This window comes from Pseudomonas sp. NFR09 (assembly GCF_900111535.1).
GTDB classification, from domain to species: domain Bacteria; phylum Pseudomonadota; class Gammaproteobacteria; order Pseudomonadales; family Pseudomonadaceae; genus Aquipseudomonas; species Aquipseudomonas extremorientalis.
The window spans coordinates 1-56,721 of record NZ_FOIH01000015.1; the positions used below are offsets into that span (position 1 = coordinate 1).

The 56,721-nt window shown below is 58.2% G+C and carries 52 protein-coding genes; 21 read left to right on the plus strand and 31 right to left on the minus strand.

The annotated features are described in order from the left end of the window. Positions 1–1,185: alpha/beta fold hydrolase (locus BMX59_RS26790; RefSeq protein ID WP_218189811.1), on the plus strand; the 1,185-nt coding region annotated here is incomplete at its 5' end. Positions 1,186–1,305: 120 nt separating this feature from the next. On the opposite strand, the gene BMX59_RS26795 is transcribed toward BMX59_RS26790, so the two are convergent. From BMX59_RS26795 to BMX59_RS26815, 5 genes are all read right to left on the minus strand, one after another. Continuing rightward, positions 1,306–2,130: a cupin-like domain-containing protein gene (locus BMX59_RS26795; RefSeq protein ID WP_093127762.1), complete on the minus strand. Its 825-nt coding sequence runs from the start codon at positions 2,128–2,130 to the stop codon at positions 1,306–1,308. A gap of 40 nt (positions 2,131–2,170) precedes the next feature. Next, entirely contained in the window at positions 2,171–3,028 is an 858-nt protein-coding gene (locus BMX59_RS26800; RefSeq protein ID WP_175486715.1) for a CmcI family methyltransferase, read from the minus strand. A 213-nt stretch (positions 3,029–3,241) separates the two neighbouring features. Then, the gene (locus BMX59_RS26805; protein ID WP_093127768.1) at positions 3,242–4,096 is read right to left on the minus strand and encodes a TauD/TfdA family dioxygenase; all 855 of its coding nucleotides are present in this window, start codon (positions 4,094–4,096) and stop codon (positions 3,242–3,244) included. Between the two features lie 235 nt (positions 4,097–4,331). Next, the gene (locus BMX59_RS26810; RefSeq protein WP_093127771.1) at positions 4,332–6,323 is read right to left on the minus strand and encodes an ABC transporter permease; all 1,992 of its coding nucleotides are present in this window, start codon (positions 6,321–6,323) and stop codon (positions 4,332–4,334) included. Then, positions 6,320–7,510, minus strand: coding sequence for an efflux RND transporter periplasmic adaptor subunit (locus BMX59_RS26815; protein ID WP_093127774.1), 1,191 nt, complete (start codon positions 7,508–7,510; stop codon positions 6,320–6,322). The genes BMX59_RS26810 and BMX59_RS26815 overlap by 4 nt, the downstream gene beginning before the upstream one ends. 967 nt (positions 7,511–8,477) lie before the next feature. On the opposite strand from BMX59_RS26815, the gene BMX59_RS26820 reads away from it, so the two are divergent. Further along, complete coding sequence (locus BMX59_RS26820) at positions 8,478–9,863, plus strand: tyrosine-type recombinase/integrase (protein WP_093127777.1); 1,386 nt, start codon at positions 8,478–8,480, stop codon at positions 9,861–9,863. A 768-nt stretch (positions 9,864–10,631) separates the two neighbouring features. Here the strand turns inward: BMX59_RS26820 and BMX59_RS26825 are convergent. Both BMX59_RS26825 and BMX59_RS26830 read right to left on the minus strand, forming a co-directional pair. Next, on the minus strand, positions 10,632–11,048 hold the full coding sequence (locus BMX59_RS26825) for a hypothetical protein (protein ID WP_093127780.1): 417 nt from the start codon (positions 11,046–11,048) through the stop codon (positions 10,632–10,634). Between the two features lie 483 nt (positions 11,049–11,531). Further along, a complete protein-coding gene (locus BMX59_RS26830) occupies positions 11,532–12,455 on the minus strand; it encodes a LysR family transcriptional regulator (RefSeq protein ID WP_093127783.1) in 924 nt (307 codons plus the stop codon). 631 nt (positions 12,456–13,086) lie between these two features. Here BMX59_RS26830 and BMX59_RS26835 point away from each other — a divergent pair. The 6 genes from BMX59_RS26835 (at position 13,087) to BMX59_RS26860 (ending at position 18,690) form a co-directional block, all read left to right on the plus strand. Continuing rightward, positions 13,087–13,728 carry a nucleoside/nucleotide kinase family protein gene (locus BMX59_RS26835; RefSeq protein WP_093127786.1) on the plus strand — a complete coding sequence of 214 codons (642 nt, stop codon included), beginning with the start codon at positions 13,087–13,089 and terminating at the stop codon, positions 13,726–13,728. 105 nt (positions 13,729–13,833) lie between these two features. Next, the gene (locus BMX59_RS26840; protein ID WP_175486716.1) at positions 13,834–14,850 is read left to right on the plus strand and encodes a Gfo/Idh/MocA family protein; all 1,017 of its coding nucleotides are present in this window, start codon (positions 13,834–13,836) and stop codon (positions 14,848–14,850) included. A 1-nt stretch (position 14,851) separates the two neighbouring features. Next, positions 14,852–16,045: a DegT/DnrJ/EryC1/StrS family aminotransferase gene (locus BMX59_RS26845; RefSeq protein WP_093127793.1), complete on the plus strand. Its 1,194-nt coding sequence runs from the start codon at positions 14,852–14,854 to the stop codon at positions 16,043–16,045. After that, positions 16,042–16,467, plus strand: a complete 426-nt coding sequence (locus BMX59_RS26850; RefSeq protein ID WP_093127797.1) for an NUDIX domain-containing protein — start codon at positions 16,042–16,044, stop codon at positions 16,465–16,467. The genes BMX59_RS26845 and BMX59_RS26850 overlap by 4 nt, the downstream gene beginning before the upstream one ends. Beyond that, positions 16,448–17,884 carry an AMP-binding protein gene (locus BMX59_RS26855; RefSeq protein ID WP_093127800.1) on the plus strand — a complete coding sequence of 479 codons (1,437 nt, stop codon included), beginning with the start codon at positions 16,448–16,450 and terminating at the stop codon, positions 17,882–17,884. The genes BMX59_RS26850 and BMX59_RS26855 overlap by 20 nt, the downstream gene beginning before the upstream one ends. 26 nt (positions 17,885–17,910) lie before the next feature. Further along, positions 17,911–18,690: a glycosyltransferase family 2 protein gene (locus tag BMX59_RS26860; protein ID WP_093127803.1), complete on the plus strand. Its 780-nt coding sequence runs from the start codon at positions 17,911–17,913 to the stop codon at positions 18,688–18,690. 849 nt (positions 18,691–19,539) lie between these two features. Here BMX59_RS26860 and BMX59_RS30595 read toward each other — a convergent pair. After that, complete coding sequence (locus BMX59_RS30595; RefSeq protein ID WP_175486717.1) at positions 19,540–19,707, minus strand: hypothetical protein; 168 nt, start codon at positions 19,705–19,707, stop codon at positions 19,540–19,542. A gap of 101 nt (positions 19,708–19,808) precedes the next feature. Here BMX59_RS30595 and BMX59_RS30335 point away from each other — a divergent pair, with 101 nt between their 5' ends. The 3 genes from BMX59_RS30335 (at position 19,809) to BMX59_RS30340 (ending at position 23,523) form a co-directional block, all read left to right on the plus strand. Continuing rightward, positions 19,809–20,981 carry a hypothetical protein gene (locus BMX59_RS30335; protein WP_139212937.1) on the plus strand — a complete coding sequence of 391 codons (1,173 nt, stop codon included), beginning with the start codon at positions 19,809–19,811 and terminating at the stop codon, positions 20,979–20,981. A gap of 239 nt (positions 20,982–21,220) precedes the next feature. Continuing rightward, entirely contained in the window at positions 21,221–22,303 is a 1,083-nt protein-coding gene (locus BMX59_RS26875) for a nucleotidyltransferase family protein (RefSeq protein WP_093127812.1), read from the plus strand. Between the two features lie 323 nt (positions 22,304–22,626). Next, positions 22,627–23,523, plus strand: a complete 897-nt coding sequence (locus tag BMX59_RS30340; protein ID WP_139212938.1) for a hypothetical protein — start codon at positions 22,627–22,629, stop codon at positions 23,521–23,523. 184 nt (positions 23,524–23,707) lie between these two features. Here BMX59_RS30340 and BMX59_RS26880 read toward each other — a convergent pair whose 3' ends face one another. From BMX59_RS26880 to BMX59_RS26890, 3 genes are read right to left on the minus strand one after another with little or no spacing between them, the layout of a single operon-like run. Further along, on the minus strand, positions 23,708–24,619 hold the full coding sequence (locus tag BMX59_RS26880) for a DMT family transporter (protein WP_093127816.1): 912 nt from the start codon (positions 24,617–24,619) through the stop codon (positions 23,708–23,710). Continuing rightward, the gene (locus tag BMX59_RS26885; protein WP_093127819.1) at positions 24,613–25,581 is read right to left on the minus strand and encodes a 2OG-Fe(II) oxygenase family protein; all 969 of its coding nucleotides are present in this window, start codon (positions 25,579–25,581) and stop codon (positions 24,613–24,615) included. The genes BMX59_RS26880 and BMX59_RS26885 overlap by 7 nt, the downstream gene beginning before the upstream one ends. Next, on the minus strand, positions 25,550–26,581 hold the full coding sequence (locus tag BMX59_RS26890; protein WP_093127821.1) for an L-histidine N(alpha)-methyltransferase: 1,032 nt from the start codon (positions 26,579–26,581) through the stop codon (positions 25,550–25,552). The genes BMX59_RS26885 and BMX59_RS26890 overlap by 32 nt, the downstream gene beginning before the upstream one ends. 160 nt (positions 26,582–26,741) lie before the next feature. Between BMX59_RS26890 and BMX59_RS26895 the strand changes: the two genes are divergently transcribed. Next, a complete protein-coding gene (locus BMX59_RS26895; RefSeq protein WP_093127824.1) occupies positions 26,742–27,587 on the plus strand; it encodes a LysR family transcriptional regulator in 846 nt (281 codons plus the stop codon). Here the strand turns inward: BMX59_RS26895 and BMX59_RS26900 are convergent. The 3 genes from BMX59_RS26900 to BMX59_RS26910 form a co-directional block, all read right to left on the minus strand. Further along, entirely contained in the window at positions 27,577–27,918 is a 342-nt protein-coding gene (locus tag BMX59_RS26900) for a helix-turn-helix domain-containing protein (RefSeq protein ID WP_093127828.1), read from the minus strand. The two genes, BMX59_RS26895 and BMX59_RS26900, sit on opposite strands and share 11 nt — an antisense overlap. An 88-nt stretch (positions 27,919–28,006) precedes the next feature. Further along, positions 28,007–28,222: a hypothetical protein gene (locus BMX59_RS26905; RefSeq protein WP_093127831.1), complete on the minus strand. Its 216-nt coding sequence runs from the start codon at positions 28,220–28,222 to the stop codon at positions 28,007–28,009. Positions 28,223–28,752: 530 nt separating this feature from the next. Continuing rightward, positions 28,753–29,967, minus strand: a complete 1,215-nt coding sequence (locus BMX59_RS26910) for an MFS transporter (RefSeq protein WP_092249791.1) — start codon at positions 29,965–29,967, stop codon at positions 28,753–28,755. A gap of 98 nt (positions 29,968–30,065) precedes the next feature. Here BMX59_RS26910 and BMX59_RS26915 point away from each other — a divergent pair, with 98 nt between their 5' ends. After that, entirely contained in the window at positions 30,066–31,016 is a 951-nt protein-coding gene (locus tag BMX59_RS26915) for a LysR family transcriptional regulator (RefSeq protein WP_093127834.1), read from the plus strand. A 404-nt stretch (positions 31,017–31,420) separates the two neighbouring features. Beyond that, positions 31,421–32,785 (plus strand): ArnT family glycosyltransferase, encoded by a 1,365-nt coding sequence (locus BMX59_RS26920; RefSeq protein ID WP_093127839.1) that lies wholly within the window; start codon positions 31,421–31,423, stop codon positions 32,783–32,785. Here the strand turns inward: BMX59_RS26920 and BMX59_RS26925 are convergent. Beyond that, entirely contained in the window at positions 32,770–33,702 is a 933-nt protein-coding gene (locus BMX59_RS26925; RefSeq protein WP_093127843.1) for a LysR family transcriptional regulator, read from the minus strand. The genes BMX59_RS26920 and BMX59_RS26925 overlap by 16 nt on opposite strands. A gap of 137 nt (positions 33,703–33,839) precedes the next feature. Between BMX59_RS26925 and BMX59_RS26930 the strand changes: the two genes are divergently transcribed. Both BMX59_RS26930 and BMX59_RS26935 read left to right on the plus strand, forming a co-directional pair. Further along, a complete protein-coding gene (locus tag BMX59_RS26930) occupies positions 33,840–35,171 on the plus strand; it encodes an MFS transporter (RefSeq protein ID WP_093127846.1) in 1,332 nt (443 codons plus the stop codon). A 19-nt stretch (positions 35,172–35,190) separates the two neighbouring features. After that, on the plus strand, positions 35,191–35,940 hold the full coding sequence (locus BMX59_RS26935) for a creatininase family protein (RefSeq protein ID WP_071489628.1): 750 nt from the start codon (positions 35,191–35,193) through the stop codon (positions 35,938–35,940). On the opposite strand, the gene BMX59_RS26940 is transcribed toward BMX59_RS26935, so the two are convergent. From BMX59_RS26940 to BMX59_RS26995, 12 genes are all read right to left on the minus strand, one after another. Further along, positions 35,934–36,785 carry a DUF4198 domain-containing protein gene (locus BMX59_RS26940; protein ID WP_093127849.1) on the minus strand — a complete coding sequence of 284 codons (852 nt, stop codon included), beginning with the start codon at positions 36,783–36,785 and terminating at the stop codon, positions 35,934–35,936. The genes BMX59_RS26935 and BMX59_RS26940 overlap by 7 nt on opposite strands. 8 nt (positions 36,786–36,793) lie before the next feature. Next, on the minus strand, positions 36,794–37,117 hold the full coding sequence (locus BMX59_RS26945) for a hypothetical protein (RefSeq protein WP_071489626.1): 324 nt from the start codon (positions 37,115–37,117) through the stop codon (positions 36,794–36,796). Positions 37,118–37,130: 13 nt separating this feature from the next. Beyond that, positions 37,131–38,069, minus strand: coding sequence for a metal ABC transporter solute-binding protein, Zn/Mn family (locus tag BMX59_RS26950; protein ID WP_256573004.1), 939 nt, complete (start codon positions 38,067–38,069; stop codon positions 37,131–37,133). Then, positions 38,066–38,971 carry a metal ABC transporter permease gene (locus tag BMX59_RS26955; protein WP_093127852.1) on the minus strand — a complete coding sequence of 302 codons (906 nt, stop codon included), beginning with the start codon at positions 38,969–38,971 and terminating at the stop codon, positions 38,066–38,068. Before BMX59_RS26955 ends, BMX59_RS26950 begins: the two co-directional genes overlap by 4 nt. Beyond that, a complete protein-coding gene (locus BMX59_RS26960; RefSeq protein WP_093127855.1) occupies positions 38,968–39,636 on the minus strand; it encodes a metal ABC transporter ATP-binding protein in 669 nt (222 codons plus the stop codon). The genes BMX59_RS26955 and BMX59_RS26960 overlap by 4 nt, the downstream gene beginning before the upstream one ends. Further along, positions 39,636–40,583: a metal ABC transporter solute-binding protein, Zn/Mn family gene (locus BMX59_RS26965; RefSeq protein ID WP_071489623.1), complete on the minus strand. Its 948-nt coding sequence runs from the start codon at positions 40,581–40,583 to the stop codon at positions 39,636–39,638. The genes BMX59_RS26960 and BMX59_RS26965 overlap by 1 nt, the downstream gene beginning before the upstream one ends. Next, positions 40,580–41,281, minus strand: a complete 702-nt coding sequence (locus BMX59_RS26970) for a DUF6162 family protein (RefSeq protein ID WP_092249819.1) — start codon at positions 41,279–41,281, stop codon at positions 40,580–40,582. Before BMX59_RS26970 ends, BMX59_RS26965 begins: the two co-directional genes overlap by 4 nt. Next, positions 41,281–41,769, minus strand: coding sequence for a DUF6644 family protein (locus BMX59_RS26975; RefSeq protein ID WP_093127859.1), 489 nt, complete (start codon positions 41,767–41,769; stop codon positions 41,281–41,283). The genes BMX59_RS26970 and BMX59_RS26975 overlap by 1 nt, the downstream gene beginning before the upstream one ends. Positions 41,770–41,801: 32 nt before the next feature. Beyond that, positions 41,802–42,278 (minus strand): DUF6644 family protein, encoded by a 477-nt coding sequence (locus tag BMX59_RS26980; protein WP_092249822.1) that lies wholly within the window; start codon positions 42,276–42,278, stop codon positions 41,802–41,804. Positions 42,279–42,299: 21 nt separating this feature from the next. After that, complete coding sequence (locus BMX59_RS26985) at positions 42,300–43,787, minus strand: alpha/beta hydrolase domain-containing protein (RefSeq protein ID WP_093127864.1); 1,488 nt, start codon at positions 43,785–43,787, stop codon at positions 42,300–42,302. 10 nt (positions 43,788–43,797) lie between these two features. Further along, positions 43,798–44,544 carry a hypothetical protein gene (locus tag BMX59_RS26990; RefSeq protein WP_071489619.1) on the minus strand — a complete coding sequence of 249 codons (747 nt, stop codon included), beginning with the start codon at positions 44,542–44,544 and terminating at the stop codon, positions 43,798–43,800. A 61-nt stretch (positions 44,545–44,605) separates the two neighbouring features. Further along, complete coding sequence (locus tag BMX59_RS26995) at positions 44,606–44,998, minus strand: DUF6152 family protein (RefSeq protein ID WP_071489618.1); 393 nt, start codon at positions 44,996–44,998, stop codon at positions 44,606–44,608. 206 nt (positions 44,999–45,204) lie between these two features. Between BMX59_RS26995 and BMX59_RS27000 the strand changes: the two genes are divergently transcribed. Next, entirely contained in the window at positions 45,205–46,542 is a 1,338-nt protein-coding gene (locus BMX59_RS27000) for an alginate export family protein (RefSeq protein WP_092249828.1), read from the plus strand. Between the two features lie 41 nt (positions 46,543–46,583). On the opposite strand, the gene BMX59_RS27005 is transcribed toward BMX59_RS27000, so the two are convergent. The 3 genes from BMX59_RS27005 to BMX59_RS27015 all read right to left on the minus strand — a co-directional run bounded on the left by BMX59_RS27005 (position 46,584) and on the right by BMX59_RS27015 (position 50,078). Beyond that, positions 46,584–47,147, minus strand: a complete 564-nt coding sequence (locus tag BMX59_RS27005; RefSeq protein WP_093127871.1) for a cytochrome b — start codon at positions 47,145–47,147, stop codon at positions 46,584–46,586. Between the two features lie 84 nt (positions 47,148–47,231). Beyond that, on the minus strand, positions 47,232–48,686 hold the full coding sequence (locus BMX59_RS27010; RefSeq protein ID WP_092249855.1) for an aldehyde dehydrogenase family protein: 1,455 nt from the start codon (positions 48,684–48,686) through the stop codon (positions 47,232–47,234). Between the two features lie 15 nt (positions 48,687–48,701). Then, positions 48,702–50,078 (minus strand): aspartate aminotransferase family protein, encoded by a 1,377-nt coding sequence (locus BMX59_RS27015; RefSeq protein ID WP_092249834.1) that lies wholly within the window; start codon positions 50,076–50,078, stop codon positions 48,702–48,704. Between the two features lie 205 nt (positions 50,079–50,283). Between BMX59_RS27015 and BMX59_RS27020 the strand changes: the two genes are divergently transcribed. From BMX59_RS27020 to BMX59_RS27035, 4 genes are all read left to right on the plus strand, one after another. After that, positions 50,284–51,258 (plus strand): helix-turn-helix domain-containing protein, encoded by a 975-nt coding sequence (locus BMX59_RS27020; RefSeq protein WP_071489614.1) that lies wholly within the window; start codon positions 50,284–50,286, stop codon positions 51,256–51,258. A gap of 207 nt (positions 51,259–51,465) precedes the next feature. Beyond that, positions 51,466–52,914: an APC family permease gene (locus tag BMX59_RS27025; protein ID WP_093127876.1), complete on the plus strand. Its 1,449-nt coding sequence runs from the start codon at positions 51,466–51,468 to the stop codon at positions 52,912–52,914. Between the two features lie 78 nt (positions 52,915–52,992). After that, the gene (locus tag BMX59_RS27030) at positions 52,993–54,417 is read left to right on the plus strand and encodes an aldehyde dehydrogenase family protein (RefSeq protein WP_093127880.1); all 1,425 of its coding nucleotides are present in this window, start codon (positions 52,993–52,995) and stop codon (positions 54,415–54,417) included. 3 nt (positions 54,418–54,420) lie between these two features. Beyond that, complete coding sequence (locus tag BMX59_RS27035) at positions 54,421–55,734, plus strand: alginate export family protein (protein WP_175486718.1); 1,314 nt, start codon at positions 54,421–54,423, stop codon at positions 55,732–55,734. 27 nt (positions 55,735–55,761) lie between these two features. Here BMX59_RS27035 and BMX59_RS27040 read toward each other — a convergent pair whose 3' ends face one another. Then, a complete protein-coding gene (locus BMX59_RS27040) occupies positions 55,762–56,520 on the minus strand; it encodes an IclR family transcriptional regulator (protein WP_071491536.1) in 759 nt (252 codons plus the stop codon). Positions 56,521–56,721 lie beyond the last annotated feature (201 nt).

Genomic DNA, 56,721 nt, shown 5'->3' on the forward strand with positions numbered 1-56,721 from the left:
TCTGTAGAGGTCGACGTCTTGCGCCACTACCTGCTGCAACGCCTGCCGGCGTACATGGTGCCGAGCGCCTTGATCGTGCTCGAGTCACTGCCGCGTACCGCCAATGACAAGCTGGACCTGCGCGCGCTGCCGGAACCGTCGGAGCGCAAGCAAGAGAGCCGTGCTCCGCGCAACGAGCAGGAAGCAAGGCTGTGCCGTTTGTTTGCCGAGGTGCTGGGGGTCGACAGCGTGGGCATCGACGACAGTTTCTTCGAGCTGGGCGGGCACTCGTTGTTGGCCATGCGCCTGGTCAACGCTGTGCGCGAAGAGCTGGGTGTGGACCTGGCGATCCGCAGCCTGTTTGAAGCGCCCACGGTGGCGCAATTGGTGGAGCAATTGAAAGGGCCGCAAGCATCCTCGCTTTCAATGTTGCTGCCTCTACGCACCCAAACGGGTTCACCCACGATGTTCTGCATGCACCCTGGGCGTGGACTCTGCTGGCCCTATTCTCAGCTTATCAGGCATCTACCGGGTGTATCTTTGTACGGGCTCCAAGCGCGCGGTATAGAGCATGACGAAGCGCCTGCGGCAACGCTTAATGAAATGATTCAAGAGTATGTAGACTGCATACTGAACGTTCAGCCAGCAGGTCCTTATCATCTGATCGGCTGGTCTTTCGGCGGTAGGATTGCCTTTGAGGTCGCGTGTACGTTATCTGAGTTAGGGCATGAAGTCGGCGAGGTGATTTTGCTCGACGCTCGGGTGCCTGTAAAAGGGCTGAATAATAAAACGATCACCGAAAAGTTGGTGTTCGAGGCAATACTCTCTGAACTTGATTCACCTTTGTGTAGTGAGGGGCCTGTCACTGAGAGTCTGAGAGCCTTTCATGCCTACTTGCATTCGCAGAACAGTCCTTTAGGCATGCTGGATGTCGAAGTATTCAAAAGAGTGGTCAAGACAAGTATTAATAATACGTTGTTGGGGCAGGAGCCGATCGAGCGTAAGTACTCTGGAAAGATTACCTACTTCAGTGCGCGACGCAGTACGCGATACGGAGAAACGCAAAGTGAACAGTGGCGCCACTATGTAACGGATCCGATCCAGAATGTCATTCTGGACTGTTTGCACGACAGCATAGTGCAGGAGCCTGCCGTTCGGGACGTAGGGGAGTACGTTGTGACGAAAATCGCTTTGGACGTCGTATAAACATAGGGATAGCCGGGGCATCCATAGGGCAGTTCATGGATGCTCTGTTTGTTGGCAGGATGAACCTATCCTGCTGTGAGTGTCTGTCAGGTGTGTAAGTGTAGATCCTGGCGGGCGAGATCAATTACTGGCCGTTATTATTATCGGTTCGTCCGGGGTCCAGCGGTTGACTGATAAAGAAAAGTCCAATGCCTTGACATGATGAAACCAGCCTGCAGGTAGATACAGCAAGTCGCCAGGCTCTAAAATGCACTCTACGGCCTCCACTGACCGAGCCAAGGGGTAGAGGTCGTAATCCGGGTACTCGGGATCGAACGAGGAGATAAACAAAGTTGGATGAACCTCCTCAATATAGAGGTTAGGTCTTGCAGAGTGTGGATAGAGTAAAAAACGCTTACGCCCCCAGATCTGGGCAAATAAATTATCTTCGAAATCACAGTGCAGACGGGTAACGGTTCCAGAGGGGCCTAGCCATACCCGGGGCGTATGCCAGTTTTCAAAATACGGCGGCCAATCACACATGGAACTGATTGGCAGCGAGTGATCGCCGATGTAAGGGGGGGGCGTTGGACCCGCCTGCTCGATCAAGTCCAAGTAATCGAGCAAAGTCATTTCATTACTCGTCACGCCTTCCGTGGGCAGTGGCATAACGTAGTCGCCCATTCTAGGGGAAACTTTCAACGCACCGAAACTATGGCGCAGGTCATCACGTTTATATGAATTGATAGACCAGTCACCGACGATACCTTCAATGATCAAAGGAAGGCCCTGCAGTGCGGTTTCATGAAAATTGACCGAGTCTGAGCTTATCCGTTGTACCGCTTTCAACGCTGCCAACGACCTTGAAGCCTGCGCTACCCGATCTCTGCGAATAGCAAGAGCGTGCGTGTCGCCAGATATGGCTGACTGAAATAGACTTGACGGGTGAGTATCGTTTTTTTCCATGGGCTACCTACGACGCAGGGTTTAAAAAGAAGCGCGACTACTAAGGGGTCTTCTCATCAATACCGTCGATAGGGGGCTTGAAGGCAAGAATCTGATCAGAGCTGCAAGTTGCGTTGTATCCGAAATAATCAGTGAAAAATGTATCCACCCAGTACTGCCCAGGATGCATTAAGAGATGCTTGCCAATATCCGACTCTGCGTTTTCATCTTCTATAATAAAATAATCGCCTGGCTGCATGAACTTGGAAAAGTACTCCAGAATACCCTGGATGTTGACGTGGGAATCCTCAACGATCAACCAGGGATGGGGGGCTTGAAGTAACAGTTTGGCAGGGAATGCTATCTCGGGTGACCGCGAATCCCCCTGTATGAATGTAATGTGCTCATGTTTAAGGCTGGGCGGAGTCAGGTCCACAGAGTAAACGTGGCAATCGATGTCGAAAGAAGCGGTTAGATCAGCGAGCCAGCATGCACTACCACCGGCCTCACTCCCGAATTCAAATATTGTTGCCGGTTTTATCTTGTTCAGCATCAAAGGGTACAGCGCGAAATCGTAGACACCCTTAAGCAATGGGATGCCTTTCCATCGATTCGCGTCGCTGACACCCTGCGAAAAAACCTGCATGCCGCCGCCCAGTACCGTGCCTGCCAAGGTTCTTCGTGCAAAGAAGTCCACAAAACGGCCCATACTTCTAAGTTCAATGATCCGATTCATCGCCAGTTCAGCGTAAGTCGCAGTTTCGCCCATGAGGCCAAGACGTTCAGTCTTTGCGTCGAGAATAGCGAGTGCGTAATCAGAGAAAAAAGTGGCGGCTGCGCCAAAGCGCTGATTGCGTTCCAGGTCTTCCCGCCACGCTGAGATGATATCTTTGCGTTGGCTATCATCGGGCGTTTTCAAACCAGGGTATACAACGCAAAGGTGGAAAGCGGGGTGACCCTGAACGTGGGCGTGCTGCGAGGCTTTACATGCATTGCAAAAGTCTTGATGGCAGTCCAGGCAATGGTATCGATCAGCCGTGACAGGAATGTCCGAATCACACAGATTGCATGTCGTTTTTGCGAATGCCACGGGGCTACTGGTAAGTGCATCGTATGTGCGCATCTGAATGCCTTAGAAGTTCGCCAATGACATAAAAGTGTAATGTGTTCTTTTAACGTCTTGAAATGCACGCCGACCGTGCACATACCGGGTGTTATCAATCAGCAGGATGTCGCCTGACTGCCAAGTGACCGCGCGTATTAGGGCTGTATGCACTGCATGTATTTCCTCAATGACATCACTGGGGATTGGGGAGCCGTCTTCTAAGGTCACGACGTGATCATAGGGGCCGCATAAACTATTGACGAATGCCGTTTGTTCACTCCATTTTGGCTGCGTGGCAGCGGGCGCTATATATTCCCTGATCAACGTGTCTTGATCGTCAAAACGAACAATCGAGCCTTTTAGCCTCAACTGGCCTACATGCATGCGGGCGTCGAGAAACCCATCCGGCGTCAGCCATGCTTCACGGGGCAAGCTGTCTGAATACTTAACTCGCTTGGACAGGAACAGCTTGCGGGTATTCTCTGAGAGCGCTTGCCACACCGCGATGCCATCCGCGTAGGTTGTTTCTCCTTCGCCGTCTGCTGGAGTGGCGCAATAAAACCAGAGTAGCTCTGGGCGCGAAGCAAGCGCTCCGTTTTCCTGATGAAGATCTTGTTCAGCGCCGTCCCGAGCGATCAACTGGACACCACTGCCCACGGCAGTTCCTGATTTTGCTTCTCCAGGGCTGATAATGATCTGACTGGAAAACTGAGAGGCGAAGCGCTCAAAGGACTGCGGGGTAACTTCAAACCCACGAAAAAGAATAAGTCCGGCACGCTTGAACTCTTCCTCGATATCAGCTCGATTCAACTCAAAGAGGTCGCGGCTGGTGCTGCTGTTCCATACCTTGGCGATGTGGCAAGGGAGATAAGACAAGTCCATTTCTCTACTCAAAAATAATTGGCGCGCCTGTTGGGAACCTAGCGAATTCCACGTCAATAAGCTGCAGCCAGCATAGCGCACGAATCAGGCAAGCCTCAACCGTGAACAGCCCGAGCCAGTTTTGCGCTTGCAGCAACGCCGCGTTGCCACGCTTGCGCGAAAATGCGCCTTGGATTTATAAGGCGTGAAACTCAAGGCGCAACCAGGGGGTGCAGCATTGCATATCATGCTGTTCCTAGTTCATGACCAACGCTTGGGCGGGATTGAGCAGGGCTGCCTTGCGTGCAGGCATGAAGCCAAATATCAGACCGGTTAATACAGAGCAGGCCAGTGCACCTGCGCAAGCGATCATGGATATGTCAACAGGTATCGCAATCATATCCAGCGTATTGACCGCCAGTACGCCTATTACCACACCCGTGATGCCTCCGATGGTCGTTACCATGATTGCTTCGATCAAAAATTGAAATTGGATATCACGTTGGCGCGCTCCCGTGGCCATTCGCATACCGATCTCTCGAATGCGTTCCCGGATGTTCATCAGCATCACGTTCATAACCCCAATTCCGCCAACGATCAGCGACACGGCGGCAACGAGGCCCAGCATTCGAGTCATCGATTGTGATGAGGTCTCTTGTGCCTGAACCGTTTCGATCGGGTTCCACACTTGGATATCATCCGTTCGCCGCTCTCTCGTCAGCACGGCCTTGATAGCTTCGATGGTTTCGCTGGTCTTATTGATGTCGATAACCTGCACTGCGATATAGGAAGGGTATGGATGACCAAATAGACGCGCGGCCGCAGCTCTGTAAGGAACCGTTACCCGGTTGTCCTGATCAACACCCCCGCTTGGTCCCTTGGCGGAAAACACCCCCACGACCAGAAATGGCACCTTATCAACCAAGATCGTTTGGCCTATGGGGGAGGAGCCGTCGGCGAATAGCGCATTTTTTACAGTCTGGCCGATGATCGCTATCTTTTCCGTGCCTGCGTAGTCCTGAGCGCTGAACATCGAGCCCTCGGATGCGCTCCAGTTGAGCACCGCAGGGCAGTCAATGGTAGCGCCGCCGCCATAGGTTTCCTGGTCGACACTTCCGCGACGAGCTACCACGCTATGCTGGCTGTAGGGGGCTACAGCTTGTACGTTCGGCAGGGTGCGAATCGTTTTTGCATCTTCAAGGGTGAGTGGGGCGCTCTGTGATCGCGTGCTGTCGTTTTTTGGAAACACAAACATGGTTTTGACACCCAGAGTGTCAAATTGGGCCATGACTTGCCGTTGTGATCCGCTTCCGATAGCAAGCATGATTATCACTGATGCAACGCCGATGATGATGCCCAGCAACGTCAGTCCGGTTCTTATGCGGTTCAGGTGCATTGATCGCCAGGCAGTCCTGGCCAGTTCGATCAGTGGCACGCGAGTGCGTCGAGTCTGGTATGCCGTACGCCTTTTTGGCGATGGTTGTTCGGCAGAGGATTTTTCAGGGCACGCCAGCGTGGCGTTGTCGCCAACGATTTCTCCGTCGCTGATCTCAATGATGCGATGAGCCTGAGCGGCAATGTGCCGATCGTGAGTGACCAGAATTATGCTGTGCCCAGCAGCCGACAATTCGTGAAGCATGGCGATGACTTCGGCGCCACTTGTGCTATCGAGTGCCCCCGTGGGCTCGTCGGCAAGAATGATTTGCCCCCCGTTCATCAAGGCCCGGGCAATTGCGACGCGTTGCTGTTGGCCACCAGACAACTGATGAGGCTTGTGTTCAAGGCGGTCCCCCATACCCAACCTTCCCAGCAACTCTTCAGCGCGTGCGCGGCGTTCGTCGGGTGGCTGCCCGGTGTATAGCCCCGGAACCTCTACATTCTCCCTGGCTGTTTCGGTTGAAAGGAGATGATAGCCTTGGAAAACAAAGCCAAAAGCACTGCTGCGCAGTGATGCCATAGCGTCGGCATCCAGGTCAGCCATGTCTTTGCCGTTAAAGAGATAGGTGCCTGAACTTGGGTTGTCGAGCAGGCCGATGATATTCATCAGGGTCGACTTGCCCGACCCTGAAGCGCCTACGATGGCAACGAATTCCCCAGCGTGTAGCTTGAGATTGATGCCTCGCAAGACGTCTGAGCTTGCAGAGAAGTCCCCTTGGGCATGGGGCGGAGCCTTATAGGTCTTGTGGATATTACGCAGCTCTATAAGAGCGGTATCGCCATTGAAGGTTGCTGTGCAGTGCGCCTTCATCCTTTTGGATTCGCAACGTTGTCATCGTTTTGCAGTAACACGTCATCCAGCTTCAGGCCCTCGAGAATCTGCGCTGTATAACGATTGCGAGCACCAATGCGCACTTGACGAACTTCTGTAGTGCCGTCGTCATGTTTGACTCGAGCAGTGAACACATCTTGACTGGCGCCGACCGGAGTCAGTGCGGAGAAGGGGGCTGCAAGGGTGTCTTGAGCCTGTTCTTGAATGAAGGCGACTTGGGCAGTCATCTGTGGCATGAGTGCCGAATCCGCGTTGTCGACATCGAACAAAGCCGTGTAGACGACAACTTTACTGTTGCCGGATGCCGGGCTCTTTCCGGCGCCGATGCTCGTCTGGGTGGGCGGGGCGGGCAGAACTTGACGCACCTTGCCATCCCATCGCCTTTGGTCGTCGCCGAGGGTCGTGAAATAGGCGCGCATTCCAGGCTTTACCTTGCCGACATCCGCTTCCGAGACTTCGGTCCACACCGTCATCGTTGTCAGGTCGGCTATGCGTAAAATGTCGGGAGTTTGATAGGTCGCATTCAGCGTCTGTCCTTCACGCGCATCGACGGATACAACGGTTCCCGTGATCGGCGCATAGATTCGTGTATAGCCCAACCTCGCCTCGTCTGCGTTCAAGGTCGCCAGGGTCTGGGCGATTTGAGCCTCGAGTTGCTCTATACGCGCACCCGTGGAGGTCAGTGTGGCTTGGGCGCTTTGCAGGTCATCGAGGCTGGTAGCGCCGTCAATGACCAGAGAGTGCAGGCGGGCGTATCGCTGGGTGGCAAGTTTGTGTTGGGCGGACTGGTCAACTAATTGGGCCTTTAGCGCTCTGAGGGATGCTCGGCCGGCATCCACCGCAGCCTTTTGTACGCTTGGATCAATTTCAACCAGAAGCTTACCCTTGGCAATCAGGTCACCTGGTTGCGCATGCAGATGCAGAATCTGCCCGGAAACTTGAGCCCCGACATCAACGTAACGCTTGGGCTGGAGGTTTCCAAGCGCCGTGACAGTGGTCTCGATATTTGCGCGCGTCACCACGACTGAGGACGGTGCGGGAGGAGCGGCTTGCGTCTGTCTCCACAGTGCGCTGCCGACGATGGCCAAGACCACCAAAACAACACATAGACCGGAGAATTTGTGTCGCCAAAGCAGAGAGAGAAAAGGAGGCTTCAATAAAGGCATTATGACTGACTACCGTGTCGACTTCGCTGAAAAATCCAATTGCCTTCCTAGCTTCAAATCTGTCCAAGAAAAGCGAATGATAACTTTTCGAAGTATACGCACAAATCGATGGTCGACACCAGAAGCTAACCCTGGCCTCGAGATTTGTAATGGGCTTGCTGCGCCCTCGAACCGGTTCCATTAACGATGGACAAGGTAGCGGCCGCCCCATCACGCAAATCCCGTCCTTGCGCGTTCGCCCAACAAAATCGATATGCATATTTAGCAATTGTTGGTTCCTCGGTGGGAGAGCGAGCAACACTTTTGAGGCTTCCTAGGATTAGGATCAGTGGCACTGAGGTGGGTCTCATAGAGCGGCACACATTCAAGAGTCCTGCTTTACCGCAGGAGCTCCCGAATACCGGTACCAAGTCTGACTGGTAAGGCTGGATGAACTCTAGCGCTGCAACGACCTCGGACGTCGAGTGGTAAGAGTTGGGAGGCGGCTGTTGGTCCGTCTTTTCCGGATGGAATTACTAGTCTGTTGATCCTGTGAAAATGACACTGCCAGCTTGATGATCGTTCGTCCATTGGCTTTGGGTAGAATCCAATAGCCTTGCTTAGAATTACCCCTTTTTTCGCTCTTGAAACACCCCAAAAACAAGTCCAGAATTGAGTCTTTTCCTGCTTCGGCAAGAAAAGAAACCCCTTAGATTTCAATGGGTCGGACACCAGATGCGAGTCTCGTTTCCCGCTCCAAATATCGATCTACAGAGTTCCATAGAAGTCTGTAAGTCATTGAAAATAGACGCTTAGGCGTCTTTTTTCGTTCCAGTGCAATCCGGCAAAATCCACCCTCAGCCACGCATTTTAAGTACATAATTAAGTACATCGAAATCGGGTAGCGGGCACAGCGGATTTTGGGCGGAACGCCCCGGTCCGGCATCGATATACATCTCCTCGATCCTACGAGACGAGAGATGTACTCATGGCCTTGACCGATACCGCCGTTCGCCAGGCGAAACCTTCCGGCATAAATTACACCATCAAAGACACGGACGGGCTTGCGCTGTTCGTGGGGCCCAAGGGCGCCAAGCAATGGCATTTCCGCTTCTATTGGCTGGGTAGACAGGCACGTATTTCCTTGGGTGTTTACCCAGCAGTCAGCCTTAAAGATGCGCGCCGGGGTCGGGACGAGGCCAAGGCCTTGATTGCCCAGGGCGTTGATCCGCGCACTCACCGTCGCGAAGCACGACTGGCCGCCAGCGCCTCTACAGATGGTGCTTTTCGAAGTGTTTTCGCCGACTGGCGTGCGTTCAAAGCCTTGAGCGTGAAGACTGGACGCCAGGGGACTTTGGAGCAGATTGACCGCCACTTCGCCAAGGATATCTTGCCCTGGCTGGGTGATTTGCCGATCACCGAGATTTCGCGTCAGCATGTGCTGGAAGTGCTGCGCCGGATCGAGCGGCGTAAAGCCATGACCACGGCGCAGAAGTGTCGCACCTGGCTCAACCAGTTGTTCCGTTATGCGATGGTCGAAAAGGGGCTCGCGACAAACCCGTCTGCCGACCTCGATATCGTGGCGCTGCCCAAGCCCAAGGTCCGTCACAATCCTTACCTGCAGATGGACGAACTCCCGGAGCTACTGCGCAAGTTGGGCAGCTACGGCGGTCACCCCAATACCGTGCGAGGTATTCGTCTGCTGTTGCTGACCGGGGTACGTACGGGCGAGCTGCGTGCCGCTAAGCCCGAGCAGTTCGATCTGCAGCGTAAGGTGTGGATCATTTCGCCAGAACTGGTCAAGCAGCTTCGGGTGCGCGAGCTTCGGGGGGATGAGGAGATTCCGCCCTACATCGTGCCGCTATCTCAGCCCGCCATTGAAATCATCAAAGACTTGTTGCAGGCCAAGGTGCCAGCGCAGTCCTTCTTGCTGCCCCATCGCTTCAAGATTCGGGAAAGTATCAGCGAGAACACCCTCAACATGGCGCTCAAGCGCATGGGCTATAACCGCAGACTCACGGGGCATGGTATCCGTGGCACCTTGTCCACCGCCCTGAATGAGTTGGGCTACAAAGACAAATGGATCGACGCTCAGCTGTCGCATGCGGATCCCAACAAGGTGCGACGTTCGTACAACCACGCCAAGTATGTGGTCCAGCGCCAAGCCATGATGCAGGACTGGGCGGATCGTCTTGAGTGCTGGGAGCGTGGGCTGCCGCAGCCGGCATTGCCGAAGTCAGCGGTGCCGCAAGGCTTGGATGTGATCGCGGCGGTCTTGAGGACCTTGGCTGAGCAAAGTCCGTTGCCTCAGGAACTGATCGCTTCGATGATAGCGGCTGTAGCGGCGGAGCAATATTCCTCTCTTCACAAATAGGTTATCTGACACGCTGGCCAATGCTGACCTGATGATCGCAAAGTCAACAAGTGCTACGGTTAGGCGATACGTTCAGGCAGATGCTAATCACGCTTCAAGTGAAGTGGGGCTGCTCGTTGGGGGCATCCAGGCACATGCGCCAAATACGCCCCCGGAATACCTGTACGTAGAGGTGATAACCGCGACGGCAATACATGTGATGCACGTCACGGCGTGGGCCAGAGACCGATTCCAGTCTGCGCCGCGATGTCTGCCGCGCCTGCGCGGACTCCAACGGTAAATTGATGTGCAGTCCTTCCACTTGGCAGCGCATGGAGAAGTTGCCGTAGAAGCATACCGACGCCAGTCGTGTATCCGCCCCAATGCGCACCATGAACCCGTCCAATCGTCGGGCGGGCCGCCACCAACCGTCGTCTTCCAACCGTGGCGCATACCAGGCGTCCCCCAATGCTGCCTGCAGTTGCTCCAAAGAATCGCCGGGACGCAGAAGAGCGAGGCGTCCGCAGTCGAGGCGGTGAGCGGGCTGTGGCATGGTGCAGTGGGCGTGTGAACGAGATGTCAAAGGGTGTTTTGACCGAGACAGCCGCACAATAGGAATTTTATGAAAGTTGCCCAGTACCTGGTTGAAGGCGACACGTAGCCTGTCGCCGGGTGGGGTGATGACTGTCTTCCCCGCCCGCAACGACGCCTTGATCCGATGTCACTTCATGATCAAAGAGTGGCTTTCGTAAGCTGATTTTTACGTATCCAGGCAACTAACCCGCTCCGCTAAGGCGGCCCGAATTTGACCGACTGGCAGCCATGAGAGAGCAACAGCCCACCGTCATCCGCCTCGAACCCGACGATCGACCGGTCCTGGTCTACGGTGACCGAAATGATGCAGCGATTCGGGTTGTTGACCGTTGCCCAATGGTTGGTATGCACTATCACGTCGCCCTGCCTTTCCGCAGTCCGTGCGACCACTTCGTTGGTGTCATAGGAGGTGTCGCGGTACCACTGCATCACCACGTTTTTGTCGTCAGCGGTACGGTCCATTTTCTGCGGTGGCCCAAAGAAATTGATGGCGTCCTGCGCCGGCCGGCCCTTCCATTGGCTCCGCGCGTACATCTCCGGAACGGTGTCGAAACTCACGCAGCCGGTTTGTAGCAGCACAATTGCCAGGGCCAATGCGTCTTTGTATTTCATGTTGATCACTAGTCGCGTTAACGTGCCGATGGCGCTGAAGGTCATTTTTTTGCGGGGGCCCCCAAGAGGAAGTTGAGGTCGCGCATCACGTCCTCAGTGCTGCTCTTGGTGGACTCAATCCGAATCGGCTGGTTGCCCGGCAACTGCTTGAACAAACCCTGTTGCGTGATCGCCACCAGTTGCACATTGTCGATGGAGCCGACCCCCAGAACAAGCGCACGGCAGAGTCGGGCGAAGTCCTATTCGGCTCAGAGTTCAGTGTGCACCGGCCAGATCTGTCGGGGGGCGAAGTCTTGTGATTAGGGCGCTCCTACAGCACGCGATGCGCCGTTGGTGCACCGTGGTCTTGAAGGCCTTAACCGCCTGGGGGGTGCCGACGCCGTCAGTGAAGTTAGGGGCAGGGTGGTCAGACTGCGGGCTGCTTCAGGGGCGATGTAGAGGACTAAATCGCCAATGTTGATGCAAGACCACCTCAGCAGGCAGCTACTGTTGCAGTCCTGAGCGTGAGGGCTGCGTGGGGCTGTCGGGCTGGGGCATTTCGCGCGCCTCGTTGACCAGCCACTCACAAAGCCGCTCAATGCGGTTAGAACGGATTTTTCGTCGCGCTACAATGTAGTCGTGACCACTGGCGATAAAGCCAAACGTGGCCATTAAGCGCCCTTCATCCAAGTCGTCCACTACCATCGGCCAAGGCGCTACGCAGACACCTAGTCCAGCCTTTGCGGCCTCAATGACGTAGTAGAGGTTTTCGAATTCGCTGAGGGCTCTGTCGGATGGAACCCCTTGGTGTTCTGCCCAACGCTCCCAGAGCCCTGGTCGCGTTTGACTACAAAGTACCGGTGGCTGTGAGTGCGCAGTTTGACTTTGTGGCGCGCTCTGCCCGAGCAAGTGAGGGGGGCCTACAAGACCGATGAACTCGGGGAATAGGCGGGAGACGCGCGCATCATCAGGTATCGCATGTTCAGTCAATCGGATCGCTACGTCGTAAGCTCCACGCAGGAAATCGATAGGCCGGTTCGAGGTGGTTAGATGCACCTGGATATCCGAAGCCTCTTGCTGCAACCGGGAGAGTCGCGGGATCAACCAGCGAACGGCTAGGCTGCTTGGGCAGGATAGCTGCAAGGCACCCGGAACATCATCTTGATAGGGGCCGATGCTTGATACGATCTGGCCGAATGCGTCAGTCAGCACCGCAGCGAGCTCCTCTCCGCGTACCGTCAGGCGCAGGGCGCCCTTGGGGCCGCTGAAAAGTGTGACTCCCATCTCCTGCTCCAGGCGGCGAATGCTTCGGCTCACCGCGCCCGGAGTGACGCAGAGCTCATGGGCGGCCAGTGACATGCGGCCCAGTCGAGCGGCCGATTCAAATGCCCTGAGTCCACCGAGTGAAGGTAGTCGATGACCACTCATGTTCTTTCGCTCTTTATTCTTATTGTGTAGTGCTGAGGCACATAAGGCGGGGATGTGCCGAGCGATCTAGTACTCAAGTGCCGATCATAAGCACAGATCGAGGGCCTGGAAAACCATCAGAGGCGGTACAGATTTTGCGTCGACTCCAATGCACTTGCCATGTGAGTTTTAATCGGTTGCAGGTGTTTGGTGGGGCGTTAGCATTGGCCCCTAAGTGATAGAAAGGACTTTGAGATGCGGTACGAACGTGCGCTTGACGACATCTCTCTGCGCGATGACAACAATAGGTAGGTGCTGGGTATCGCTCTTTTTAAGGAGCAGAAGCTCGCAGTTGGCCCCGAGTTCGATGTTGCGAAGACTAGGCCCGTCGTTCTTTTACGGTGCACTACCGTATCCCCAGCGAGTGTCTTGGGGGGCATTCTAGGCAATTCCGTCTTCTTGGGGTTGGTGGGCAAAAAACGTCTATCGCAGTGCACGTTTTCTTACTGCGTATTCGGTAAGCAGCTGTCGTCGGAGTTCGTCGAGCTGTTAAAGGCTCACCGTAATTTCTTGGACTGTGGATTCAATCAGCCTGCAGAGCTTTACCGACTACTCACTACAACTGAAGTGCCTACGTTGCAGGATTTAGAGTATGTGGATCGGAATCGAGGGAATTGATGGATCGGGGAAAAGCACGCTTTGTGACGCGTTAGCGCACGATGCCGTTTTGGCGGATGGAGCAACCCTTGTAGTGATCGACGAATTACCAGAGAACCGCCCGCTTCGGCATATCTACAGGCGGCTGATATCGGCGCGTGAAACATTTCCAAATGCGCGGAAATCACTTTGGTTGTCTTTGGCTGATTATGAGGATCTGTCCAGTCAAGTTGACAGGGCCTCAGAGAATATCGTTGTTAGCCATAGGACGGCAATATCTGCACTTGCCGACGGCATTGCACTCGGGGTTTCGAAAGAAACAATCCTCGCTGTATGTGAGGAAATCAGGGTGCCGGACATAATTATTTTCCTAGAGACGGATGTGACGTTGGCGACAAGCCGTAAAAGGAAGGTGTCTTTTGCGGAGAGTGGAGGTCCGCAGTTTATGACCAGGGCGGGAACTGCTTTTGAGCGTTTTTTTAATTATCAGACTTGCGTTCGCAAAGCTTACGAATGGCTGTTAACTGAGCCGCTTGCGTCGAGGTCTAAGATAGTTCGTATAAGTGGTGAGGTCATTGTTAGTGCGCAATCTGAGATTGCGCGTGCACACATTATTGGACAAATGAAATTGGCGTAGAGTTGCGCGAAAATTGCACTGTTGTAGAAAGATTTTATAATTTATAGCGAACTGCTTTCGGGTTTCAAAAAGTCCTGATTTCCAATGCCGGGAAAAGGAGGGGGTATGAAGCCAGTCCGTGTGGGACTCGTGGGTCTTGGTAAGCAGGCAATTGAGGACCATTTGCCTGGATTGAAGTCATGTCGAGGTGTGCAGCTAGTTGGTCTGTGCGATACAAACATTGAGCGTTTCGCGTTAGCAGGCGCCGACGAGACGCCATGCTTTATTGAGTTAACAAGACTATTCAGAGAAGCGAAACCGGATCTATTGGTCGTGTGTACGCCGCATGACACTCACCAAGAAATTTGTCTTCAAGCGGCAGAGGCGCGCGTTTCTGTGTTTAAGGAAAAGCCGCTGGCGACGACGTATCAGAGGGGCGTGGAATTGCTGGAAGCTTTCACTAAGGCGGATAGATATTTAGTAGTCAACACTCAGCGACGATTTCATCCAATATACCGAGCGGTACCTCAACTTCTGGAACAAATAGGAGACCTTTTTCTAGTCGATGTGCGTTACACGATAACGCTCGCTAGTCCATATGATGGCTGGCGCGGGAAAAAATCAACCGCAGGAGGCGGGTGTCTGCTAGATATGGGGTATCACATGGTTGATTTGCTTATTTGGTATTTTGGCCTTCCTGATAATATTCAGGGGCATACATCTTGTTATGGAAGAAATAGCGAAACGAGCACAGATGTAGAGGATACCGCCATTGTGAATTTTGGCTATCGTAATGGGCTTAACGGTGTACTCGTTGTTTCTCGTTGCGTTGCACCTAAAGAAGAGCAACTCACGGTTTCTGGTACTTTAGGTAGCATTAGGATTGAGAGAGGTGCAGTCACGCGTTTCGATGTAAATGGCGAGATCGTTGAGAGTCTGACCCGGTCTCCAGCATGGCCAACTGCATCTACTGCCCAGTTCGAGTATCTGGTAAAGATACTTAATGGGGTTGAGAGGAATACGTTAGGCGCTGATTATCATCTTAAACATTGTGCCTTTATTCAAGCGGCCTATGAGTCTGCTGGAAAAGATATGCAGGTCACAGATTTGCGGGGTTCGATGAATGTATCAATGAGAGGGTAGCATGGATATTTCAGTGCCTTTTAGGTGGCCCGTACTAAGCCAGTCAACGGTGGATCGAGTGATAGAACAACTCTCCGTCAGTATTTCAATCTATGACCGAAGTGGTGTTTTCGAGCGGTTTGAGGATCGGATGGCCTCTTATCATGGCCGGCGCTATGCCGTTTTGTTTAATTCAGGAACATCTGCGTTGTTCGCGAGTTATGTTGCGTTAGGCCTCAAGCCGGGTGATAGGGTTTTGTGTCCGGCCTACACATTCTTGGCGACAGCGACACCACTGCTGTCGCTTGGCATTGCTCCTGTATTAATTGATTGTGATGATAGCGGGAATCTCTGTCCTGTTGCCTTAGCGGCAGAGATGTCGAGTGAGGTTAAGGCGATTGTAGTCACTCATATGTGGGGACTGCCAGCTAGCATCGAAAAAATACAGGCTGTGGCTGATCAATATAACGTTCCGGTCGTTGAGGATATTTCCCATTCTTTTGGTGCGAGAACATCAGGTCGGCTGATGGGGACCTTTGGGAAAGTGGCAGCAGTAAGTCTTCAGGCGCAAAAGACTCTTACTGGAGGAGAAGGAGGCGTTCTTCTCACTGATGATGAAGAGGTGTACTACAGAAGTCTTGCTGTCGGTCACTATAACAAGCGTTGTAAAAACGAAATACCTTCTTCGCATGATCTTCATCAAATAGCCGTGACCGGATTTGGGATGAAGTTTCGGGCTCACCCGTTAGCCGTAGCAATAGCGGATGAGCAAATGGACTCTATCGAGAACGTTCTACAGCAAAGGCGCAGCGTTGCGGCCGCCATGATGAGTGAGTTGAGTCGTGATGAGAAGCTGAAAGTTCCATATATTAACGATGATATCGAGCCAAGTTGGTACGCGTTTGTAATGGTAAGTGAGCCCCGTGTGGTTGATTATATAGTCAAGCGCGCAAAGGAGATCGGAATGGTCAATTTGGACCGACCGTTATCCACGTGTCCATTGAACCACCATTCCATTTTTAGGGATCCTGGGCAGTTCAAAGGCTACTATCCTTTGTTGCCCTCTAGTGCGCCGGTTCAACCACCGTCTCCAAATGCTGAGCGGGTATGGAGGGGGTCGCTAAAGCTCCCAGTCTGGCATGAAAAAAGGGACTTGGAGCTAGCAAGATATCATGTCAATACGTTAGTAGAGCTAAGTAGGGAATTCGAATCATGAAAACAGATATTCAATCTGTGGAAGGCAAGGTGGAGCGATTCGTGGTGGCTGGCGTCGCGCAACGTGCAGGTTGCGTGCTCCTTCTGCGACGAAAGAAGGAAGACTTCATGGGCGGTATCTATGAACTGCCTAGCGGTAAAGTTGAAGAGGGGGAGTCACTGTTCGAGGCGCTACGCAGGGAGGTCAACGAAGAAACGGGCTTGCACGTCGCTGAGATTGGGAGAGAAGTTGGGCGTTTTAAATATCGCTCGCAAACTGGACGTCTAACCGAGCAACGTACCTATCGTGTAACGCTATGTGACGGTCCCGTACTGTTGACCGAACATGACAAAGCAAAATGGGTATGTCCTGTTGAACTGAACGATATCAGGATGTCAGAAGAGACCAGGGAAGTTATAAAAAATGCGCTATGTGACGATTAGGAGCTGGGATGAAGAGGTCAGGGCAAGTGGTTGTCTCGACCGACCTGCAGTCGTCCGTGCCGGAGAACTCTATAGCTATGGTGATCTACTCGATCGCGTGGAAAGTAGAAGTAGAGAGCTACGGAATCTGGGACTGCGAGAAGGCTCAGTAGTTGCGTTGACGTTAGAGCGTCCGATCGACGTGTACGCGACCTACCTTGCAGTTCTAAGTAGCAAGGCCATTGTCTGCCCAATACCAAAAAGTATGCCCGCAGAGAGGCGTAGGATCATACTTGAGGAGTTGGGAGCAGATTTTATTGCGTGTCCCGGGAGAATTAGCCGTGTTGGTAATGATCGCGCAAACTCTCAGCCGCACTGGACTCGGCAGTATCCTGAGTCTTCTGTAGGGGGGTACGTTATTTTTACTTCAGGGTCTACTGGTCGCCCCAAAGGAGTTTTTATCCCTACAAGCGCCCTTGAGGTTTTCCTTAAGGAGGTGAGAGGGACAATTTCAGCGCATCCGGGAGATCGTTGGCTGCAGCATATCGATATAGGATTTGATCTTTCGATAGTGGAAATATTTACTGCTCTAACGACCTTTGGTGCATTGGTGCCAGTTCGAGGGTATGCGGAGAAGACGAGGTGGACGAATATCGTAGAAAGTTTTGCCGTTAACCACATCGCCATCGTTCCGAGTCAATTGTCCTGTCTTGCTCAGTCTAGATGTTCTGGGGAATTGTCGGAAGTTAAATCGCTTATGTTCTGCGGCGAACCTCTGTATGGGCATCATGTGCAGAGTGCCGCACGACTAATGCCGAATGCCAGCCTATTCAATTGTTATGGGCCTACCGAGGCTACAGTATGGGTTGCTGCTTCTCAGTTAGATCGGCACCAATGGGTCAATGAGCCTGGGCATAAGCCGGTCCCGGTGAGTGGATTTTACCGTAGCACTGTTGTAATTCTTGAGCCGGCCGAGGATGATCTTGTTCATTTGAAACTTAGCGGTCCCCAGCTGGCTGCGGGATACCTTCATCCTTCGAAAGATAGCAATTTTTCTATCACTGAGCACGCTGAAAAAATCTATGCGACCGGAGATATGTTCCATCGGTACGGTAGTTCTCTTGAGTTTGCTTGTCGGCATGACAGGCAAGTAAAGATCAATGGTGTAAGGATCGAACTCGGCGAAGTGGATGCAGTTATTTCAACTTATTATGGTGTGCCTGCGTCTTGTTGTGTTCATGATGGCAGGGTCATTGCGTGGGTGGAATTGGCATTAAGTGATGCTAGAGCCGTATATGACTCTCATGTGAAAGTGTATGTAGGGCGGTTTTTGCGAAATGCAGAAGTTCCCTCGGACGTATACTTCTTGTCTTTGTTGCCCAGGTTGCCGAGTGGCAAGATAGACATTAATGCGTTGTTTTCCAGCATGGAAAATTAAAGGGAATTTGGCGTGGGGGTGGTTCGATGGATAATCCTCTGTTCTCGATTGTTGTGCCTACTCATAACCGAGCCAATGCGGTAAAGGACGCTGTGGAGAGTGCGCTTGCACAAACCATGAGTATGTTTGAGGTTATAGTCGTTGACGATGGCTCCAGTGTATTGCCAACGTTTAATGATGATCCCAGGGTTCGACTAGTACGCCTTCCGCGAAACTTTGGAGCAGGCCATGCGCGAAATGTGGGGGTGTCTCTTTCGCGTGGGAGCTACATAACATTCCTTGATGACGATGACTTTCTTGACCCGAATTTTTTAAGGTCCGTACAAGAATTGATCGAGTCTCAAGGGGCTGTTTCTCCTCTCGTGTGGTCAAGTATAAAGTTTGTGAGCGACGTCGAACTCGAGAAGGTCGTTGATGTGCGTGACTATTTTGATCGAGGTGATGACTATGTATCTGCGGTTACCGATGCACTTTCCATTGGCGTTGGTTTTGGGCTTACCGTCTCTAGAAGAGTGTTGAATCAAATCGGTGGCTTTGATACGAGCTTTCGCTATGTGGATGACACGGAACTCATCATTCGGTTGTTGTGTGCAGGTCTTCAGCCCACACCTTTGTCGAAGCGATACGTTGTGGTGCGCCGCTTGAGCGGCCCACATTTAACAAGCTCGGAAAATGACTGTGCCAGGTCTAGAGAAATTGGCCGCCTCTTGGCGAAGCACCGAGTATTCCTAGCACGGCATCCGTTCGCAGCCGCGCAGCTTGAATCCTATATGCGCCATCTAGGTGGAACAGTCGATGCTCGGTAGCAGATTGCTGTCGCTGAGCTGCATAGAAGGCCTTGCAGTTGGGGTCTATATCTATGCGCTTCCCCTGCATCTTCTCGGGAGATTTGAACCCGCTGAGGCCATATCATTACTGGGATTGGCTGCGGCGATATGGGGGGTAAGCCGCCTTCTCATCGCTCCCGTACTGTTTAGCAAGTTGGCCGGCTCTCGATCTGACTACGTTTACAAGCTAGGGATCTTGCTACTCGCTGCGGAGATATGTGTAGTGTCTGTCAGCACCGATTTGTGGGGGCTGTATATCGGGAGAGCTGTTGGTGGTGCAGGTGGTTTCACTCAGGCGATCTTGTCCGCCGACGCTAATCATGGCGGCAAGCATCGTCTCTCTAAAGGAATGGTGGATATCAGCTTGGGGACCACGTTGGGCTTTTTGGTTGCGGGGGCATTCACGGCGCTCTGGCAGGGGCTGTATTACACCCCGACTCCATTAGTCATACCACTTGCCATAGCTCTATTTTGTTTTCTCTATGCGGGCACGCATTGCTGGTCGCCGATTGGGGTTAGGCGCCCCCTCAGTATGGCGGAGTTGTTGCGTGTTTTGGCGTCATTGAAAATTCGTCCGTTGTGGGTTCTGCTTTGCGTCCAAGCTATCTGGTCATCGCAGGCAACTGTACTGCTGATTGGGGTTTGGTCTATATCTACAGCACGAGCAACACTCATTATGGCTCTGTCCGGGGTAGTCAGTACTATCGTACTGCTTCTCTCAAAAGTATCAATAAGCGTTCGGCGACCATTTGTGATATCTGCTGTTATGGGCGCTGTAGCAGTTTTGGGTTTTTTCATTTCCCCGGCACTTCCTAGTTGGCTCGGACCCTACATGATGGTGCTGTCGGTTTGCATGTTGTCCGCTGTGCCACCAGTTCTTACCGCGCGGTTGCTGGGATCCACGTTTGGCAATATCGGGGCGGTGAGTTTGGCGGTGATCTCGCCCAGTGCCAGTTTTTTAGGTGGAATATTAATTTGGATACTGACTTCATTCACCGCAGCTGTCTTTGTGCCTTGGGTAGTCAGCGTTGCCTGTGGTGTCCTGCTGATTATTTGTAGCTTAATATTGTACCTTGATGTGAGGTCGGGAGGGAGCAGTGAATAGTCTGCCGAACCGAAGTAATTTTCTGGGCCGTCGCGGTCCTTATGTTGCTGACTGGAACATCTATTCATCGATGTTTTGTATTCATAGCAAAGCCAGTATTCAAATGTTGGAGGGTAGAGTAAGAAGCCTGCTTTCGTGGGCGCCTACGCTACTACAGACATATACCGTTGACGAGGTCGGAGTGCCAAGGGTTTCCCGGCGGTATTCAGTAACTGAGGTGTTATTCGTTGGTCGGCCGAGCGGCATGCCAACTATCGCGGATCTTGGATTGGTTAGTCCGAAATCTTCCGACCAATGTACCTCCACTCCAACCTGTTTCTATCTGGCCAAGTTGCAGCCGGACTTAGCTTTCTTCTGTTATCGGATAAGCCATTTACTTGCCGATGCAGTAAGTATGCGCATAGTGTCTGACTATTTGTCCGCGGACTGGTGTCCAACTGTGTCGAGTAATGATGATCTGCTTGCGAGCTATGTCAATGCGAAGATTGCCAGTATCAATAACTCGCTGACAGATTTTAGAATTTCCGAATGGGATGGTTTTGAGAATATGTACTTGAATGGCGCCGGTGATTTTCTGGGGTACGAGAGTCAATCCAGGTCGATTCGTCGTGCAGCCTGCCTACCGGCTGTCGAATCTGCGGCAGCCACTGTTGTACGTATTGGAATGGCTATAGGTCAGATTACTCGTAGCGGTACGGCGTATCTTGCGTTGAACTGTCACGGACGTGAATGGATTAAAAAGGGGTTGGATACGACGACGATCATTGGGTGGTTGAATGAGCATCGGCCGCTATTTTTTGATCGTAGGACTCTGTGTGAGAGTGACGAATCTGCGGTTCATACGGTCAATAGAACTGTCAATAACGGAGCGGCGCTAAGTTCAATTTGGGTTGACTCGTCTCCTTTAGAATTTCCCCTGTTTGGTCTTAACTTAATAAAAGTCGGGACTTCACCGTACAATTCAAGGTGGCCTGTTGTTGAAATAGCGCCGCGTACAAGCCTCGATTCCCCTGGTGCGAAAAGGGTAGTGGCGTTCGGTATTGGTTGCTTGGTTGACGGTAAGAGGGTGTCGCTGTCCGTGGACTATTGCTCTATTAATGCTAGTTCAAGGAAGATTGCGTCGGATCTTATTGTTGCATTGTGTAAGCAGTTCGTTCCTTGCTGACTAATGGTGGTGACAGTGATGAGTATGAGTATGGATCAGGCTTTAGTTGGCGCATTGAGGGAGTTGTTCGGTGAGAGATCCTCAGTCGATAGCTATTTTCCAATCGAGTCGCTTGATGCTGTCAGGCTGCTGATTTATCTAGAGGACTCGATCAATCTTGATGTTGAGAAGCTAAGCCCGTCAACGGCAGATTTTGTATCAATAGAGTCGCTTTGTGACCTGGTAAGGAGGGGGCAGTGATGAATCCTATATTGAGTATTAATGAAACTAAGTGCTTGCAGGTTCTGCTGGCTCTGACGGCGCCAGAACGCTCACCTCTGCACTGTGGGGGGGGATCAATTGTTGATGTTATTAAGGAGTTTGATGGCTGGGATTATTTGTTAGGTCTTCTGATAAGGCACAAAGTTGCCGGTGTGGCTTTCTCGCGTCTTGTGGAATTACAGATGTGTGATTGCGTTCCGTATCGGTTTTTTGTCACGCTGAAATCAATCCACTCATTTTGGACTCATAGAACTGAGTATATGCTCGGCGAGGCAGTAAGAGTAATTGATGCACTGAACTCCCATGGGGTGTTGGCGGTTCCGTTAAAGGGCACGGTACTGGCGGAGGTTGTTTATAGGGACTACGGGTGTCGATTTCTTAATGATATAGATGTATTGGTTCGATCCGTTGATAGAAAAGCAGTACTGAACATCCTTCATTCCGAGGGGTTTCTGGAGGGTAATTATTCTCGTGATAAGCATCTGGTAGAGCCGCTGTCGAGAAGTGATCAGGTTTTATGGGGGCTGAAGATGTTTAATATGCCTCCACTTATTTATATGTCAGATAATTTGTATGAGCCAAGTCTTCATGTTGATGTGGCGTTTGGAGTTTCGTACAAGGCGAGCGAGTCAGCCGTTGACTTGATGCTTTCAAGATCCTATGACTACGGTGTGTTTAAGTCATTACACCCAGAGGATTTCTTTCTTCACATATGTAGTCATCTTCATAAAGAAGCTACGAACGAGGCGTGGGGCGCAGTCGGGCAGTCCGAGAACTTGATTAAGTACATTGATGCTCTTAATTTTTACTGTGCGTTTGACGAGAGCCTGCAAGGGGGGCGACTGACTGAGCGCGCACTTGAACTAGGGCTAGTCGTTCCATTGAGTCATACGGTATATGCCTTGGAGTTGTTGTATGGTAATTCCATAGTTTCCTCTGTTCGTGAAAGTCTGGTCGAAAGGAAATTGTCTGTCGAGTTCGATGCGAACATTTATCGCCAAGGAGACTCTCCGGTGTCAAGAAACGTAACGCCTCTGATAAGGCAGTTGGTTTCCCTGTAGGCGAAACGTATGCGTCTACATCAGTCAGTGCGATAATCGTCAATGTCGGTACTTCATTGCGTATACGGTTGATGTACAGGTCGATGAGATGCCTGCGCCGCAGTGGCGTGTTCGGTATGTGCCAGCACACATCTATTTGAAAACTACGAATCCATAGTGTTACCAGGTGGGCTTGCTGTTTATGGCTGATCCCTAGCGACATGCAGTAATTGAGTTCACCCTTGCTTTGGCTGTAACGTCTAAATGTTTAGTTTCGATGTTTGGGTAAAGGATGCTGCCTGATTGGAATTTGTCGTTAGCTTATGCGCTTAGTGGGAGCGGAAATGAGCCAGAAGCTGTCGGAGGGCTCTATGAGTCTGTATTTGGAATTGCTGCGTGCGGAATCCGGAATCTCTTCTGAAGTTCTTGAGAGGGTTCGACGTCGGCCTGATGAGTTTCTTGCATATCACCCGCGGGTGCGATTTCCAGGTCGTGTGGTTAGGGATTTTAACTCAGGATCACCTATCAGTGAGGCTATGACCGGGCGACAATGGCTATTGTCAGTCGGTATTGAGGAGGTGCCTGAGTCATTACTTCCAAATGAATGGGAGAGGTACGCCGTGAAGGTTGTAAATGCATTAGGATTTCGAGGGGTGCAATTTGGTGAGTCGGCAATGACCGCTTTGGGGCTATATGTACCCGTTGTGGTCAATGTCAATGGTGTAAGAGTTCCGCGGTATTACGATTATGTGTTTTCAGACTCCGTCTGGGCCGGTGGGGTAGTGGAGCGTCTATGCAGGGATGAGCATGGCACACCTAAATTCATGTGTACTGATGTGAATCGTTGGGATGGTGAATGGACTGGCAGAATTGGCGTATTTCATCTGTCTGATCTTTGCGACGTGAGTAAGCATCTCGCTGTGGCGTGCGCGTTGTGGGCGTTCAATGTTAGGCGTACGTTTGAATATTTAAGAGTTCGTTCTTCTACGTGCCTTCTTGAGAGTCTAGAGGAACCTTGCAATGTGCTTGGCAGGCGGGTCGGATTCCATGTTTCACTACCTGGATTGGTCGCCGGAATGCACTTGGTTGGTCCTAATCGAATGATGAGGTTCTTGCGTGGCGGCGATAGCCCAAGTGATGAATACGGCACCGATGTTATTTTATACCTCAAGAAGTTTAGTACCTATGGGCTGCCGGAGTTGTTTTATTCGATGCTAGATGACCCCTCATTGGCACAGTAGGTGGAATACCACTCCATTGCTGATGGGCTGATGGGCTGATGCGTTAACGCATTGGCGCGGAGAAGGCGAATAACCCGATTACCCAGCGAAGTTTCGACTGGTTTGTGTTGCCGAGAACGTTGCTGGAAGAGCGGGAGGGGAAAGCGACGACAGGCAAGCTTACGCAACGCTGATAGGTAACGACTTACTCGTCCGTAAAGGCGAGCTTGGCGGTGCCGCGCGTGATCAAAATGCCCACGGCAACCACCGCGATTCCGGCGTAGGTGGTCCACTGAATCACCTCACCAAACATCCATGCCGCCCAGATCAAGGTCACCGGCGGCTCCAGGTACACCAGTGCCGCCGCGCGGGTCGCTGACATCCCTTTCAGCAGGCTCCACAGGCTGAGGTAGGCGATGAACGTGGAGAATACCGTCAGCCAGATGACGGCCACCCAAACCTGCGGGCTGCTCGGTACCTCGATCAAACCCAGTGGCAGGCCTGTGCCCGTTAGCAGGATCAGTGTCGCTACCGATTGCAAATACAGCGGCATGAGTAACCCATCTCTGCTGTGATCGGTGGCCAGCAAGGCTTGCCGTCGTTGGTACAGCGTGGCGATGGACAGGGTGATCGCGGCGATCAGCGGCAGGGCATACAGCCCGAGGCTGAGACGCTGGGTGGAGAGGCTGTATTCGCCAGCAATCACCACACTGACCCCGGCGAACCCGACCCCCAGTCCCAGCCATTCCTGCACGCCGCTGCGTTCATGCTGGCCGCGACTGTTGATGGCCGCCGTGATCAAGGGCTGCAAGGCACAGATGATCGCGGCGATCCCGGCTGGCAGACCGCCGCGAATGGCAATGTACACGCTGACCAGATAGGCAAACTGAGCCAGAAAACCGATGACTGCGTTGTAGCGCACCTGCGCCCAGGTCAGCGCCCGTAGCCGGTGCAGCACCCACGGTAGCAGGCAAAGGCAAACCAGCAGAAAACGCCAGAACAGCAGGTTGATTGCCCCTGCGTCCTCGGTGCCAAGGCGCGCACCGATAAAACCGGAGCTCCATGACAGCACGAACACCCCCTGCAGCAGGAGCAGGTACAGCGGATGGGCTAACACGCGGGCGCCGTGGCCCGACCCAACTCTTCAAAGGTAATCGGCTCGATACCGAGCCCCGCGAACTGGCGTGCAGCGTTTCGGCGCAGGCTCCATTGCAGGTGCAGCCAGTTGGGCAGCGTCGCGGGAATGCCGTCGTCGGATGCCAGGTGCCAAAAGCGGTTGGCGTCCTCGGTGGTGTAGGGGCAGTGGAAGGACAGCACCAGTGACAGCCGACGCCCCGACTTTACCGGTCGCACGCCGTGGAACAGGTGGCTGCCGTAGATAAACAACGCATCGCCAGGCTCAGCCAATGCGGCAGTTTCGAAGGTGCGATGGTCCAAGGCGTCGAAGGTGTCGATGGTGCGGTTGTGGAACAGAAATTCGCCACCGATGAAGTCGGATGGGTCTGATAGCAGGATGTTCAGCACGTAGTGGGTGCCGTCGGTGTGCCACATGCCGAGCTGTTCCCGTGGCTGTTCGGCTGACTTGGGGTAGAAGTAGTTGACCTGAGCGCGGGCGTTGAGCAGCGGGTAGGGCACCAGCGGCACGCCGGCAATGCGCGAGATCGCCAGCAGGAATGCGCGGCTGCGCATCATGGCGTGGAGGAACGGCGACAGTGCGGTGACCCCGCGTGTGCGGCGCGAAATGATCCAGTCGCTGTCACCTGCGCAGTGTTCAAGATCGGCGGCGATGCGTTGCAACGCTGCTACTGCGTCGTGGGTGAACAGGCCATGCACGGCGCTCAGGCCGGTAATGGTTTGCACCGCGATATTGGCGTGGGGGCTGCGCGTGTAACCCAGCTCGGCCAAGGTACGACGGTCGCTGATCAATGGCCCGGTCGGTGCCATCAGGCTGTCCTGCCACTGTAGGTGTTCAAGCGGCGGGGCGGGCAATTTGGGCGTGCGCTGCAAGGTCGACTTGAACGCCAGTTTCAGGCGACCCAGGCCGCGTTCAAAGAGGGGAAGCGTATTTGTGCGATCCATGGTTGTTCGCTCCGCAGTGAGGTGGCAGGTACTGGGCGATCTGGTAGCGCACCGAGCCATCGCCGCTGACCAGTTCATCCAGCACGGTGCAGTTGCCATGCAGTGAGCGCATGCGGCGAAATTGTTCGGGCGTGTATTTGATGCAGCTATTGGTCAGCAGGTAGCCGTGGTGGTCCAGGTGCTGCACGGGTTGCAGGGTGACGGCGACATGCAACAGGTCATCGGGGATTTTCAGACGCAGCAGGGTGGTTTCGTGCTCGCCGATAGGAAGAAAACCCTGCTGACGCGCAATCAGTTGCGAGAAGCTGTGCATATGCGGGTTGGCGTAGAAGGCATGGATGCACGACTCCAGGCCTTCTTCGTAGACCTGCATCTCCGAGATGATGTAGGTCGCTTCGCCAGCCAGGCTACGAATCAGGCGCCCGGTAGCGGCGGGGGCTTCGTTGCCTTCCTGGAAGCCGAGCATGGTGATCAGGGTCAGGTCTTGATCATGACGCAGTTGTTCGTGGGATACGGTGCGATAGTCAGCGGCAAGATAATGAACGCTGCCGCGTTCGGCGACGATGGGCGTGACCGCATCGCGCATGATGCTTTCGGACGTGGCATTGATGTCGATGGCCGTGTAGCGCAGGTTGTTGGCGGCCCGGGCAATCTGCGTCAGTAGAGGCACGGTCTTGATCGGCTCCGGCCCCAGTTCGACGTAGTGTACCCGTTGACCTTGGCTCAGCCTGGCGAGTCGGTCGGCCAGTTGGGTGAGGAGGCTATTGAGCGAGCCGTGGCCCTGAGCGTCGGCGCACAGCCCCTCGGTGTTGACGCCTTGCTCGTTGAGGGCGCACATCAGCAGGAAAAGCTGATGGTTGATGCGCTGCTCCTGCTGGGGGGTGTTTGCGGTATGTTTCAAGGTCGAGTACTTGGCGTGGTTCTCGACGCTCCAGAAGACGTGGCCTTGATACGGCGGGGTGTGTGCCAGCGCCTGGACCACAAGGTTGTTCAAGTTCATCCCTGGGACTCCCTTTCTTGGTTTTGTGGGGTGTTCACTCCTGTTGAGCGGCTAAGTGGGGCAGGGGATCTGCCTTGACCGCACCATAGTCAGGGCGGAAAAATCTGTACAGACGAATAAAGTGAATCGGTGATTCAAGGCAACGAAATCAGGTGATCCCATGGGCACAAGCTTCAATGTCGAGGTGCTGAGAACTTTCCAGGCTGTGGCGCGGCTCGGGCGTTTCAAGGATGCGGCCGAGTACGTGCACCGCAGCCCCTCGGCAGTGACGGCGCAGATCCAGAAATTGGAAGAACAGGTCGGGCAGCAACTGCTCCTGCGCAGCAACCAGTCGGTCACGCTGACTCCGGCGGGGCAGCAACTGTTGAATGAGGCAACGCTTTTTTTGCTGGCGCATGACCGCCTACAAGCGACGCTCTCGCCCCAAAAAATGATTGGCAAGGTGCGGCTGGGCGTGCCCGAGGGGTATGCGGCAAACGTGATGAATGACCTGTTGCCAGCAGTGGCCGCCAGTCAGCCGAATCTTGCGCTGGAAGTGGTGGTTCGTTCCAGCGCGGAACTCATGGCGCTGTTTGCGCGCCAGCAATTGGACCTGAGTGTGGTCGTCAGTCGTGAGGCGTTGGCGCAGGGTGAGAGGCTCGGTGCAACCCAACCGTGCTGGGCATCGGCACCGGGGTTCCGTCACGATCCGCGCGTGCCCTTGCCACTGGCGCTGCCGTTGAAAGGCTGTCCGTACCGAGAGATGGCGCTGGAGGCGTTGAAAACGCAGGGGATCGCACACCGCGTGCTGCTGGAAAGCGCCAATTGGCAGGCGGTGCGGGCGTGCATGGAAAGTGGTTTGGCGGTGGGCATTGTCGAGCGGCTGGACACTGCGCAGACGTCGCTGGTGTCGGTCAAAGGGATGCACCTGCCGCGTCTGCCGCACCATCACGTGTACCTGCTGGCGAATCCCGATCAGCCTGTCGCTTACCCGTTACAGGCGCTGATGGTATCGTTCAGGGGATAGTCGGTGCCCCCTTGAGTTGCTGCACCGTGTGCATGAGCAATTCCGACTGGCGATTCAGGTACTTGAGCTGGCGCTGATAACGCTGCAAATCGCGGTGTGCCTGTACCAGATGCTCAGGAGTCAGCGGCGTCAGGTGGCGCTCGCCGGTCAGCACATACAGCACATCCACCCCAACAGCAGCAATCGCGGCGAGGTAGTTGGCCTTGGGCGACCGGCTGGCATCCTCGTAGTGCCGCTGGGCATTGGCTTCCACGTCACCGGCCTCCCCCAAGGCGCGCTGGGACAGTGTCAGGCGTAGTCGTTCTTCGCGTAAGCGTGCGCCGATCGTCATGGTGGTACGTCCCTGTATGCGCCTGCGTGATCCATCCTTGGTGAGCCGCATTGGGCAGGCAAAGTGCCTAGGACGTCAATGGCTTTGCCTAGGCCTCGACGGGCGTGGCCGATTGGGCCTGGCGGGCCAGCTCTGGCCGAGGGCGTTGCAATGCTTGCAGCAGGCAGCGGGTGGCCACGCGGTCGGTGTCTGACAGGTCGCGGTAGTACTGCAGCACCTGAACCTCATCGCGGGTCAGGCGCAGCACGCCCTGCGCACTGCTGCGGGACGCGGGTTTGGCGGATGACTGAACCGTGGTCGACATCACGGGGTTCCTCCTCGGGTGGGTCAGTGGGACAGGCGTTCGCCGGGCAGGTCGCGGCCGAACGCGTCGGTACGGGTGACTACATAGCGCATTTGCCTGCAGCTGGTCTGGGCTTTTTCGCCTGGCGTTGCGTTTTCAGAACGGGCTGTCGGCGACACCGCACAAGCGTCTCAGACGTGACTGACACGCGAGGCCGGTAGGGCGTGTAGCGCCTCCGTCGGGAGGGGGGTTGCCAGCGTAAAAGAGTGAGTACATAATTGCGTACATCGAAACTGCTGAAGGTGAAAAAACTCTAGCTGTTTCAAGGAGATAGAGCGGGGGTCTGAGTCTCGTTTCCCGCTCCAAACACAAAAAAAGCCACTCTAACGAGTGGCTTTTTTTTGCCTGCAATTTACTGGGTGGGCGCTTCGTCCTCTTTTTTCGTGACTTTGATTTTTATCGACGTGCACGGGCAAATGGACTCATTTGGTGCAGAGTTGTGTCCGCCATTCGGCCAGTCTCGATTGCCGATTGTTAGCACAGCTCAACGGTCAACGCCTGAAAGCATGCCTCTTGGCCACCGAGACCATCATCAGCGCCGGCAGCAACAACGCCAGCGCTACCCAGGGAATAGCGCTTGCCCCCCAGGTTTCCAAGAGAACGCCACCGATCACACCGCTGCCTGCAAACGCCAGGTTGAAGACGGTGACCAGCATCGATTGCGCAATGTCAGCGCCGTCTCCGGCAACTTCAGCCAAGGCGGTTTGCAGTAAGGTTGGCGCGCCACCGAAGCTCATCCCCCACAAGACCATGCTGATGTAGATCGCACTGGCGGGCAGGTCACCCAGCCCAAGGACAAACGACACCAGGGTGAATGCTGTCAGGCTGAGCAGTACCAGGCTACGAAGCCTGCCATGAATCAGCGTGCCGATCATCCATAGACCGAACAAGGCCGCAATACCGAATGCAAGGAGGCCCTGATCAACCTGATCGGCCAAGCCAACAGAAGCCAGGAACGCAGCAATATAGGTATAGAAGGTGTAATGGGCCAGGATCCAGACCATGACCACCGCCAGTACCGGCCGCACCCCCGGGGTTTGCAAGACCCTGCGCAGCGGCAGGCGTCGATCGGCGCGTTGTCCGGGGTAATCAGGCACTTTCAGATAGATCCAGGCCATCAGCAAAAGGCTGAGTCCTGAGAGCGTCCCGAACACGCATCGCCATCCCAGCAGTTTGCCGAGCCAGGCACCCAGCGGTACGCCCAGGGCAAGTGCCAGAGGGATGCCGAGCATGGCCAGCGCCATAGCGCGACCTTGCAGTGGTGGGGTGACCAACCGTCTGGCGTAGCCGGCCAGCAGGCTCCAGGCCAGACCGGTTGCAATACCCACCATGAAGCGAGCCGCCAGCGTCAATGCAAACCAGGGCGACAGGGCGGTCACCGCATTGCAGGCGCAAAACACCCCGACCGCCAGTAACAGCACCCCGCGCCGACGCCAACCCTGCAACGCGAGCGTCAAAGGAATAGCCGCCAACCCTGAGCCCAGTGCACACAGTGTCACCATCTGACCGGCCCATGCTTGCGACACACCAAATGCTTCGGCGATTTGCGGCAAAAGTCCTGCCGGCACCGTTTCGTTGGCGGTGGCGATAAAGCTACCCAATGTCAGCGCCAACAGGGCCGTCAGTGGGAGACCCTCGGTAGTGAGGTGTTCGATATTGCTCGATGTTGTGAAAGAGCCATTTTCAACCTGTGATTTGCCGGTCATGACTTGTGCTCAATGGGAGAGGAGGCATGAGTGTGATGAATTGCCTACGATTTGATAATTGGCTTAACATTTGATGAGCTATCAAATTTGAATTGAATATGGCCACTGACCGATTGGGTGATATGCGTTTGTTTGTCGAGGCGGCAGCACTCGGCAGCCTGTCTGCCGCAGGGCGCAAACTGGCGCTGTCGCCAGCCGCGGCCAGCGCGCGCCTTATCAAGCTTGAGGCGGCGCTGCGCACCAAATTGTTTGATCGCACAACGCGTCAGTTGCGCCTTACGGAAGAAGGTCGGTTTTACTTGCAGCAGTGCTGGGTCGCATTGCGGGCTATTGATGAGGCGGAAGCGGGGCTTCAAGCCAGTCAAACTGAGGTGCGTGGCAAGGTACGGATATCCGCGTCTGCCGATTTTGGCCGCAATCTTTTGAATGACTGGCTTGAGGCATTCAGTAAGTTGCACCCGGAACTGTCCGTTGCGCTGACGTTGTCGGATTCGGTGTCGAATCTGCTGCAGGACGATATTGATCTGGCAATCCGGTTTGGGCAGCCACATGAAAGCTCGATGATCGCCAGGCAGTTGGCGCCCAACTGGCGAGTACTGTGCGCTTCGCCTGACTATCTGGCGCGATACGGCGAACCGCAGACCCCTGCTGACCTGGTGAACCACAAGTTCATCGTGCTGGTGACTGGCGCAGGGCCCTTGAACACCTTTCACTTTGTGGTGGACGGTCAGGCATGGAACTACACCGTACCTATGAGCCAGGCATGGGAAACCAATGATGGCGCACTCGCGCGCGCATGGGCGTTGGCCGGGCATGGCATTGCACGCAAGACCATCTGGGATGCGGCAGCCGATATCTGTGCTGGACGACTGAACGTCCTGTTGCCTGACTTTTGTGTCCCAGAGGCCGGCGTCTACGCGGTGCTACATGGCAACCGTTACCGGGTTTCCCGCGTGCGTGTATTGCTGGACTTCCTTATCGAACAGTTCGATTGCGCAACCGATCAGTTGTTGTCAGGCCTTGAAATGCCTGATGCCAGGAGGCTGTAAGCCACGCGATCTTATGAAGAGGGATTGAGGGGGAGAACAGGGAGTTGATGTGCGGATAACTGATTGATGTACCACCGGGTGTCTACCCTTGCTTTTTGCTCTTGTTCCGAATTTTTGCACGGACTGCTTATTTTTCAAGGTGACCGGATTGTTTATAAAACTATTCCTTGGTGCCTCTTCACATGACGCACACAACAAGGCGCTAAATTAAATTCAGTTGAAGTTTTTCTTAGGCTGACTTCGCATTTTTTTAACGCATGTTCAGCGAATGTTCAGAATGCCACGGCGAGTTGCCGGGTTGAATGAATACAGTGTGCGGCCTTTACAACTCTTCACTTTTCCAATCTGGAACGCCTGAAAAGCAAAGTGCTAGTCTGCGCTTTTTTCAGGGACGGCAAGGTCGCATGAATAAGCTAAAGGAAGTGGCTGTAAAAAAGCCCTGTTCATTTATTTTTGTGGTCGCGTTTATTGTATTGGCTGTCCTGCAATACAAGCCCGCCGTGCTCAATTACACCACGCGCTTTGTCGACTTTGCCCAATATATGCTTGCGCACGGCGTCACGCTGTTTCCAATCGCCGAAGATCTGCAGCCTTACCCCGATTACACGGTGATCAATACACTCCTGGTTTATCTGGTGTCCTTACCGTTTGGCCGTGTCTCCATTCTGTCGATGGGCGTGCCTTTTTGCGTCGCTGCCGCGTTGATGTTGGTGTTCATTTATAAATTGGGGGCTTTGCATGAGAAGAAGTGGGGCGCCTACGGGGTGGTGTTTGCGCTGTTCACCTGGTCATTCCTGGACGGCGTGAACTCCCTGGCGCTGGATGTGTACCCGGCACTTTTTACGGTGGTGTGCTTTTACCTGGCCTACGCGGGCGAGGTGCACCAACAGCGTTATCGGTTGCCGCTGGTACTCGCGGGCCTGGCACTGGGCTTTGCGTTTCGTGGCCCGATCGGCCTGATCGGACCTGCCAGTGTCGTCGCCTCTTATTACCTGTTGAGCCGGCAGTGGCGCATGCTGGTGGTGTTCTCATTATTGGCGGGCCTGGTCCTGGCCACGGGTATCGCGGTGCTGACCTGGGCGGCCTATGTGCAGGGCGGCGATGCTTTTCTGCAAGAGGTTTTGATCATGCAAGGACTCGGGCGGTTCGGCAGTGATCACGCGCCCCGTTATTACTTCTACTTTTCGGCAGGCTTGCTGACCTACGGTGTCACCGCCTTGATTGCAGTGAGTGTGATCATCAGAAAGGGCAAACACTTTTTCGACAGTACGCCTCATGCCGCCACGAACATGCTCCTGTACCTCACCGGCTGGCTCCTTATGATCATTGTGCTGTTCACGATTCCAAGTTCGAAAAAGGCGCGTTACATACTGTCGATCACGCCCGCTATTTCGTTGTTGGCGGCCTATGTCTTCGTGGACCGCAGTGAAATGTTTGCAAACACCCGGAAAAAACTGCTTGGGTTCTGCCTGGAGTTGCCGCTGATAGGCCTCGTGATGCTGTTACTTGCCTATGGGTACAGCTTGTATGCGGTGACCCCGCTGCAGCCCAACTACCTCGGTGCCTGCCTGGGTCTGATTACGCTAGTCGCCGTGCGGCCCTGGTTGGAATCACGTTTTCACGGGCATCCCAATCGTGAGTTCGTCATCTTTTCTTTCGGGGCTGTCACCTTTCTCATACTGGATATGTTTTTCTTCAATTGCGTTACTTACCATCTGGAGTTGGCCCATGAGCCGACGCCTAAATTCCTGCCTTATTGGTTCTGGTGAACAGTGGGCATGCAAAACATCGGCAACCGCTCCAGCATCCACGTCAACAATTCCTGAGCGGGCGCCGCCAGCGGTCTTGAGGCCTTCACCAACAGCTTGGCCTCCACCCCCAGCAACAGCGGATGGTCGATCAGCACCGACGCCAGCTCGCCGTTTTCAATTTCTCGATAGGCCGCGAACTCCCCGGCCAGCGAGGCAAAGCCGCCAGTGGCAACCAGGCGCTTGAGTGCCGCCAGGGAGTTGCTGACCAGGGTCGGGCGTACTTCGATCTTCTCGGCGTATTCCAGCAGGGTGATGGCATGGCCAATACCAAATGTGGTCGGCGTCAGCACCAATGGGCATTCCAACACCTCCGTCACGGTCGCCAAGGTGCCGCGCACTGCCAGCGGATGATCGGGACGCACCAGCAACATCACCGGCTGCAGCGAGGCGGCGCGGTAGTCGATGTGTGGATGGGGCGGCGGGTTATAGGCCAGGCCGATATGCGCACGGTTTTCGGCGACTTCGTTGAGCACATCGTCCACCGGCAGGATGTCCAGGGTGACTTCAAGCCTGGGGTATTGCTTGCTGAAAGGCGCGAGCACGTTGTCGACCAGCGCATCCACATAGCCTTCGCTGATCACCACCCGCACATGGCCTTGCTGCAGGCCCTTGATGGCTTGCAACTGGTCTTCGAGTTTTTCCTGGTGCGAGCGATAGCCGCGCCAGAACTCCAGCAGATGCGCCGCCGCCTCGGTGGGCTGAACGCCACGGGCCTGGCGCTCGAACAGCTTGGCGCCCAATTCCTCTTCCAGCAGCTTGATCTGGCGGGTGATCACCGAGGGCGAGGTGTTGATGCTGTCCGCCGCCCCCCTGATCGAACCGTGCACCAGCACTTCGTGGAAGTAGCGAAGACGTTGTTGATTGATCTCACGCATGAAGGATGACCCGCTCCAGAAGTTGTGTTGCCTGCAGAGCAACGCTAAGTGAACTTAGTTGCTCTTGCTGCTTATCGTGGGCCGGCGCACCCTGAATTGGCAAGTACGCAGACCCACAAAAACAACTGGAGACTCGTATGCCAACCTCCCTGGCGCCGGCAGAAAGTGCAGCCATTTCTGCCCTCTACCACAAGCTCAACTGGCGGCTGTTGTCGCTGTTGTTCATCGGCTATGTCTTTGCGTACCTGGACCGCATCAACGTGGGCTTTGCCAAGCTGCAGATGCAAAGTGACCTGGGCTTGTCCGATGCTGCCTACGGCGCCGGCGCGGGGATTTTCTTTATCGGCTACGTGCTGTTCGAACTGCCCAGCACCCTGATGCTGCCCCGCATCGGTGCGCGTAAAACCTTTAGCAGGATCCTTGTGCTGTGGGGCATCACCTCGGCGTGCATGTTGTTTGTACGGGACGTGCCGACGTTCTATGCGATGCGTTTTCTGCTCGGCGTATTCGAAGCCGGGTTCGCTCCCGGCATGATCTATTACCTGTCGCGTTGGTACGGCCCGAACCGCATGGCGCGGGCGATTGCCATTGTGTTTATCGCCGGTCCCATGGGCGGCATTCTGGGCGGACCCTTGTCGGCCTGGCTCATCACCACGCTTGCCGGTGTCGGCGGTCTGGCCGGCTGGCAATGGATGTTTTTGATTGAAGGCTTGCCCTGTGTATTGCTCGGCGTGCTCATGTACGTCGTGCTGTCCGACCGGCCCGCCGATGCGCCTTGGCTGAATGAGGCGGAAAAACAGCTGTTGGAAACCGAACTGGGCACGGTGAATGCCCGCAGCCATTCGTTCCGTGCGGTACTGCGCGACCCTAAGCTGTATGTCCTGGCCTCGGCGTACTTCTGCATCATCTTCTCGATCTACGCCATGAGTTTCTGGCTGCCGGCGATCATCAAGACCCTGGGCCTGCAAGACACCCAGCAAGTGGGCTGGTATGCCGCCATGCCCTATGTCGGGGCGGCACTGGGCATGTACTGGATCGGGCGCCGCTCGGACCGCCTGGGCGAGCGCCGGCTGCACTGCGCCGTCCCGGCGGCCACCGGTGCGCTCCTGCTGATGCTCTATCCCCTGGCGGGCGGCCACCTGGTGGGGTCTATGACCATGCTGATCCTGTCGATCAGCATGATGTTCATGGCCTACACCGTGTTGTGGGCGATGCCCTCCGAGCACATCAAGGGCGACGCGGCCGCAGGCGGCATTGCCTTGATCAACACCATCGGCCTGTCCGGTGGTTTCTGGGGCCCGGCCATGATCGGCTGGGCCAAAACCGCCACCGGCAGCTTGAACACGGGGGTCGTAGCCGTGGGCTGCGTGTTCCTGTGCGCGGCGTTCGTGATCATCGCGACCAAACCGCGAACGCGCACCGGCTCGGCGGGCGAATACAGCACGGGTCGAGTGGCCCGCCATCATTGAAAACCCTGAGGAACCCAAGATGCTTCTATACCTGTCGACCTGGGCCGAGATCGGCCACTTTCTCGAGCGCAGCCGCACCATCGTCATCCCCATCGGCTCCAACGAACAGCACGGGCCGACCGGGCTGCTCGGCACCGACTGGATGTGCCCCGAGATCATTGCGTGCCAGGCGCAAAAAAGCGCCGATATCCTGATCGCGCCGACCTTCAATATCGGCATGGCCCAGCACCATATCGGCTTCCCCGGCACGATCTCATTGCGGCCCTCGACGTTCATTGCCGCGATCAGCGATTGGGTGCATTCGCTGGCGGCCCATGGCTTTGAAAAGATCCTGTTTCTCAATGGCCATGGCGGCAACGTCGCGTCCATTGAAGCGGCGTTTTCCGAGCTGTATGCCGAAGCCAGCTTTGCCCGTCGCCCGGCGGGGTTCGCCCTGAAGTTATGCAACTGGTGGGACCTGGAAGGCGTGGGCGAACTGGCCAAGGCGCAGTTCCCCACCGGCCACGGCATCCATGCCACGCCGTCCGAAATCGCCGTGACCCAATGGGCCTACCCGGACTCGATCAAAACCGCCGACTACTCACCCCGGATCGCGCCGTGGGGGCCGATCCGCGAGGCCTTCGATTTCCGCGCCCGCCACGTCGATGGGCGCATGGGCTCGGACCCGGCGCAGGCCTCGCCGGAGAAAGGGCGAGACCTGGTGATGATGGCGGCACAGGGCTTGATTCGCGAAGTCGAGGCGTTCAGTCGCGAGCCAATAGCTCAATGAGCGATACCTGAGTCCTTGCCGGGCACCATGTCCCTGGCCTGCACCCACAACACCGCATCCTGCGACAGCGGCTTGCCCTTGTGGGTCTTGGTCGCGCCGATGTCGAGCGCGGCAATGCCCCACCAACCGGCGCGGGGCAGGCCCAGGGTCACGATGCCCTGGGCGTCCGCGTAGGTGCTCTGAGCGTTGAATGAAGCTTGCGGCGCGGTGACGTAGGCTGCCTGGCCGAAGCTGTTCTGCTCGATATCGACGGCATGGTTGAGGTATTCGATTTCGACTTCGGCGAATGGCACCGGTTTGCCATCGGCCAGTACCACGGCGCGGAACACGCCACCCGTCCAGTTTGCGTAGGGTTTGCTCAGCGGCTGGATCTCCACCGGCAAGCCCTGCGGCTCGGCCCAGTCGCCGGGGACGCCGCCGACGTTGACGATCAGCTTGGTGAACTGTTGGATGTACAGGCCTTCCTCGGCTTCCAGGTAAGGTTCGGGTTCGAGGACGAAAATATGGTCGCCCAGCGAGCGCATCAACTCCCGCGGGATTGAAGCACGATAGGCCGTCGCCTGGTTGTCGCGGCTCTGCCACTGCACCGGCCGCAGGTATTGGCGCAGGTCGATGGTCTTGCTGCCGTGGGCGTTCACCTGGCTGAACGCCCGGGGCTTGTCCATCACCAGGGTGGGGCCGCCGGAAAAGGGGTGGGTGAACACCAGCGCAAACTCCAGCTTATCCCCGCGCTGTGGCGCCGTGTCTTCGACGTAGAGCATCTGGAAGTGGGCCTGGGCGGCACAGGCCACGCAGCCGAAAGTGGCGCCGGCGAGGGTTTGGAACAGTCGTCGTGTGAAGGTCATGGTCTGTTTCACCTGGAAATGTCGGCGGACTGGATCGTCGCGTCATGGTTGTCGCCACCCAGGAACAATACGGTGTAGTCGCCTGCGGGGGCCTGGAACGTATAGGTGTTGTCCGCGCCGATGCTGCCTTCGAGCAGCAGCTTGTTGCGGGCATCCTGGACACGGATTTTTCTCCCGACGGCGGAGCTGCCGTCGGTGTAGCCGGCCTCGCATTTCACCTGGTCATCGTGTTCGAGGTAGCAGTCGAACACCGGGCCATGGGCGAAGGCTGCCTGGCAGCACGACAGGGCTGCTGTCATCAGTATCAAACGGGTTGGACCCAAGGGTTTCATGAGCGCTCCACAGTCAAGGGTGTTGCAGGGGGGCGAAGGCCGCCAGCAGGGCGTCCAGGTTCGAACTCAGCAGGGCCTCGTAGCCGTTGCTTGCATCGGCGCCGGTGTCCAGGAGCACCAGGCGTGCGCCACCGTCTTCGATGGCCTTGGCGATCCTGGCGTCCGGCGCCCACTTGTGCACGACGACGCGAATGTCACGCTCGCGCAGGTAGCGGGTCAGCGCAGCACAGTCAGCGTCGCTCCAATCGATGTCCTGCCGTACGAACCAGCCGTCGACATAAATGCCGAACTCGCCGAACAGGTAGATGAATTCGTCGGCCAACGACAGCACGCGCAGGTCCGGCACCGCCAGCAGCCGGGCGCCGTAGTCGGCCTTCAGTCGGCGCAAGCGGCTGTCGAGTGCGGTGAGGTTGCGCTCTATGCGTGGCGCGTCGACGGGAGACAAGCGTTCCAGGTCGGCCGCGATCAGCGCCGACATGCGCATGGCGTTGACGGGGCCGAGCCAGGCATAGGGTGACAGGCCGTCGTCGGCCACTTGCGCGCCCGCCCAGGGCACGTCGTTTGGCGGCACGCGGGCCACGGCTACGCCGGGCTTGATGGCGTCCCAGGAATGTGACGCGTCGATCTCGACGATCCGCAGGTTGTGGCGACGGGCTGCGGCATACAAAGGATCGGCGCGCCACAGGCTGCTCAAGGTGACCACCGCCGTCGCCTGCTCGAACACACTGGCGTCCAGGCGTGACAGCGCATTGGCCTGGCTTTGCAGGGACACCGCCGCATCGGGCGGCACACGCACCACCTCAAGGCGAGTGCCGTCGCCGAGTGCCGAGGTGAGTGCATACAGCGCCGGCAACGCCACCAGCACCTGGTCCGCCTGGGCCAGCAACGGGCCGCCCAGCAGTACCGCCAACAGCGCCAGTCTTGGGCGGCACATAGCATTCAGCCATTTCATACGCTGGCCCCTCTGAACCGGGCCGTGGTCGCCCGAATGACGGTGGTGACGACGAACACCAGTGCCGCAACGATCACGATGGCGCCGCCCGTGGGCACGGGAATGTGGAACTGCATCGGCGCCAGGATGCCGACCACGCAGGAAAACGTCGCGATCAACACGGCGCGGGTTACCAGTGCCGGCAGTGAATGGCTGATGTTGCGGGCCGCCGCTGCCGGTATCAGCAACAGCGCTTCGACGAGCACGGCGCCGATGATTTTCAGGCCGGCCACTGTGACCAGGGTGACCAGCACCACGAACAGGTAGTCGACACTGCGCACCCGCACGCCGCGCGCATGGGCCAGGCTTGGGTTGAGGCTGGCCAGCAGCATGCCGTTGTACAGCGGCAGCCCGATCAGCGCGCAGATCGCGGTGACTACCAGCAACACGTTCATGTCGGTGTGGTCCACCGCCAGGATGGAGCCGAACAGCACGCTCTCCATCACATGGGTGTTGATCTTCGCCGACACGAACAGCAGCAGCGAGGCGCCCATTGCCAGCGAGATCGACAGGAACACGCCGATCAGCGTGTCATTGGCCAGCGTGGTGCGATGCTGGGTGTACTTGAGCGTCAGGGCGAACAGCAGGCAGAAGCCGAACATCGAAAAGTAAGGCGAGGTGTAGGACTCGCCGATCAGCACGCCAATGGCCACGCCGGTCATCGCTGCGTTGCCCACCGATTGGCTGAAGAACGCCATGCGCTTGATCATTACCATCGAGCCGAGCACGCCCAGCAGCGGCCCGATCAGCACCGCGCAGAGCAATGCGTTGATCACGAACTCGTACTCGAAGGGTTGCGGCAGCACGCCCGTCGCAGCGAGCGCCTGGAGGTGCTCGCGAATGAAGTCGTACAGCGCGTTCATCGCACGTTCTCCCATTGGGCGGGGCTGCCATGGAACGACACCCGTTGATTGATCACCGTGACCGATTGCGCAATGCGCCTCACTTGTTCCAGGTCGTGGTTGATCCACAGGATGGTGACGCCTCGGTCGTGCAGTTCGGCGACCAACGCCTCCACCAGGCGCACGCCGGGTTCATCGATACCGGCGGTCGGCTCGTCGAGGATCAACAGCCAAGGCACCGGGCTGATCGCCTGGGCCAGCAACACACGCTGGCGCTGGCCTCCGGACAGACTGCCGAAGGGTTTCGCGCCCATCGCCGCCACGCCGGTACGCGCGAGGGCCGCAGCCCTGAGTGCCTTGGCTGCGCGGCTGGAACCCAGGAAGGCCGGTCGGCGTTGGCCGAGCAAGGCCATCACGTCGTTGACGGTCATCGGCACATTGCGGTCGAAGTCCAGCAGCTGCGGGACATAGCCCAGTGGCGTGGTGATCTCGCCCTCCAGCCGTACCGACCCCGAATGCGGCATCTGGCCCAGCAGTGTGCGCACCAGTGAAGTCTTGCCGCCGCCGTTGGGGCCGACCAGGCAATGCAGGGCGCCGGCCTCGACCCGGAAACTCACGGCATCGAGCACCCGGGTGCCGCCCAGTTGCAGGGACACGTTGTCAAACACGATGGCAGGTCCACACATCACGGGGTGCTCCTGGCTGGCTGGGTGAACTCAATGGCCTGGGCCAGGGTTTCCAGGTTCTCGGCCATGGCCACCTCGAACTCGTCCGCGCTATAGGCGTTGCCGGTGATGTGCGACAGCGCGAAGACCTTCACGCCGGTGGCGGCTTCGATCGGCTTGGCCAGGTCGAGGGAGAAGTTCTTCTCGGCAAACAGTACGCGCACGTTGGCGCGCTTGATGGCCTCGATGGTGTTGGCCAACTGGCGTGCCGTCGGGGCCACGCCATGGCGTGGTTCAATCACCGCGCTGACGAACAGGCCGAACTCCTGCATCAGGTAGTCGTAGCCGGCATGGGTGGTCGCGCAACGGAACGCCGAGAGGTCCAGCGCGGCGAAGCGGGTCATGAAGCGCGCGCGCAACTCGCGGATCCGCGCGGCATACGCCAGGGCATTGTGGCGGTACGTCGCTGCGTTGTCCGGGTCCAGTTCGCCCAGCCGGCGGGCGATCTCGAACACCTGCTGGATCGCCGCGGTGGTGGACACGAACGTGTGTGGGTTGACCACCTTGACCCCGCTTTGATCGCCCGCGATGGGAATCAGGGCCACCGATGCATTGGCCTGGATGATCGGCAACGTCGCCGTGCGCCCGGCGGCCTTTACGATCTGGAAAGCCCATTCATCGTGGCCGATGCCGTTGACCACCAGCACATCCAGGTTCATCGCCCGGGTGATGTCGTCGGGTTGCGGCTGGTAGTTGTGCGGGTTCGCCTCGGGCGGGATCAGCGCAATGACCTGCGCCCGGTCACCGACGATGTTCGCCACGAAACTGTAGTAGGGGTGGAGCGTGACGCCGATCCTGAGCGGTTTGCCCGAGGCGGTCGCGGTGCCTGCGAGTGCAACCACAGGCATCAGCATCAACAGCGCAAGGCATCTGCGCCACCGTGACGGGCGTTGGGTAGCGGTAGTCATGGCTGGGTTCCTTTGACACGTTCGACTTCGCTGGCGCCGTCGTATGGAATGACCTGGCGCCAGCCATCGCCGACCAGCGACTCGGGCTTGACGATGCCAGGGTAGGGCGCGTTCGGGTCGGGATGGACCCAGATCGTCGCTTGGTTGGCCCACATCACACCGGCGTGGGCGTGACCGATGACCAGCAGGTAGGCGCTCTGGCCCGTGGCGCGGCCGCCAACGCCGTAGTACACCGTGGCACCCTGGCCCTGGGTGGCTTGCGACACCTGGTTGGCGCTCGGATCCGCCGGTGCATGGGCGTCGCCGGAAAGCCCGTGGGCCTGGTGGGTACCCGGCAAAATCAACTGCCATTGCACCTCGCCATGGGTCTTCCAGAAACCGTCGCGGTAGAAGGGCGGCAACAGCAGCTTTTGCGCATGCTCCAAGGTGATCCAGCCGCCCGTGTCGTTGTTGAACCAGATGATTTCCTCGCCGGCCGGCAACAGCGCGCTATGGATCGCCTGGTCGACTGCGCCCAGACCGTCGAAGGAGCGCACCTGCCAGCTCAAGGGGATGGGCGGGCCGGCTTTCTGCGGGCGCAGGGTCACATAGCCGGCCACGCCGGCGATCACGGCCAGGGTCGCCAGCAGCAGCGCCAGCGACTCCCAGCGCCCGGAGCGCGGGCGCACCACCGTGATTGCATCGCTCAGGCTGGCCATCAGAGAAACGCAATCCAGCGACCGAGGAAAATCACCCCTGCCCACAGCGCCAGTGAACTGAAACCCGCCACGCGTGCCTGGCTGGGCGGCGGTAGCGTGGTGTCCCATTCGCCGATGCGGCGAAAGGCGCCCAGGTGGAACGCCCCCATGTTCAGCCCGGCCAGCACCAGCAGGCCCATCTTCCACAGGAACGCAGTGTTCTGCACATAGGTCGTGCCATTGGCGCAGAACATCAGCAGGCCGGTCATCACGCACACCACGAACGCGACCCAGGTGTAGGGCAGCAGATCCTGGATCAGCTTCAGCGCACTGCGCCGATGGGAGGCCACGCCCAGCAGGCGCAGGTCCACCACGGCGATGGTGCCGTAGACGATGGCGATGCCGATCACATGCACCGATTCAAGCAATGGGAAGACCGAGCCCGACTCACGGATGAACGCGGCGACGGGAGTGTCCTGGAGGGTTTGCAGCAGCGGTTGGATGTCCATGGCGAGTACCTCAAGGCTTGGGTTGAAAACGCTTAGATCGTGTAGGCGATCCAGCGACCGCAAATGATCACCGCGCACCACAGGCCGATCGACAGCCAGGCCAGCGCCTTGATGGGGCGCGTTTCGCGTTCATCGGGGGCTCGCAGCAGTGGGCGCCGCAGGAGTAACGTCAGGGTGAACGCCGTCACCACCAGGACCATCTTCAGCCAGAACGTGGTGTTGACGAGTACCCGGTCGGGCTCGGCGATGATCATGATCAGCCCGGTGAAGAGCAGGACCATGAGGGCGTTGCGCATCCACGGGTAGTAGCGGCGCACCACACCCCGCAAGGGCTCGTCCGTGGCGAGCACCCCGGCCAGGCGCAGGTCGCTGACCAGCGCCGAGCCGAACAGCACGGTGATGGCGATGATATGAATGCTCTGGACCGTGGGGATGACCCAGAGGACGTCACGGATGGCGGTGCTCAAGGGCGTCGCATAGAGCCAGGCAATGATGAGTGACGATGACATCGGCGTAGCTTCCTCGTGGGGTTAGAAGTCTTGGGGCGTGGCGATCGGGCGCAGGCCCGCCGCATCGTCTGGAAGCAGGTAGCCTTCCTTGACCGACTGGGCCTTGGCCTCTTCGAATTTCTGGGCGTAGCGGTTGAAGGTTCCATAGCGCCGGCCAAGCACGTCCTTCGCATAAGGCACCTTGGTGTCGTAGATCAGCCCGCAGCCGGTCTCCTGGTCGGTGAGGTAAGTCGCGCTGGGCACCTGCACCCACGGTGGGCGCACGCCGCCCAGCAGGTTGCCGGTGGAGGGCGCGCGCGCAGCGGCTTTGCCGTCACGCACCACCCGGGACGCACGGGGCATGGGGGTGCCCTCGCGTACCCATTGATCCATGCGCTCGAGCAGCGCCGACACCACCAGTTCCACCGGTTCGTCGTACAGCGTCTGGCAACGTGGGTCGTCGCCCTTGCCGACATCCGCGGCGAACCGTTCGGTATGCTGCGTGCCGAGGTCGGCCAGGCGCAGGTGGGGCATGCCGGTGACTTCGTAGTAGCGCACCTGCGGGCTGTCGGTGTCCGGCGGCAGGGGGATGCCTTCGAGCACGTCATGCATCAGTTCGGACTGGCTGTAGACGGTCACGAACGGCACGCCCTCGGGCATCCGGCGTGGCAGCCGGATCACGTCGCCACCGACTTCGCCATAGGCCATGCGGCCGGTCATGTAGGCATCGATCAGTGGTGTGTCGTCGGGCATGCGCCATTGCTGGTGGCGGCCCTGGTCGAGGTAGTCCATCCAGACCTGGGCGGTCACCGCCCAGCTGTTCACATACACGCGCTGTACGGCGAAGCCGGCCAGTGGACCTTGTGTCGCCGGGGTCTTGAGCAGCAACGCGAGTTGCGCGCCGATGCCCTGGGATTGCGGCACGAACGGGTCGGGCGCGTTGCCCCGGGTGAAACGTTGCGGGTCGTAATAGGTACCCAGCGGTGCGTACCGTGCGAAGTCGAAGCGGCGCATGAACTCGAAGTTCACGATCCGCCCGTACTGGGTAATCCCATCGGCCTCGGCCGCCGGGGTGTCCGCGATGAACTTCGGATCAACGGCCGGCTGGTTGAGGTTCAGGGTGTACCCGACAAACGCATAGCCGCGCCGCAGCAGGTAGTCACGGGTCAGGATCCAGCCGGCACCGCGCTCGCCGAACCAACTGAACGGCTCGATCACCACGGTGCCGTTGAACCGCGCCGGGTCCGTTGGCTTACGCACCAGGATGCGCGTGGTGTAAGGCGCCTCCAGCAGGGTTTGACCCGCGGCGGTAATGGCCGGGGCGACGCCTTGCAGGTAAAACTCTTCCTCGGTGTAGCCGTACCTGTCGAGGTCGCTGTATTCGGTGCCGGGACGCCTGGCCGACGACAGCGGCAACTGGCCCGACGGCGGGATGGCAATCGCCGTGGGCATGCGTGGCACTTCTGCCCACGCGTTTGCCGTGAGGGCCAGCGATAGCAGCATGCCGCCGAGGATTATCGAGCGTTCCATGCGGTCAACCTCACTCAAGGCTGAGGGACGCCTTGCCCTCGCTGTCGATCACGATCTGGTTGTTTTCGCAGACGTACTCCTGGATGGCGTAGCTGGAGCGTTTGTACTCGAAGGTGAAGCGATAGGGCGTGGCAAGCACCTGCGGGTCTTCGATCAGCACCTGGTCTTCCAGGCGGTCCGGCCCGCGCAGGCGGATGCGTTCGGTGATCTTCATGTCCGGGCCGTGGGGCACGTCATAGAACCGCACATCCGTACGCACCCGCTGGGTCTCCACCACCAGGGTGTCGCCTTCCCAGTGCCCACGGGAATGGCCCTGGTAGAGCGGGTCGAGCTTTTCCTTGGGCGGCATGGCCTGGTTCAAGCGGATGCGGCGGACCTGTTGCAGGTACTCGCCGAGCACGATCACGTCCTGGTCGTCGTGGATGATCTGGATCGGGAACAGCGCCGCCATCAGTGTCGGCATGCCCTCGGGCAGGCACCGCGAGCTGGTGGTGGCCAGCGGCGTCCCGGCTTCGTTGGCCGCCGCCTGTTTCTTCTTGAGTGCGGCGTATTCGGCGGCGTAGGGCGCCTTGAGGTCCATCGGCCCGCCCGGGTGCACAGGGTCGTCCGGGTTCTCGCCGAACCAGTCGTCCGGGGTTCTTTCCCAGGTGCCGCTGATGTCGGGGCGGTGTTTATTCGGTGTTGTCGCGGCGTTGCCGATGCCGGCGCAGGTCACAAGGACCACGGCCAGGGCGAGCAAGGTTCGTGTCGGTTTCATGGGGTGTCTCCACGCGGCGGATCGATGCAGTTCGGATGTCGTGGCACAGGGCAGGGGCGATCTATCCGCCGCCCGAGAGCACCACGTCGCCGATCTTGATCTCGACAAGGAGCCCGCCGGGTTCACCGTTTTTCAGGGGCTTGAAGGACACCTCGGCAATGTCGCCGGCCTTGATCGAGTCCGCGCTCCAGCCGGTGCGTTGCAAGGCGTTGACGCTGCCGGTCTCGATCTTGTAGCGCTGGGGCGGTGGTCCGTCGGCATCGAGGTAAAGGGTGATGTGGGGGTTGGTCCAGGCGAAGCGCTCCACCACGCCCTTGACCGTGACCGTGCGGGTCTGGTCGAACAAGGCGAACGAATGGTGGGCGGTGGCGACCGACGACAGCACGCTGCAGGCAGTGAGAGTCAGCAGACACAGCGCCTGACGGAACAGCGGGGAGGGGGATGAAACGCTCATGACGGGTGCCTCGTTTTTTTTATGGTTCTTATGGGCCCAGCATAGGGGGATGGCGTTCTCGGGCCGTAGCCCAAAACGGCAACCAATGAGGGAGGAGGGGGGAATGTTTTGAGCAGCCCCGCACATGCTGATTTGGGTTACCGCCTGCACGCCGCAATCGGAACACTCGTGTCTCGCCTCATAAATATAAAAACAGGAGAGACGTCATGCGCACACCCCCCTATGCCCCCCTGCTTTCGCTGGTTGCACTCTGTGCCTTCGAGCCGCAGGCCCACGCCTACACGCTCTATAACGAAGACGACGGCGGCACGCTGTTGAACGCGGAACTGGGCGCCGGCTTTGGCTGGTTCGGCAGCACCCGCAACTACCTCGGCGACCCGCAGAAGGCGCCCGGCAGCATGCGTTGGCAGGAAGGCTATGCCAAATATGGCCTCAACGGCTCGACGGACAAGCTCATCGCCGGGTCGGTCTACGGCGGGTTCAGCCTGCTCAGCTCCGGCACCTGGGGCGATGGCGACACCGGTGCGATCACTGCCGGCAACGAGCGCCGCACCGCGGTGGAAGATGCCTTCCTGGGCTGGCGCTCAGGTGACCTGGTGCCCGCCCTGGGCCAGGACGGCGTCGACTTTTCCTTCGGCCGCCAGCTGGTGACGGTGGACGGTTTCCTGATCACCGACGATGGCTTCAACCCCGGCAATGCCTTCAGTCCCATCGAGGGGGTGCGTGACGGGCGCTTCAACCGTGGCGGCGCGTTCTACCTGGGCCAGCGCCTGGCGTTCGGCAACACGGCGGTGCTCAAGTTGGGTGGCAAGGATGGCCTTCACGGCAGCCTGATCTGGCTGAAATCGGATAACCCCGGACAGTCCAAGACCGAAGTGGCGGCCGCCACGGTTGACTACACCACACCCCTCGGCTCCATCGGCTCTACCTACGTTCGCGGTCTGGATGTGGAGGAGCGCTACGCCTTCGGTGATCGGCTCGAGCGCAAGGGCATGAACATCTACAGCCTGCGCGGGCAGGGTAATGCCGGGATCGAGAATGCCGACTTCGCCTTCGAAGTGGCGCGCCAGGAAAAACGTTCCGGCTCGCAGCGGGCGATGTTCTTCGACGCGGGCTATACCTTCGCCGACGTCAAATGGCAGCCGACCGTGAGTTATCGCTATTCGCGTTATTCCGAAGGCTGGGATTTCCTGTTCCAGGGTGGCTACCGCAAACGCTACCAAGGTGAGATAGCGACGAATTACGCCGGTTCCGTGACCTCGAACATGCGGATCAACGATGTGCTGCTCTCCGTCCGGCCCACCGATAAATTGACCCTCAATGCGATGGCCTTCGATTACCACCAGCTTTCCCGCAAGCAGGACCGGGATTTCAGCGCCCGCGAGGTCGACCTGTTCCTGGACTGGATGGTGACGGATAACATCACGCTGTCACCGCTGATCGGCTTCTACAAACCCGAGAAGTGGTTGGGCAATGGCGGTCTGCAAAGTGGCAGTGCGTCGACCAACACCTACATGCAGTTCATTGTCTGGGTGACGTTCTAGAAGGGAAGGGCGTCGGCGCCTGGCGCCGACGCCTGGTTGTTTCAGAGCATGCGGCGCAGCACGTCGTTGCGCGGGTCTTTGTCGTAGAAGCGGTGCTTGAGCGCCCCTGCGATGTGCAACACGATCAGCACCAGCAGGGTATAGGCGAGTGTTTTGTGCAGCCATTGGAACACCACGAACCAGTCGTCATTCTTCGGCAACAACTCGGGCAGGTTGACCCCGAAAAAGAACACACCGTCGCTCATGGTGAAGGTGCTCGACATGGAGTAGCCCATCAGCGGCACGATCACCAGCAGCGCATACATCGCACGTTGGGTCAGCCGGGATAACACCTGTTCGTAGCGTTCCAGGGTTTGCAGCGGTTGCGGAATATTCGGAGTGCGCAAGCGCACGGCGATCTTGGTCAACACCAGCAGGAACGCCAGCACCCCAAAGGATTTGTGCCAGGGGTAATAGAGCTCGAATTTGCTCGCCACTTCATCATTCATACCGGTCATGTGCCAGCCGGCCCACAGCAGGCCGACGACGAGCACAGCGCGCACCCAGTGCAGCAGGCGCAGGGATGTTGGATAACGATCGATTATGGTCGGGTTTTCTGGGTTCATCACGGTCTCTCCAACGATCATCAAAATGCACCTTTGAGTGAGCCACCCTGGCGATATCGAGGGTGGCTCGCTCAGTGCGCTGGCTCAGCCGGGCATCAGTACGGTGATCACCTTCTCTTCGGTGTAGGCCAGCGCGCCACTGAAGCCGCCTTCACGTCCGATCCCGCTGGTCTTGACGCCGCCCCAGGGCAGGTTGGCGTCCAGCGGGCTCCAGCAGTTGATGCCCACCGCGCCGGCTTTCACCGCTGCGGCGACACGGTGCGCACGCACCAGGTCGGTGGTCCACACCGTGGCGGCGAGGCCATAGGTGGAGTCGTTGGCCAGCGCGATGGCCTCGTCTTCCGTGTCGAAGGGGATCAGCGTGCCCACCGGGCCGAATATCTCGTCCTGGGCAATCGCCATGTCGTTGCGGGCGTTGGCGAAGATCGTCGGGCGCACGAACCAGCCGCGTGCAGGGGTGGACACGCCGCCGGCCAGCAGCGTAGCACCCTGGTCGATGCCCAGCTGGATGTAGCGGTTGACGCGATCGAACTGCGCTTTCTTGGCCACCGGCCCCATCTGTACGCCGGGCTGGCGCGGGTCGCCCACGTTGACCGCCTGGGCCGCTTCGGCCAGCGCCGCGCCGAAGCGCTCGGCGAGGCTGCGCTGGACGAGGATGCGCGAACCGGCCGCACACACCTGGCCCTGGTTGGCGAACAGGCCAAGGGCACAACCGCGCAAGGCGTCATCGAAGGAGGCGTCGTCGAAGACAATCTGCGGGCTCTTGCCGCCCAGTTCCAGGGCCACGCGCTTGAACAGCACGCCGGCAGTGCGCTGGATCTCGCGGCCGGCCTCGGGGCTGCCGGTGAAGCTGATCTTGGCGACGTGTGGGTGTTCGCACAGGGCGCGGCCCACTTCGGCGCCGTAGCCTGTGACCACGTTGATCACACCGTCCGGGAAACCCGCTTCCTGCGCCAGCGCCGCCAGGTGCAGGGCCGACTGCGGGGTCTCTTCCGATGGCTTGACCACCACGGTGCAGCCTGCCGCCAGCAACGCGGCGAGCTTCCAGACCGTGATCATCAATGGCGAGTTCCACGGCACGATAGCGCCGACCACCCCCACCGGCTCGCGTACGGTGTACGAGAGGGTGCGGGTGCCGAAGTAGCCGCCGGTGGGGATGGTGCGTCCTTCGAGCTGGTTGGCCCAGCCGGCAGCGGCGCGCAGGTGGGCGATCGCATTGGGCAGGTCCATGCGGCGCGGCTCGATGGGGGAGCGGCCGATGGCGTTGGCGTCAAGGTCGGCGAGCCGTTCGCTGTCGCGCTCTACCAGATCCGCCAGTTTCGACAGCAGCCGGCCACGCTGGGCGCCGTCGAGTTGGCTCCAGGCGCCCCGTTCGAGTTGCTCGAGCGCAGCACCCACGGCGCGGTTGACGTCGTCGGCCGTGCCGCGTGCCGAACGGGCGTAGACCTGTTCCGTGACCGGATCGATAAGGTCGATGCGGCGTCCATCGGAGGCTTCAAGCGACGCGCCGGCGATGAAGTGATTCAAGTGTTCAGTCATGTTGCGCTCCATGAGTCATGCCTTGAGGGCGGCCAGGGCGTCGCCGAAGATGTCCAGTGCCTTGAAGAACAGCGAACGGGAGATGGTCAGCGACGGCATCACGCGCATCACGTTGCTGTAGCGACCGCAGGGAATCATCAGCACGCCGTGGTTGAGCAGGTAGCCCATGAGCTGGCCGATCTTTTCACCCGCCAGGGGCGCCTTGGTGACTGGGTCTTCGACCAATTCGATACCGATCATCAGGCCGCGCCCGCGCACTTCGCCGACCAGTGGGTTGTTGAAGCCGCGAATATAGGCCTGGGCTTCCAGGCCCAGCGCGTGGGCACGGTTGAGCAGGTCCAGTTCCGGGTCCTGCAGGATGCTGATGTTGGTCAGCGCCACGGCCGCCGACAGCGAGTTGGCGGCGAACGTGTTGGGCATCGAGCCATCGGGAATCTTTGCCGCCAGGTCCGAGCGCATGATCAGGCCGGCCATCGGCAGATCGCTGCCGATGCCTTTGCCGAAGGTGAGCATGTCCGGTTTCACGCCCGAGTGTTCCACCGCCCACATCTTGCCGGTGCGCCCGGCGCCGGATTGCACTTCATCGACGATCAGCAGGGTGCCGCTGCGGTCGCAGGCCTTGCGCAGCAGTTGCAGGAACTCCGGCGAAGGCGGCACGTAGCCGCCTTCGCCCTGTACCGGTTCCACGATCACTGCGGCCACATCATCGGCGGCGGTGTAGGGCGTGTTCAGCAGGTAGTCCACGTAGTCGCCGGCGATCTGCTCGGCGCTCTTGTGGGTGGTGTCGAACGGGAAGCGGTAGGCATACGGGTAGGGCGCGTGAATCACACCGCCCATCTGCGCGCCGTAGCCTTTGCGGTAGGCAGTGCCGGTGGTCAGCGCGCCCGACGCGTTCCACACGCCGTGGTAGCCGCCGTGGAAAGCAATGATCTGGTGCCGCCCGGTGATGCGCTTGGCGAACTTGATCGCGGCTTCCAGTGCATCGCTGCCGCTTTGGGTGAAAAAGGTGATGCAGTCACCACGCAAGCCGTCCGGCGCGATCTCGGACATCTTGGCGGCCAGCTCGGTGCGCCGGGTGCTGTTGATTTCCAGGGCATGCATCAGTACTTCGGACTGTTCGCGGATGGCCTGCACCACTTTGGGGTGGCAACGGCCCACGCTGCTGACGCCGACACCGGCGGACAGGTCAATGTAGGTATTGCCGTCCGGGTCCTTGAAGGTTGCGCCGAACGCACGGTCCATGGCCACCGGCATGCGCCCGCCGCCACGGGCCATCGACTCGGTGCGCGCCGACAACGCCAGGGCTTCGCTGGCCTTGGGGCCGGGCAGGGCGCTGGAGAGGATGCGCGGGGCATCCGCGAAGTGCAGGGATTCTAGTGTGGCTTCACTCATGACGGTCTCTCTGACAGGTCGATTTACGTGTGCCGATCATCTCCGGTGCGCGTTCCAGACCGGTATCCCGAATCGGCACCTATACACGTGCCTGCTCCAGCCCGCCGGCTATCCCATAAACGATTTGCAGGACGTGTGCTATGTGCGACTATCGAGCGCAGCGGCGATCAAAAAACAAGAATTTCTGGCAGAGGCTTGCGACTCCATGAAAAATCAGACGATCAGCCATTTTCGCGATATCCATGTGCATGCAGCCACCGTCCAGCAGTGGAGCCAGGACTACAGCCAGCTGACCGCCGGCTCCGCCGAAAGCACACTGATGCAGCTGACGACCGCCGGCTGCCACTTGTTCCTCGAACAGATCAACCAGCGTGTGGTGCAGAACGGCGTGGCCCCTCGGGGCAAGATGTGCTTCGCGGTGCCGATCAACGTGCCCGGTTCGATCCGCATGCAGGGGCGCGACGTGGACGACAGCAGCCTGTTCTTCCTGCACGGTGGCGAGGAGTTCATGTTCCACATGCCGATGGGCATGGAGCTGCTGTCCATCACCTTCGAGCGTGAGCTGTTCGAGCAGGCGCTGGAGCAGACCGCGTCGGCGAAGGAACTCAACCTGCTGCTGCGCCAGCCGGTGATCAAGGTGTCGCCCCAGCGTTTCGCCCAGGCTCGCCGCCGATTGCTCGCGTTGTTCTCCCAGGCCCTGGCCGACGATGACCTCGACAGCACGCGCGATCGGGAGCGAGAGATGGTGCTGGAACAGGCGATGCTCGGTGAGCTGCTGCAACTGATGACCGACCCGGCCTGTGACAAGCAGCAGCGCAGCCCCAGCTCTACGCGCAGTTTCATTGTCGAGAAATGCCACCGCCTGACCACCACGGAAATGATCAACGTGCCCAGCGTGATCGAGTTGTGCCAGCGGCTCCAGGTGAGTCGGCGCACCGTGCAGAACAGCTTCCGTGCGGTGGCCGAGACCACGCCGCTGAACTACCTGCGCTCGGTGCGGCTCAACGGCGTGCGCCGGGCCTTGATGTCGACCCGTGCCTGCGACCTCTCCATCGGCGATGCCGCTGCCCAGTGGGGTTTTTACCACCTGAGCCATTTTGCCGCGGAGTACCAGGAACTGTTCGCCGAGCTGCCGTCCCAGACGGCCCGCGCCGCCATCAGCGGTTTTGCGCGCGGCTGAACCTTCACCGATTTTGAACGACCTGAGAGCACCTTCGCTGCTTGCGCAAGGTGAGGACGTGCGTGACCGATTTGGGCTACCGCGACGTTCGTTGGCAGGCATAGGATCGATTCCAGCGTGCAACAACAACGATAAGCGACTCGGTGACGGTGAGCGGTTGACTGCGCCGATCCAACAGCGACTGCCTCATACAATAAGGTCAACAACATGAGTGTATCTCTCCCGGTCACCCCCTCCACGGAGCTCAAGCGTGGCGCCCTGGGCGTGGGCTTCATCATTTTCTTTGTGGTCTCGGCGGCGAGCCCGTTGAGCGTGATCGCCGGTGGCTTCCCGATTGGCATCATGCTCGGCAACGGCGCCGGTACCCCGGCATTGCTGATCCTGGCCCTGCTGGTGCTGCTGGCGTTCTCGGTGGGTTACACCACCATGTCCAAGCACCTGACCAATGCAGGCGGCTTTTATGCCTTTACCTCCCGTGGCCTGGGTGGCTTGGCCGGTGGGGCGGCGGGGGTGCTGGCGATGTTTGCCTACAACATCCTGCAGGTCGGCTTGTATGGCATGTTCGGCGGGGTGGTCAGCGGCACCATGGCCAGTGTGTTCGGCCTGGAGTTGCCGTGGTGGGCGTACTCGCTGCTGGCGATGGCCAGCGTGGCGATACTGGGCTATCGCAAGATCGACCTGTCGGCGCGGGTGTTGTCGGTGGTGGTGATTGCCGAGTACCTGGCGATCCTGATCCTGGATTTCGCGATCCTCAGGTCAGGCGGTGACAGTGGCGTCAACCTGGCGTCGTTCAGCAGCCATCACGTATTCAGCGGCACGCCGTCCATTGGCCTGCTGTTCTGCTTCGCGGCGTTCATCGGCTTCGAGGCCACGACCATCTACGGCGAAGAGGCGAAGAACCCGCAACGCACCATTCCGATTGCCACCTACTGTTCGGTGCTGCTGATCGGCGGGTTCTACGCGTTGTCGGTATGGTCGATGGTGGTGGGCGTCGGCGCGGACAAGATCGTGCCGCTGTTGCAGTCCTTGCAGGATCCGACGACCTTTATCTACGGCATGTCCGACCATTTTGTCGGCCCGCAGCTGACCCAGGTCATCCGCGTGCTGTTCATGGTGAGTATCTATGCCGGGCTGCTGGCGTTCCACAACGCCGCCGCGCGTTACTTCTATGCGATTGGCCGCGATGGGTTGCTGCACAGCCTGCTGGGCACCACCCATCGCGTGCACCAGAGCCCGCACATGGGCTCGGCCTTGCAGAGTCTGATCGCAGCAGTGGTGGTGCTGATTTTTGCCGCCATGGATGCCGATCCGATCCTGCAACTGTTCGCCTGGCTGTCCAACCTGGCGACGCTGTGCGTCATCCTGCTGATGGCGCTGACGTCGGTGGCGGTGTGCGTGTACTTCCAGCGTCATCCCGAACTGAACGTCGGGCTCTGGCGTGGGCGTATCCTCCCCGTTTTCTCCAGCCTGGCCCTGGTGTCGGTGCTGGTGCTGGCGGTGGTGCACTTCGACGTGCTGACCGGGGCCAGCAAGCTCCTGTCCTATGGCCTGTGCGCGATCATCCCCGTGGCCCTGATCATCGGGGTTTACCTCGCCGCACGCTTGCGCAAACTCTCGCCGCAGCGCTTCCACGCGTTGGGCAGCCACAAGCTCTGAGCCACACCCGATCATCCAGATAAAACCGGCCTGCCGTCCTTCGGCCAGGCCCGCCAGCGTGTGAAAGGAAGGTTGCAAATGCACAACTACAAGATGCTTATCAACGGGGCCCTGGTGGCCGGTGAGCAGGGGCGGTTCGAAGTGGTCAACCCGGCCACCGGGGCGGTGTTCGCCCACTGCCCGGCAGGTTCTTTGGGGCAACTCGACCAGGCGGTGGAGGCCGCGCAGGCGGCGTTCAAAAGCTGGCGCCACAGCAGCCACGCCGACCGCAGCGCACGCCTGCTGGCGATTGCGGCGGATATCGAACGGGAGGCCGATGCACTGGCCCGGCTGATCGTGCAGGAACAAGGCAAACCGCTGGAACTGGCGTTTTCCGAAGTCATGGGCGCGGCCGCCTGGACCCGCTACGCGGCGGGGCAAGACATTGCCGTGGAGCTGGTGGAAGACACCCCCACCCAACGCATCGAGTTGCACCGCAAACCCTTGGGCGTAGTGGCCTCGATCACGCCGTGGAACTGGCCGTTCATGATCGCCGTGTGGCACATCATGCCGGCATTGCGGGCCGGTAATTGCGTGATCAGCAAACCGTCGAGCCTGACGCCGTTGAGCACCCTGGGCCTGGTCGACATCATCGCCCGCCATGTGCCCCACGGCGTGATCAATTGCGTGACGGGCGAGCAAGGCTTCGGCAGCGCGATCACGGCGCATCCAGGCATCCAGAAGATTGTCTTCACCGGCTCCACCGCCACCGGGCAAAGCGTGATGCGCGGCGCTGCCAGTAACCTCAAGCGCCTGACCCTGGAGCTGGGCGGCAACGACGCGGCGATCATCCTGCCGGGCACGCCGGTGCAAGAGGTGGCCGAGGCGATCTTCCAGGCGGCGTTTCTCAACATGGGGCAGACCTGCGCCGCCCTCAAGCGCCTGTATATCCACGAGTCGCAATACCAGGCCTTCGCCGAGGCGCTGACGCAGATCGCGGCGCGCCAGGTGGTGGGGGATGGCCTGGAGGCCGGGGTCACCTTCGGTCCGGTGCAGAACCTGGAACAGCTGGCGCTGGTGGAAGCCCTGGTCGACGACGCACGGGCCAACGGCGGGCGGGTGCTGTGCGGCGGCGCACGCCTGGATCACCCCGGTTTTTTCTATCCCCCCACCCTGGTGGCCGACGTCACCGACGGTCAGCGCCTGGTCGACGAAGAGCAGTTCGGCCCCGTGCTGCCGCTGATCGCCTACCGCGACGTGGAAGACGTGCTGCGGCGCGCCAATGCCGGTGACATGGGCCTGGGCGGCTCGGTGTGGGGGCCGGATGTCGAACAGGCCCAGCTCCTGGCCAGCCGCCTGGAGAGTGGGGTGGCGTGGGTCAACTGCCATGCGCAGATCCAGCCGAACACGCCGTTTGGCGGCAGCAAGATGTCCGGGTTTGGCGTCGAGTTCGGCCTGGAAGGCCTGCTGGAGTTCACCGGTCAGCAATTGCTGTTTGTTCGCAAGCCAGCACAAGGAGCCTGAGCCATGCACCCTCCACTTATCGGCCCCGCGCTGGCGTGCACCCTGGTGCTTTGCGCCTTCCCGTCCGCGCATGCCTATGAGCTGTACAGCGATGACAGTCGTCACCTCAACGCCGACATGACCGCGGTGTTCGGGCAATTCAACAGCCGCAAGAACTACGACGGCACTCCCGGCGGTTCTACCTGGCGCGAGGGTTTTATCAAGTATGGCTTGAGTGGCGACCAGGCCCTCGCCGGCAACGGCACCGCGTACGGTGCCTTTGCACTGCTCAGTTCCGCTACCTGGGGCGATGGCGACCCGGCAGGCAACACCCTGGGCACCGAGCGCACCACCAAGATTGAAGACGCGTACCTCGGCTGGCGGTCCGACGATCTGTTCCCGGCGCTGGGCAAGAACGGCGTGGATATTTCCGCTGGGCGCCAGGTGGTCAAGCTGGGTCGTGGGTTCCTGATCAACGATGACGGGCCGAACCTGGGCAAGGGCGCCGCCGATGGCAAGCTGAACCGCGGGGGGGCGTTCTACCTGGCGGCGCGGCATGCGTTCGACCAGACCGCGTATGTGCGCCTGGGTGGGCAGGACGGCCTGCATGGCAGCCTGCTGTGGTTGAAGTCCGACAACCGCGCCCAGGCCGAAACCGAACTGGCCGCCGGTACGCTGGACTACACCGCCCAGCCGGGGACGATCGGGCTGACCTGGATCCACGGCATCAACGTGAACGATCAATGGGCCAGTGACTTCCAGCGCCAGCGCAAGGGCATGAATGTCTACAGCGTGCGCGGTGAGGGCGATGCGGGCGTCAAGAACGTCAGCCTGGCATTCGAGTACGCCTGGCAGGACAAGGACGCCGGCCCGCAAAACGCCTGGTACGGCGAGGCAGGCTACACCTTTGCCGATAGCGCCTGGTCGCCCAAACTCACGTACCGTTATGCGCGCTACTCACAGAAGTGGGACTCGTTGTTCACCGGCCAGAGCCTGGGGTACGGCACCTGGCTGCAAGGCGAAGTCGCCAGCAACTACTCGGGGCCGTTCAACAGCAATACACGGGTCCAGCATGTCGGGTTGAAGGCGACCCCGCTGGAAACCCTGACCCTGGGCGCGCTGTTCTTCGATTTCGACACCGTGCGCAAGCGCGATGCAATCAACCTCACTGCCCGGGAACTGGACCTGTATGCCGAATGGGCGGTCAACCCGCACCTGATCGTCACCCCGCTGGTTGGCCTGTACAAGCCCGAGAAGGACGCGACCACGGGCGGTAATCAGGTGGGGGGCAATGGCACCAATGTGTACAGCCAGGTGACCGTGGCCGTGCCGTTCTGAGCATGGCTGGGTACGGCGTTGGGATACCTATGCCGTTCTGGTGGTAGGCGGGTTGCGCATGTTGTCGGCGATCCGTCGCGTGGTGTCCATGACCATCTCTATCACGGTTTCCTGGCGCAGCAGCTTGAAGCTTTGCGTGCTGCCGACGGCCGACAGGCTGCCGACCACTTCGTCCAGGTCGGTCTGGATGATGGGCGCGGCGATACCGGTCAGGCCCAGGTTGAGCTCATCGTGGGTCAGGCAGTAGCCGTCCTTGCGGATCTTTTTCGCGGCCTTGTTGAACCCCGCCCAGTCGTAGGGGCTGGCGGGGTCGTTGGCCAGGTGCTCGTCGAACAGGCGTTGCAGGCGACGGCCTTTCTGGTAGGCGATCAACACCTTCGACTGCGCGCCGCGAAAGAACGGCAACGGTTGCCCACGCCCGAATGCAAAGTGATAGGTGTCGGTGGGCTCGGCGATGTAGGTGTTGATGATGCGCCCGTCATAAAACACGCTGGCAAACACCGCCAGGCCCGTTTGCGCGGACAACTCGTGCATCAGCTCGCGCCCGGCGAGCAGGATCGGGTCGTACTGGCGCATCTTCCAGTCCAGCTCGATCACCCGTGGGCCCAGGCCATAGCTGCCGGCATCCACGCGGGTCAGCAGGCCGGCATCGCACAAGTCCTTGACGTAGCGGTACACGGTGGCCCGTGACAGGCCCATGCGCTCGGCGATGGTGTCGGGGTCGATCTTCAATGTCTGTGGGCCGAACAGGTCCAGGACGCTCAGCAATTTGCTCAGGCTGCTCATTTCGTTCCTAAAAAGGGGAGGGGCACGTGCTGCGTTCCGCTGGCGCAACACTACCGCAGTGAAAGAAAAACGCAATCTTTTGTGCTTTTGAGGTCGCAAAAAAATCACATAAATCTCACTAAATGAGACAGATCAAAATAAAATGCTTGTTGATTGATTTTTTGTGTGTGATAAATCTCATCACTGCAAACGCTCAAGCAA

Excerpts from the sequence above, each read along its gene's own strand:
- BMX59_RS26795 (WP_093127762.1), bottom strand. The coding sequence starts at position 2,130 with ATGGAAAAAAACGATACTCACCCGTCAAGTCTATTTCAGTCAGCCATA.
- BMX59_RS26805 (WP_093127768.1), bottom strand. The coding sequence starts at position 4,096 with ATGGACTTGTCTTATCTCCCTTGCCACATCGCCAAGGTATGGAACAGC.
- BMX59_RS26810 (WP_093127771.1), bottom strand. The coding sequence starts at position 6,323 with ATGAAGGCGCACTGCACAGCAACCTTCAATGGCGATACCGCTCTTATA.
- BMX59_RS26815 (WP_093127774.1), bottom strand. The coding sequence starts at position 7,510 with ATGCCTTTATTGAAGCCTCCTTTTCTCTCTCTGCTTTGGCGACACAAA.
- BMX59_RS26820 (WP_093127777.1), top strand. The coding sequence starts at position 8,478 with ATGGCCTTGACCGATACCGCCGTTCGCCAGGCGAAACCTTCCGGCATA.
- BMX59_RS26825 (WP_093127780.1), bottom strand. The coding sequence starts at position 11,048 with ATGAAATACAAAGACGCATTGGCCCTGGCAATTGTGCTGCTACAAACC.
- BMX59_RS26830 (WP_093127783.1), bottom strand. The coding sequence starts at position 12,455 with ATGAGTGGTCATCGACTACCTTCACTCGGTGGACTCAGGGCATTTGAA.
- BMX59_RS26835 (WP_093127786.1), top strand. The coding sequence starts at position 13,087 with ATGTGGATCGGAATCGAGGGAATTGATGGATCGGGGAAAAGCACGCTT.
- BMX59_RS26840 (WP_175486716.1), top strand. The coding sequence starts at position 13,834 with ATGAAGCCAGTCCGTGTGGGACTCGTGGGTCTTGGTAAGCAGGCAATT.
- BMX59_RS26845 (WP_093127793.1), top strand. The coding sequence starts at position 14,852 with ATGGATATTTCAGTGCCTTTTAGGTGGCCCGTACTAAGCCAGTCAACG.
- BMX59_RS26850 (WP_093127797.1), top strand. The coding sequence starts at position 16,042 with ATGAAAACAGATATTCAATCTGTGGAAGGCAAGGTGGAGCGATTCGTG.
- BMX59_RS26855 (WP_093127800.1), top strand. The coding sequence starts at position 16,448 with ATGCGCTATGTGACGATTAGGAGCTGGGATGAAGAGGTCAGGGCAAGT.
- BMX59_RS26860 (WP_093127803.1), top strand. The coding sequence starts at position 17,911 with ATGGATAATCCTCTGTTCTCGATTGTTGTGCCTACTCATAACCGAGCC.
- BMX59_RS26875 (WP_093127812.1), top strand. The coding sequence starts at position 21,221 with ATGAATCCTATATTGAGTATTAATGAAACTAAGTGCTTGCAGGTTCTG.
- BMX59_RS30340 (WP_139212938.1), top strand. The coding sequence starts at position 22,627 with ATGAGCCAGAAGCTGTCGGAGGGCTCTATGAGTCTGTATTTGGAATTG.
- BMX59_RS26885 (WP_093127819.1), bottom strand. The coding sequence starts at position 25,581 with ATGGATCGCACAAATACGCTTCCCCTCTTTGAACGCGGCCTGGGTCGC.
- BMX59_RS26890 (WP_093127821.1), bottom strand. The coding sequence starts at position 26,581 with ATGAACTTGAACAACCTTGTGGTCCAGGCGCTGGCACACACCCCGCCG.
- BMX59_RS26895 (WP_093127824.1), top strand. The coding sequence starts at position 26,742 with ATGGGCACAAGCTTCAATGTCGAGGTGCTGAGAACTTTCCAGGCTGTG.
- BMX59_RS26900 (WP_093127828.1), bottom strand. The coding sequence starts at position 27,918 with ATGACGATCGGCGCACGCTTACGCGAAGAACGACTACGCCTGACACTG.
- BMX59_RS26905 (WP_093127831.1), bottom strand. The coding sequence starts at position 28,222 with ATGTCGACCACGGTTCAGTCATCCGCCAAACCCGCGTCCCGCAGCAGT.
- BMX59_RS26910 (WP_092249791.1), bottom strand. The coding sequence starts at position 29,967 with ATGACCGGCAAATCACAGGTTGAAAATGGCTCTTTCACAACATCGAGC.
- BMX59_RS26915 (WP_093127834.1), top strand. The coding sequence starts at position 30,066 with ATGGCCACTGACCGATTGGGTGATATGCGTTTGTTTGTCGAGGCGGCA.
- BMX59_RS26920 (WP_093127839.1), top strand. The coding sequence starts at position 31,421 with ATGAATAAGCTAAAGGAAGTGGCTGTAAAAAAGCCCTGTTCATTTATT.
- BMX59_RS26925 (WP_093127843.1), bottom strand. The coding sequence starts at position 33,702 with ATGCGTGAGATCAATCAACAACGTCTTCGCTACTTCCACGAAGTGCTG.
- BMX59_RS26930 (WP_093127846.1), top strand. The coding sequence starts at position 33,840 with ATGCCAACCTCCCTGGCGCCGGCAGAAAGTGCAGCCATTTCTGCCCTC.
- BMX59_RS26935 (WP_071489628.1), top strand. The coding sequence starts at position 35,191 with ATGCTTCTATACCTGTCGACCTGGGCCGAGATCGGCCACTTTCTCGAG.
- BMX59_RS26940 (WP_093127849.1), bottom strand. The coding sequence starts at position 36,785 with ATGACCTTCACACGACGACTGTTCCAAACCCTCGCCGGCGCCACTTTC.
- BMX59_RS26945 (WP_071489626.1), bottom strand. The coding sequence starts at position 37,117 with ATGAAACCCTTGGGTCCAACCCGTTTGATACTGATGACAGCAGCCCTG.
- BMX59_RS26950 (WP_256573004.1), bottom strand. The coding sequence starts at position 38,069 with ATGAAATGGCTGAATGCTATGTGCCGCCCAAGACTGGCGCTGTTGGCG.
- BMX59_RS26955 (WP_093127852.1), bottom strand. The coding sequence starts at position 38,971 with ATGAACGCGCTGTACGACTTCATTCGCGAGCACCTCCAGGCGCTCGCT.
- BMX59_RS26960 (WP_093127855.1), bottom strand. The coding sequence starts at position 39,636 with ATGTGTGGACCTGCCATCGTGTTTGACAACGTGTCCCTGCAACTGGGC.
- BMX59_RS26965 (WP_071489623.1), bottom strand. The coding sequence starts at position 40,583 with ATGACTACCGCTACCCAACGCCCGTCACGGTGGCGCAGATGCCTTGCG.
- BMX59_RS26970 (WP_092249819.1), bottom strand. The coding sequence starts at position 41,281 with ATGGCCAGCCTGAGCGATGCAATCACGGTGGTGCGCCCGCGCTCCGGG.
- BMX59_RS26975 (WP_093127859.1), bottom strand. The coding sequence starts at position 41,769 with ATGGACATCCAACCGCTGCTGCAAACCCTCCAGGACACTCCCGTCGCC.
- BMX59_RS26980 (WP_092249822.1), bottom strand. The coding sequence starts at position 42,278 with ATGTCATCGTCACTCATCATTGCCTGGCTCTATGCGACGCCCTTGAGC.
- BMX59_RS26985 (WP_093127864.1), bottom strand. The coding sequence starts at position 43,787 with ATGGAACGCTCGATAATCCTCGGCGGCATGCTGCTATCGCTGGCCCTC.
- BMX59_RS26990 (WP_071489619.1), bottom strand. The coding sequence starts at position 44,544 with ATGAAACCGACACGAACCTTGCTCGCCCTGGCCGTGGTCCTTGTGACC.
- BMX59_RS26995 (WP_071489618.1), bottom strand. The coding sequence starts at position 44,998 with ATGAGCGTTTCATCCCCCTCCCCGCTGTTCCGTCAGGCGCTGTGTCTG.
- BMX59_RS27000 (WP_092249828.1), top strand. The coding sequence starts at position 45,205 with ATGCGCACACCCCCCTATGCCCCCCTGCTTTCGCTGGTTGCACTCTGT.
- BMX59_RS27005 (WP_093127871.1), bottom strand. The coding sequence starts at position 47,147 with ATGAACCCAGAAAACCCGACCATAATCGATCGTTATCCAACATCCCTG.
- BMX59_RS27010 (WP_092249855.1), bottom strand. The coding sequence starts at position 48,686 with ATGACTGAACACTTGAATCACTTCATCGCCGGCGCGTCGCTTGAAGCC.
- BMX59_RS27015 (WP_092249834.1), bottom strand. The coding sequence starts at position 50,078 with ATGAGTGAAGCCACACTAGAATCCCTGCACTTCGCGGATGCCCCGCGC.
- BMX59_RS27020 (WP_071489614.1), top strand. The coding sequence starts at position 50,284 with ATGAAAAATCAGACGATCAGCCATTTTCGCGATATCCATGTGCATGCA.
- BMX59_RS27025 (WP_093127876.1), top strand. The coding sequence starts at position 51,466 with ATGAGTGTATCTCTCCCGGTCACCCCCTCCACGGAGCTCAAGCGTGGC.
- BMX59_RS27030 (WP_093127880.1), top strand. The coding sequence starts at position 52,993 with ATGCACAACTACAAGATGCTTATCAACGGGGCCCTGGTGGCCGGTGAG.
- BMX59_RS27035 (WP_175486718.1), top strand. The coding sequence starts at position 54,421 with ATGCACCCTCCACTTATCGGCCCCGCGCTGGCGTGCACCCTGGTGCTT.
- BMX59_RS27040 (WP_071491536.1), bottom strand. The coding sequence starts at position 56,520 with ATGAGCAGCCTGAGCAAATTGCTGAGCGTCCTGGACCTGTTCGGCCCA.